64 protein-coding genes and 1 pseudogene (2 of these 65 cut by a window edge) are annotated in these 53826 nt (G+C 60.5%); 25 read left to right on the top strand and 40 right to left on the bottom strand.

All coding sequences use genetic code 11. From position 1 onward, the window contains the following. The 22 genes from O3298_RS19755 to O3298_RS19650 form a co-directional block, all read right to left on the bottom strand. On the bottom strand, nt 1-17 hold the beginning of the coding sequence (locus tag O3298_RS19755; protein WP_369811613.1) for a phage tail tape measure protein. The gene continues 2854 nt to the left of window position 1, outside the view; only the first 17 of its 2871 coding nucleotides appear in the window; it begins with the start codon at nt 15-17; its stop codon lies beyond the left edge, outside the window. Further along, on the bottom strand, nt 18-131 hold the full coding sequence (locus tag O3298_RS19750) for a GpE family phage tail protein (protein WP_071650284.1): 114 nt from the start codon (nt 129-131) through the stop codon (nt 18-20). 8 nt (nt 132-139) lie between these two features. Beyond that, entirely contained in the window at nt 140-448 is a 309-nt protein-coding gene (locus O3298_RS19745; RefSeq protein WP_289918997.1) for a phage tail assembly protein, read from the bottom strand. Between the two features lie 40 nt (nt 449-488). Continuing rightward, on the bottom strand, nt 489-998 hold the full coding sequence (locus O3298_RS19740; RefSeq protein ID WP_289918999.1) for a phage major tail tube protein: 510 nt from the start codon (nt 996-998) through the stop codon (nt 489-491). Between the two features lie 56 nt (nt 999-1054). After that, nucleotides 1055-2230, bottom strand: coding sequence for a phage tail sheath protein (locus tag O3298_RS19735; RefSeq protein WP_289919001.1), 1176 nt, complete (start codon nt 2228-2230; stop codon nt 1055-1057). A gap of 35 nt (nt 2231-2265) precedes the next feature. Then, the gene (locus O3298_RS19730) at nt 2266-2646 is read right to left on the bottom strand and encodes a hypothetical protein (RefSeq protein WP_289919003.1); all 381 of its coding nucleotides are present in this window, start codon (nt 2644-2646) and stop codon (nt 2266-2268) included. A gap of 104 nt (nt 2647-2750) precedes the next feature. Beyond that, complete coding sequence (locus tag O3298_RS19725) at nt 2751-4313, bottom strand: phage tail protein (protein ID WP_289919004.1); 1563 nt, start codon at nt 4311-4313, stop codon at nt 2751-2753. Beyond that, complete coding sequence (locus tag O3298_RS19720; RefSeq protein WP_289919006.1) at nt 4310-4930, bottom strand: phage tail protein I; 621 nt, start codon at nt 4928-4930, stop codon at nt 4310-4312. The genes O3298_RS19725 and O3298_RS19720 overlap by 4 nt, the downstream gene beginning before the upstream one ends. Next, the gene (locus O3298_RS19715) at nt 4923-5834 is read right to left on the bottom strand and encodes a baseplate J/gp47 family protein (protein ID WP_305060322.1); all 912 of its coding nucleotides are present in this window, start codon (nt 5832-5834) and stop codon (nt 4923-4925) included. The genes O3298_RS19720 and O3298_RS19715 overlap by 8 nt, the downstream gene beginning before the upstream one ends. Next, nucleotides 5831-6175, bottom strand: coding sequence for a GPW/gp25 family protein (locus O3298_RS19710; protein ID WP_289919011.1), 345 nt, complete (start codon nt 6173-6175; stop codon nt 5831-5833). Before O3298_RS19710 ends, O3298_RS19715 begins: the two co-directional genes overlap by 4 nt. Further along, entirely contained in the window at nt 6172-6834 is a 663-nt protein-coding gene (locus O3298_RS19705) for a phage baseplate assembly protein V (protein WP_305060321.1), read from the bottom strand. The genes O3298_RS19710 and O3298_RS19705 overlap by 4 nt, the downstream gene beginning before the upstream one ends. Nucleotides 6835-6986: 152 nt before the next feature. Beyond that, nucleotides 6987-7655: a hypothetical protein gene (locus O3298_RS19700; RefSeq protein WP_289919014.1), complete on the bottom strand. Its 669-nt coding sequence runs from the start codon at nt 7653-7655 to the stop codon at nt 6987-6989. A gap of 91 nt (nt 7656-7746) precedes the next feature. Then, nucleotides 7747-8214, bottom strand: coding sequence for a phage virion morphogenesis protein (locus O3298_RS19695; RefSeq protein WP_289919016.1), 468 nt, complete (start codon nt 8212-8214; stop codon nt 7747-7749). Continuing rightward, nucleotides 8211-8699 (bottom strand): phage tail protein, encoded by a 489-nt coding sequence (locus O3298_RS19690; protein ID WP_289919017.1) that lies wholly within the window; start codon nt 8697-8699, stop codon nt 8211-8213. The genes O3298_RS19695 and O3298_RS19690 overlap by 4 nt, the downstream gene beginning before the upstream one ends. Beyond that, nucleotides 8683-9195, bottom strand: coding sequence for a lysis system i-spanin subunit Rz (locus tag O3298_RS19685; protein WP_289919018.1), 513 nt, complete (start codon nt 9193-9195; stop codon nt 8683-8685). The genes O3298_RS19690 and O3298_RS19685 overlap by 17 nt, the downstream gene beginning before the upstream one ends. After that, nucleotides 9192-9752, bottom strand: coding sequence for a glycoside hydrolase family 108 protein (locus O3298_RS19680; protein ID WP_289919019.1), 561 nt, complete (start codon nt 9750-9752; stop codon nt 9192-9194). The genes O3298_RS19685 and O3298_RS19680 overlap by 4 nt, the downstream gene beginning before the upstream one ends. Continuing rightward, nucleotides 9752-10123 (bottom strand): hypothetical protein, encoded by a 372-nt coding sequence (locus O3298_RS19675; RefSeq protein WP_099388137.1) that lies wholly within the window; start codon nt 10121-10123, stop codon nt 9752-9754. The genes O3298_RS19680 and O3298_RS19675 overlap by 1 nt, the downstream gene beginning before the upstream one ends. Nucleotides 10124-10188: 65 nt before the next feature. Continuing rightward, nucleotides 10189-10404: a tail protein X gene (locus tag O3298_RS19670; protein WP_289919020.1), complete on the bottom strand. Its 216-nt coding sequence runs from the start codon at nt 10402-10404 to the stop codon at nt 10189-10191. Then, nucleotides 10404-10907 carry a head completion/stabilization protein gene (locus O3298_RS19665; protein ID WP_289919021.1) on the bottom strand — a complete coding sequence of 168 codons (504 nt, stop codon included), beginning with the start codon at nt 10905-10907 and terminating at the stop codon, nt 10404-10406. Before O3298_RS19665 ends, O3298_RS19670 begins: the two co-directional genes overlap by 1 nt. Nucleotides 10908-11012: 105 nt before the next feature. After that, on the bottom strand, nt 11013-11729 hold the full coding sequence (gpM, locus tag O3298_RS19660; RefSeq protein ID WP_289919023.1) for a phage terminase small subunit: 717 nt from the start codon (nt 11727-11729) through the stop codon (nt 11013-11015). Beyond that, nucleotides 11729-12748 (bottom strand): phage major capsid protein, P2 family, encoded by a 1020-nt coding sequence (locus tag O3298_RS19655; protein ID WP_289919025.1) that lies wholly within the window; start codon nt 12746-12748, stop codon nt 11729-11731. The genes gpM and O3298_RS19655 overlap by 1 nt, the downstream gene beginning before the upstream one ends. A 47-nt stretch (nt 12749-12795) precedes the next feature. Further along, on the bottom strand, nt 12796-13599 hold the full coding sequence (locus tag O3298_RS19650; RefSeq protein ID WP_289919027.1) for a GPO family capsid scaffolding protein: 804 nt from the start codon (nt 13597-13599) through the stop codon (nt 12796-12798). 136 nt (nt 13600-13735) lie between these two features. Here O3298_RS19650 and O3298_RS19645 point away from each other — a divergent pair, with 136 nt between their 5' ends. The 4 genes from O3298_RS19645 (at nt 13736) to O3298_RS19630 (ending at nt 18938) form a co-directional block, all read left to right on the top strand. Continuing rightward, nucleotides 13736-15547 (top strand): terminase ATPase subunit family protein, encoded by a 1812-nt coding sequence (locus O3298_RS19645; RefSeq protein ID WP_289919031.1) that lies wholly within the window; start codon nt 13736-13738, stop codon nt 15545-15547. Continuing rightward, complete coding sequence (locus tag O3298_RS19640; RefSeq protein WP_289919033.1) at nt 15544-16608, top strand: phage portal protein; 1065 nt, start codon at nt 15544-15546, stop codon at nt 16606-16608. The genes O3298_RS19645 and O3298_RS19640 overlap by 4 nt, the downstream gene beginning before the upstream one ends. After that, entirely contained in the window at nt 16605-16820 is a 216-nt protein-coding gene (locus tag O3298_RS19635; protein ID WP_289919035.1) for a hypothetical protein, read from the top strand. Before O3298_RS19640 ends, O3298_RS19635 begins: the two co-directional genes overlap by 4 nt. Nucleotides 16821-17336: 516 nt before the next feature. Next, nucleotides 17337-18938 (top strand): sensor domain-containing diguanylate cyclase, encoded by a 1602-nt coding sequence (locus O3298_RS19630; RefSeq protein WP_289919037.1) that lies wholly within the window; start codon nt 17337-17339, stop codon nt 18936-18938. 88 nt (nt 18939-19026) lie between these two features. Here O3298_RS19630 and O3298_RS19625 read toward each other — a convergent pair whose 3' ends face one another. Beyond that, nucleotides 19027-19311, bottom strand: a complete 285-nt coding sequence (locus O3298_RS19625) for a hypothetical protein (RefSeq protein WP_289919038.1) — start codon at nt 19309-19311, stop codon at nt 19027-19029. Between the two features lie 594 nt (nt 19312-19905). Here O3298_RS19625 and O3298_RS29185 point away from each other — a divergent pair. The 3 genes from O3298_RS29185 (at nt 19906) to O3298_RS19615 (ending at nt 22813) form a co-directional block, all read left to right on the top strand. Then, nucleotides 19906-20205, top strand: a complete 300-nt coding sequence (locus tag O3298_RS29185; protein ID WP_369811618.1) for a Tox-REase-5 domain-containing protein — start codon at nt 19906-19908, stop codon at nt 20203-20205. A 4-nt stretch (nt 20206-20209) separates the two neighbouring features. Continuing rightward, nucleotides 20210-20947 carry an immunity 52 family protein gene (locus O3298_RS19620; RefSeq protein ID WP_305060320.1) on the top strand — a complete coding sequence of 246 codons (738 nt, stop codon included), beginning with the start codon at nt 20210-20212 and terminating at the stop codon, nt 20945-20947. A gap of 441 nt (nt 20948-21388) precedes the next feature. After that, nucleotides 21389-22813, top strand: a complete 1425-nt coding sequence (locus tag O3298_RS19615) for a hypothetical protein (RefSeq protein ID WP_305060319.1) — start codon at nt 21389-21391, stop codon at nt 22811-22813. 416 nt (nt 22814-23229) lie between these two features. Here the strand turns inward: O3298_RS19615 and O3298_RS19610 are convergent, their stop codons facing one another. Next, nucleotides 23230-24345 carry a DUF3667 domain-containing protein gene (locus O3298_RS19610; RefSeq protein WP_305060318.1) on the bottom strand — a complete coding sequence of 372 codons (1116 nt, stop codon included), beginning with the start codon at nt 24343-24345 and terminating at the stop codon, nt 23230-23232. 101 nt (nt 24346-24446) lie between these two features. Here O3298_RS19610 and O3298_RS19605 point away from each other — a divergent pair, with 101 nt between their 5' ends. Further along, entirely contained in the window at nt 24447-25763 is a 1317-nt protein-coding gene (locus O3298_RS19605; protein ID WP_305060317.1) for a serine hydrolase, read from the top strand. Between the two features lie 13 nt (nt 25764-25776). Here O3298_RS19605 and O3298_RS19600 read toward each other — a convergent pair. After that, nucleotides 25777-25920, bottom strand: a pseudogene (locus tag O3298_RS19600) (PLP-dependent aminotransferase family protein); the annotation flags it as partial. 309 nt (nt 25921-26229) lie between these two features. On the opposite strand from O3298_RS19600, the gene O3298_RS19595 reads away from it, so the two are divergent. Both O3298_RS19595 and O3298_RS19590 read left to right on the top strand, forming a co-directional pair. Beyond that, nucleotides 26230-26469: a hypothetical protein gene (locus O3298_RS19595; RefSeq protein ID WP_305060316.1), complete on the top strand. Its 240-nt coding sequence runs from the start codon at nt 26230-26232 to the stop codon at nt 26467-26469. 154 nt (nt 26470-26623) lie between these two features. Further along, the gene (locus tag O3298_RS19590) at nt 26624-27016 is read left to right on the top strand and encodes a GFA family protein (RefSeq protein ID WP_099664941.1); all 393 of its coding nucleotides are present in this window, start codon (nt 26624-26626) and stop codon (nt 27014-27016) included. Nucleotides 27017-27253: 237 nt separating this feature from the next. Here the strand turns inward: O3298_RS19590 and O3298_RS19585 are convergent, their stop codons facing one another. Continuing rightward, nucleotides 27254-27688: a hypothetical protein gene (locus O3298_RS19585; protein ID WP_305060315.1), complete on the bottom strand. Its 435-nt coding sequence runs from the start codon at nt 27686-27688 to the stop codon at nt 27254-27256. Between the two features lie 32 nt (nt 27689-27720). Further along, entirely contained in the window at nt 27721-28350 is a 630-nt protein-coding gene (locus tag O3298_RS19580) for a hypothetical protein (RefSeq protein WP_305060314.1), read from the bottom strand. A gap of 461 nt (nt 28351-28811) precedes the next feature. Here O3298_RS19580 and O3298_RS19575 point away from each other — a divergent pair, with 461 nt between their 5' ends. From O3298_RS19575 to O3298_RS19550, 6 genes are all read left to right on the top strand, one after another. Further along, nucleotides 28812-29219 carry a GNAT family N-acetyltransferase gene (locus tag O3298_RS19575; RefSeq protein ID WP_305060313.1) on the top strand — a complete coding sequence of 136 codons (408 nt, stop codon included), beginning with the start codon at nt 28812-28814 and terminating at the stop codon, nt 29217-29219. Between the two features lie 28 nt (nt 29220-29247). Then, complete coding sequence (locus tag O3298_RS19570) at nt 29248-29694, top strand: hypothetical protein (RefSeq protein WP_305060312.1); 447 nt, start codon at nt 29248-29250, stop codon at nt 29692-29694. A 216-nt stretch (nt 29695-29910) separates the two neighbouring features. Beyond that, a complete protein-coding gene (locus O3298_RS19565) occupies nt 29911-30363 on the top strand; it encodes a hypothetical protein (RefSeq protein ID WP_305060311.1) in 453 nt (150 codons plus the stop codon). A gap of 9 nt (nt 30364-30372) precedes the next feature. Then, on the top strand, nt 30373-30681 hold the full coding sequence (locus tag O3298_RS19560; protein ID WP_305060310.1) for a hypothetical protein: 309 nt from the start codon (nt 30373-30375) through the stop codon (nt 30679-30681). A gap of 175 nt (nt 30682-30856) precedes the next feature. Next, nucleotides 30857-31057 carry a DUF3079 domain-containing protein gene (locus tag O3298_RS19555; protein ID WP_151093551.1) on the top strand — a complete coding sequence of 67 codons (201 nt, stop codon included), beginning with the start codon at nt 30857-30859 and terminating at the stop codon, nt 31055-31057. Nucleotides 31058-31121: 64 nt separating this feature from the next. Beyond that, the gene (locus tag O3298_RS19550; protein ID WP_305060309.1) at nt 31122-31292 is read left to right on the top strand and encodes a hypothetical protein; all 171 of its coding nucleotides are present in this window, start codon (nt 31122-31124) and stop codon (nt 31290-31292) included. A gap of 3 nt (nt 31293-31295) precedes the next feature. Here O3298_RS19550 and O3298_RS19545 read toward each other — a convergent pair whose 3' ends face one another. Then, nucleotides 31296-32441, bottom strand: a complete 1146-nt coding sequence (locus O3298_RS19545) for an MFS transporter (RefSeq protein ID WP_305060401.1) — start codon at nt 32439-32441, stop codon at nt 31296-31298. Nucleotides 32442-32688: 247 nt separating this feature from the next. Between O3298_RS19545 and O3298_RS19540 the strand changes: the two genes are divergently transcribed. Then, a complete protein-coding gene (locus O3298_RS19540; protein WP_305060308.1) occupies nt 32689-33306 on the top strand; it encodes a TetR/AcrR family transcriptional regulator in 618 nt (205 codons plus the stop codon). Nucleotides 33307-33309: 3 nt separating this feature from the next. Here the strand turns inward: O3298_RS19540 and O3298_RS19535 are convergent, their stop codons facing one another. Together O3298_RS19535 and O3298_RS19530 are read right to left on the bottom strand one after the other, a co-directional pair. Further along, complete coding sequence (locus tag O3298_RS19535; protein ID WP_305060307.1) at nt 33310-33780, bottom strand: GNAT family N-acetyltransferase; 471 nt, start codon at nt 33778-33780, stop codon at nt 33310-33312. Between the two features lie 51 nt (nt 33781-33831). Further along, a complete protein-coding gene (locus O3298_RS19530) occupies nt 33832-34491 on the bottom strand; it encodes a hypothetical protein (protein ID WP_305060306.1) in 660 nt (219 codons plus the stop codon). A 165-nt stretch (nt 34492-34656) separates the two neighbouring features. Here O3298_RS19530 and O3298_RS19525 point away from each other — a divergent pair, with 165 nt between their 5' ends. After that, nucleotides 34657-35313 carry a tetratricopeptide repeat protein gene (locus O3298_RS19525; RefSeq protein ID WP_305060305.1) on the top strand — a complete coding sequence of 219 codons (657 nt, stop codon included), beginning with the start codon at nt 34657-34659 and terminating at the stop codon, nt 35311-35313. Nucleotides 35314-35437: 124 nt separating this feature from the next. Here O3298_RS19525 and O3298_RS19520 read toward each other — a convergent pair whose 3' ends face one another. From O3298_RS19520 to O3298_RS19490, 7 genes are all read right to left on the bottom strand, one after another. Continuing rightward, entirely contained in the window at nt 35438-36406 is a 969-nt protein-coding gene (locus O3298_RS19520) for a ribonuclease Z (protein ID WP_305060304.1), read from the bottom strand. Nucleotides 36407-36452: 46 nt separating this feature from the next. Further along, entirely contained in the window at nt 36453-37919 is a 1467-nt protein-coding gene (locus tag O3298_RS19515) for an amidohydrolase family protein (protein ID WP_305060303.1), read from the bottom strand. 182 nt (nt 37920-38101) lie between these two features. After that, nucleotides 38102-38941, bottom strand: coding sequence for a formate dehydrogenase accessory sulfurtransferase FdhD (gene fdhD, locus O3298_RS19510; protein ID WP_305060302.1), 840 nt, complete (start codon nt 38939-38941; stop codon nt 38102-38104). 16 nt (nt 38942-38957) lie between these two features. Then, a complete protein-coding gene (locus tag O3298_RS19505) occupies nt 38958-39878 on the bottom strand; it encodes a bestrophin family protein (protein ID WP_305060301.1) in 921 nt (306 codons plus the stop codon). 27 nt (nt 39879-39905) lie between these two features. Continuing rightward, a complete protein-coding gene (locus O3298_RS19500) occupies nt 39906-40886 on the bottom strand; it encodes a cytochrome d ubiquinol oxidase subunit II (protein WP_305060300.1) in 981 nt (326 codons plus the stop codon). 30 nt (nt 40887-40916) lie between these two features. Next, nucleotides 40917-42296: a cytochrome ubiquinol oxidase subunit I gene (locus O3298_RS19495; protein WP_305060299.1), complete on the bottom strand. Its 1380-nt coding sequence runs from the start codon at nt 42294-42296 to the stop codon at nt 40917-40919. 13 nt (nt 42297-42309) lie between these two features. Beyond that, complete coding sequence (locus O3298_RS19490; RefSeq protein ID WP_305060298.1) at nt 42310-44622, bottom strand: FdhF/YdeP family oxidoreductase; 2313 nt, start codon at nt 44620-44622, stop codon at nt 42310-42312. A 166-nt stretch (nt 44623-44788) separates the two neighbouring features. Here O3298_RS19490 and O3298_RS19485 point away from each other — a divergent pair, with 166 nt between their 5' ends. Further along, on the top strand, nt 44789-45079 hold the full coding sequence (locus O3298_RS19485; protein ID WP_305060297.1) for a helix-turn-helix domain-containing protein: 291 nt from the start codon (nt 44789-44791) through the stop codon (nt 45077-45079). Nucleotides 45080-45192: 113 nt separating this feature from the next. Beyond that, complete coding sequence (moaA, locus tag O3298_RS19480; protein ID WP_305060296.1) at nt 45193-46275, top strand: GTP 3',8-cyclase MoaA; 1083 nt, start codon at nt 45193-45195, stop codon at nt 46273-46275. Nucleotides 46276-46293: 18 nt separating this feature from the next. On the opposite strand, the gene O3298_RS19475 is transcribed toward moaA, so the two are convergent. Further along, nucleotides 46294-47715, bottom strand: a complete 1422-nt coding sequence (locus O3298_RS19475; protein WP_305060295.1) for a PLP-dependent aminotransferase family protein — start codon at nt 47713-47715, stop codon at nt 46294-46296. A 158-nt stretch (nt 47716-47873) separates the two neighbouring features. Here O3298_RS19475 and O3298_RS19470 point away from each other — a divergent pair, with 158 nt between their 5' ends. Together O3298_RS19470 and O3298_RS19465 are read left to right on the top strand one after the other, a co-directional pair. Further along, nucleotides 47874-48836: a Dyp-type peroxidase gene (locus O3298_RS19470; RefSeq protein WP_099664920.1), complete on the top strand. Its 963-nt coding sequence runs from the start codon at nt 47874-47876 to the stop codon at nt 48834-48836. 44 nt (nt 48837-48880) lie between these two features. Beyond that, on the top strand, nt 48881-49264 hold the full coding sequence (locus O3298_RS19465; protein WP_099664919.1) for a hypothetical protein: 384 nt from the start codon (nt 48881-48883) through the stop codon (nt 49262-49264). A 72-nt stretch (nt 49265-49336) separates the two neighbouring features. Here the strand turns inward: O3298_RS19465 and O3298_RS19460 are convergent, their stop codons facing one another. Then, a complete protein-coding gene (locus tag O3298_RS19460; protein WP_099664918.1) occupies nt 49337-49699 on the bottom strand; it encodes a hypothetical protein in 363 nt (120 codons plus the stop codon). 226 nt (nt 49700-49925) lie between these two features. Between O3298_RS19460 and msbA the strand changes: the two genes are divergently transcribed. Next, nucleotides 49926-51761, top strand: coding sequence for a lipid A export permease/ATP-binding protein MsbA (msbA, locus tag O3298_RS19455; RefSeq protein ID WP_251350808.1), 1836 nt, complete (start codon nt 49926-49928; stop codon nt 51759-51761). Nucleotides 51762-51765: 4 nt separating this feature from the next. Here msbA and O3298_RS19450 read toward each other — a convergent pair whose 3' ends face one another. After that, a complete protein-coding gene (locus tag O3298_RS19450) occupies nt 51766-52173 on the bottom strand; it encodes a hypothetical protein (protein ID WP_305060294.1) in 408 nt (135 codons plus the stop codon). A 230-nt stretch (nt 52174-52403) separates the two neighbouring features. Between O3298_RS19450 and O3298_RS19445 the strand changes: the two genes are divergently transcribed. Next, nucleotides 52404-53378: a toxin-antitoxin system YwqK family antitoxin gene (locus O3298_RS19445; protein ID WP_305060293.1), complete on the top strand. Its 975-nt coding sequence runs from the start codon at nt 52404-52406 to the stop codon at nt 53376-53378. Nucleotides 53379-53457: 79 nt separating this feature from the next. Next, nucleotides 53458-53826, top strand: partial view of a MarR family winged helix-turn-helix transcriptional regulator gene (locus tag O3298_RS19440; protein ID WP_099664914.1) — the 5' portion only. 126 nt of this gene lie beyond the right edge of the window; only the first 369 of its 495 coding nucleotides appear in the window; its start codon is at nt 53458-53460; its stop codon lies off the right edge, out of view.

Here is a 53826-nt window from a genome sequence, read left to right as displayed (position 1 = left end):
AAATCCCGACCAGCCATTTATTCCGCTCCGCTTCGCTGCCGGGCGCGTTCGCGCCAGGCCATCAGTTCATCAATCGTAAAGCCGTCCATCGCTGCCGGCGTCCAGTGGAAGACGCCGGCAATGTCGGCCATGGCGTCTTCTACTTCGCCGGGGATACCGAAAGGCGATCTGCTTTGCTCACCAAAAAAGCGCCCACCTCCGCGCCTACGCTCAGCAGGTCGGCCGGGTCCATGTTGGCGATGTCGTGCGCGGTCAGGGTTGGCTCGGTGATACGCGGCAGCACCACCTGCAGTGCGGTGACGCTCAGGTTGGCCAGATCGATCAGGGACACGCCGCGCAGGGCGCCCGCTTTGGGCTTGCGCACAGTCAGCGAGGTGATGAAGGTATCGCCGCGCTTGATCGGCTCGTCCAGTTCGATGACGGCCTGGTTTTGGGTGTCGTTGTTCATGCTGTGTTCCTTGTGGTGTGGTGGTAAATAAAAGGGGGGATTACAGGCCGATGGCCTTGCGGATGGCGGCGTTGGTGTCGCCGCCGCCAAAGTTCTCGGTGCCGCTCATGAAGTCCAGTTCGATGATGGTGGCGCCGTCGATCAGCAGCTTGTAATAGCTGCTGGCCATGGTGTATTTGTGCGTGGTGTCGTCACCCATCTTGGCGCCGCCCATATCGATTTCCTTGTAACGGCCGCGCACGACGACCTCGACGGCGGCCACCGTGCCGTCATCGTCTTCCTGATAGGCGCCGGCAAAGCGCAGTTGCACGGCGCCGTGCGTGTGCGCGCCGTACTGTTTCAGGGCTTCGGCGATCAGGCCGCCGGCGCTCCATTCCAGCGACAGCGCCTCATTGCCGAAGTCGACGGACACGGGGCCGCTCATGCCGCCGGCGCGGTACTCTTCCATTTTGCGGCTAAGTTTCGGCAAGGTGACTTCCGGCACCATGCCCATGAAGGACACGCCGTTCTGGAACAGGTTGAAGTTTTTCAGTTTGCGGGGCAGGCCCATAATTTCTCCAGTATTTCAATGCGCCCGCGCTGGCGCGGGCAGGGTGGTGATGGCGATTACGCGGCGATGCGCGAGGCGAAGTCGGCCAGATAGCGGTCGGTGATGCGCTGCTGGAATTTCAGGTTCTCCAGCGGCGGCACGGGCGTGTAGTCGTAATCGATGGCCAGCTTGCCGTCTTTCAGCGCTTCCTTGCCGTTGTATTGCTCGTCATACCAGGCGTGGCCGTCGATGATGTAGCCCTGCAGTTTCAAGTCGCGGAACTTGGCGTTGATGCTTTCCAGCAGGTCGCGCACCAGGGACGGATGCAGGGGCAGGTCGACAAAGGCGAAATGCGCTTCGGCGATGGTGTCGGCCAGCACCTGGGCCGTGCGCGTGTAGCTCTCGAAATAGAAGAAGCCGCCCGGCGCCTCGCAGGTGCGGGAACCCCAGAAGCGGTAGCCGTCCATGTTAATCAGGGTGGTTACTTCCTTGGCGTTGAGCACGCCGGCATCGGTGGCCGGGTCTTGCAAGTCGAAAAACACGTCCTTGTTGATGCCGGTCGGGCCGTTGACGACCACGTTGGACAGCGTCTTGTGCCAGCCCGTTCCTTCGTCGATCTTGGCGCGCAGGCCCATGGCGTAGGCGACGGCGGAAATACTCGCTTCCTCGTCGGTGGCGGTATTCCAGTGGACAAAATCCGGCCAAATCATCATGACCTCGCGCTGGCCGAACTGGCCGCGATAGGCGGTGGCCGCGGTAACGGTGGCGCAGCCATAAGCCGACGCATACACGAAGCCGCGCAGGCGCTGCGCCACGCTGGCCAGGGCATTGGTAACGGCCTGGGTATCCAGCCCCGGCGCGCCCAGGATGCGGGGTTTTACGCCCAGCTTGCTTTGCGCGGCCAGCAGCGCCTGGGCGCCCAAGTATTTGCCATCGGGCGACACGCCGCCCACGGCGTTGCTGGTGGTTTCCGCTTCCGTTTCGCCTTCGGCCACGCGTACAACGATGGTCAGGGGTTTGGTCTGCGCGGCGATGGCCTGCAGGCTGCGGTACAAGGTGCCCGTCTTGCCGGCCTTGCCCATGGCGGCCAGGACATTGGTGACGAGCACGGGCGTGTCGAGCGGGAAGGATACGGGGTCGGCATCGTCGGCCGTGGCGATCAGGCCCAGCACAGCGGTGGACACGGTGCGGATGGGGCGCGAACCCTCGTTGATTTCAATGACGCGCACGCCATGGTGGTAGTCGGTGGCCATGTTGCTCTCCTGGTAGGTGGTAAATGTCGGGGGTGTTACTGGGGGCTGCCTGCATCATCGAAGGCGCGCCGGGCCTCTTGCGGCAAGGCGTCGGCGATGCGCTGGAATTCGGCGCTGACGGCCGCTTGCAGGGCGTCCATATCCTGTGCTGCGGCGACCGTCGGGCAGATGGTGATGTCGAGCAGGCAGGTGCGCGCCGTGGTGATGGCTTGCGCGGTTTCCGCGTCGCCGCTGGCCATGGCGGCAAAGCCGATACCGGCCAGGCGGTTGAGGATGCCGTCACGGCGCGCGCGAACGGTGTTGAGGTAGACGGCGCATACCTGGCCATAGGGAATGGGGGCCGGTGGTGTGATGCGCAGCGTCCCTTTGACAAATTTGAACGATCCGCCGGATGCGCGGGCGGTATGGGCGGCCAAGTGGTCCGCCTCGGATACCTCAAACACATCGGATGGGATGTCCTGGTACTCGATGCAGGTAGGGTAAAAGAATCCGGTGCTCGGTGAATATCTGACGGCCATGATTATTTTCCAATCGCAAAATAGGATGGGGTGATGCCGCCCGAAAGCGCATTTCCGTTGTAGGTGTACAGGCGGCAGCCTGTTTTTGTCTTCATACCGGCGTTGACGTTGCTGGGCGCGACGGATCCGCTTCCGCCTTGCCCTTCATATCCAGTGAAGACGTGAAAACACTCGTTCGGAAACGGAATCGGGAAGATCACGTCGACATAGCCAGATTCCGGTGTCTGCGCTCCGCCGCCGACCTGCTGAATCATGCCGCTGGGTAATCTCTGGTAGCCGCTCGAAGACACCATTGCCGCAAAGTCGGCATTGCGCCACAGCTCGGCGGTCGAGTCGATGACCTGCCATACAACATCGGACGCTGCAGTGAGCGTGAGGTATTGCCCCGTTTTCAATTCGATGAAAGGGACGCCTCCTACAATGAAGCTGATATTGGCACCCGCTCCTGGGACGATTTTTGCCGTATTGCCACCAAAGCCAAAGAAGTGAATGCACTTGCCTGAATTTGTTGATAAACCAAGATCGCGAGGCTTAGGCAATGTGAAAATCACGTTTGGCGCCGAAAAGTACAGCGCTTTGCCGATATCATCAGGGGTCAGGCTGCGGTCCATTCCCACCGCATCATGCCCAATAATATTGCCTTGCGATTGCTGCACAAACTCGGCATTGGCCAGTTTTTTAGACGCGTCAAACTTCGGCAGTGTCGCCACTTCCTTCATGCTGTATTGCGGATGCGGATCGGCCGCCGCTGCGTGCTTGGCCAGCTGCTGTTCACCGTAGGCAACGATACTGCTGTCCTGTTGATCCACATGGCTACGCTGGGCCAGCTGCGGATGGGGGTCGTCAGCGCTCAGGTGCTTTCCCAGCTGCTGATCGCCATAGGCGCGTGCGCTGGTGTCCTGTTGATCGACATAGGCGACCTTGGCCAGCAGCGGGTGCGGATCGGCGGCAGCCTGGTGCTTGGCCAGTTGCTGGTCGCCATAGGCGCGTGCACTGGTGTCTTGCTGATCGACATAAGCGACCTTGGCCAGCAGCGGGTGCGGGTCAGCAGCGGCCAGGTGCTTGGCCAGTTGCGCATCGCTGTAGGCGCGCACGGTAATGATCTGTTCATCGACATACTGGCGCGTGGCCAGGATGATGGACGGGTCGATTTTCAGTTCGATGGCGGCCGTGCTGGCGACGATCAGCACAATGCGCACCACTTGCGTGCGGCCGCTGCCCTCGGTCATCAGCGGCTTGTAGCTGGGCGGGCAGTTGGCCACCGCGCACAGGTCGCCGGCTTCGTCGTAGATGCCAAGTTCTCGCATCCACCATCCGCCCACGTTCTCGGGCAATACTTGTTCGGCAATGATCTGGCTGGTGTTGTCCGGGTCTTTGTCCAACTTGTTCAGGTCGGCGCGGTGCACCTCGCGCACCAGCGCCTTTTGTCCTCGGTCGGGAGTCGGCAGGGTGCCGTTGCCGTCGCCCACGGCCATTTTTTTCAGTTTCAGGGTTTGCCCCAGGGCGATGGCGTTGGCCAGCTTGGCCTCGCCCACTTGCGTCAGGATAGCGAAATATGTGCTCATGGATAGATGGTCAGGGTGTCGATGGTATGGGATGCGCCGGCCTGCAACAGTGTGCCGCGCACTTCGATGGTTTCCGCAATCCAGGGATAGACGGTCATAACGTCGCCGTGGTACGCGGCAATGCCGGTGTAAACCGTGCCGCGACTTTCCAGATAAAGCGCCAAGCCCGTCATGTGACGGCTGACGGGCTTGGCGTCGGCAATCAGGCGTTCCATTTCCTGAAACATGGCGTCCGTGATACCCGTGTCCAGCACGCCGACGTCGAGGCGGAAGGTGCCCGGCACGCCCGGTGGCGTGGTTTGCCACCATTCGGTGATGCGGATCAGATAGCCCAGCGATTCCACCACGCGGCGCACGGCGGCAATCGTGCCCTTGTGCTTGTGGATGAAATAGGCCGCCTTGATGGCGCCGCGCTTGGTCGATTCGGGCCAGGCGTCGTCCCAGCGGTCGACGGAACAGGCCCAGGCCAGAAACGGCAGCAGGGCGACGGGGCAGCGGTCGGCGCTCCACAGCTCGCGCAGCGGCACGGGCACGTTGACCAGCTCGGCGCAGGCCACGGCAATGGCGCGCTCCAGCGCCGTGGTGTTGGGCGGCAGGGTGGCCACGTGCTTATTCATCGAGCACCACCACATTCAACTTGATGGCGGTGCAGCGGGCGGCCTGGGTGGCGTTCAGCTCGATGTCGGCGGCCGGGCTGTTCAAGACGACCTTGCGCACGCCTTCGACGTGGACGGCGGCGCTGCAGGCGGACCGGTAGATGCTGTGGCCCAGCGGGCGGCGCGGCTGCGACACGCGCACGGCGTTGGCGCGCGCGGCATCGAGCAGGATCGGCACCTCCGGGCCGACGCCGATAAACAAGGTGGCCTCGATCTGGTAATCGATGACCTGGGCGGCCTGTACCGTCAGGCGGTCGCCCAGGGGGCGCACTTCCTCGGCGTTGAGCGCGCGCGCCACGGTAGCCAGCAGCGCGGCGTCGGCGATGCCGGTGTCGTTGTTGGCCAGCACGGTGACGATGACATGCGCCGGGGCGGGGCTGGTGGCGCTCGCGTCCTTGACCTGGCCGTCGGCGCTGCGGGCGTGGAATTCGTAGGACGCTTTCGGGCCGGCCACGGACAGGCCGTCCGGCGCTTCCTGGATGCGCAGGCGGTAGGCGTCGTTGTCTTCCATGACAGCGGCCACGGGCGGCAGGGCGTTCGGATTGGCCGGCGTGATGACCAGGCGCGCCACGTTGACGTTGGCGCCCAGCTGGTCCAGGTCGCCGTCCAGCGCAAACGCCAGCATGACGGCCTTGCCCGCCTCGTTGACGCGGTTGCGCAAGATGGTTTCCTGATACGCGTTTTCTTCCAGCAGCTTGGTGGCCGGTTCCGATTCCAGCTCCAGCAGGGTCGTGACGGCCGCGCGCTCGGCTTCCGGCAGCAGGCTGACCAGATGCGTTTTGCGGCTGGCGAGGATGGCTTCGAAGTCCAGCACCTCGACGACGCTGGGCGCGGGCAATTGGGTCAGGTCGATAGGCGTGCTCATACGCTGCCGCCTTGCTTGACGGGCACGGACAGGGTGATGCCCTGGCCATTGGCCGTGCCATCGAGCAGCAGCGCGATGGCGCCGTCCGTGTCGCGCGTGAGCTGCACGCTGGCGAGCTGCAGACGAGGCTCCCAGCGGCGCAGGGCAAAGGCGGTGGCGGCATAGATGCGCAACTGCGTGGCGCTGTTCAGGGGCTGGTCGATCAGCTCGGGCACTTCGGAACCATAGCGGCGGCGCTGGATGCGCGAGCCGATGGGCGTGGTGAGAATGTCGGCGACCGACTGGCGCAAGTGGCCCAGGCCCGTCAGGCTGCGCCCGGTGGTGGCGTGCATGCCCATCATGGCAGTGGCCCGTCTGACTGGTCGCCGCCTTGCTTGACGCCACCGTGCGGATGTTTGAGCAGGCTGATGGCACCGGCCAGCACGTCGTCGGTCGCCTGGATTGTCCCTTGCACGGCCATGGTCACGCCGCCGGCGGCGCCGGCCTTGGCGTTCACGCCGCCATTCAGCGCGGTGGCGCCGTTGACGGTTGCCGATTGCTCGACAAGCAGATTGCCCATGACGGTCAGGTCGCCTGTGCAAATGGTGCTGGGCGCGTTCGATGTCACCTTGTCGGCGGTGATGGTGGCCGTGCCGCCTGGCAGGGTGGCCGTCAGGGCATGGGCCGCGTGGTCGTACTGCACCACGGCGCCGTCAGGGTAGTGCGTGGTGTGGATGCTGTCGCTGGTTTCGGGCGCGTCAAACGCCTGTGAGTACAGAGCGGGCAGGATGATGCCGCGCCTCAGGTCGCCGCCAGGAGAAAAGACGATCACCTGTTCGCCGATGGTGGGCGCCGACCAGGTGCGCGTGCTGCCGGCGCGCCGTGTTGCCCAGTTCAGCCATTCGGTGGTGAGTGTCGGCCCGAGCCGGACGCGTGCCTTGGCCCCTTTGACCTCGGCGATGGTGCCCAGGCGGATCAGGTTTTGCAGCAAGCGGAGGAGGTCGGACAGGTCGGCGTTCATGCAGTACATGTTGCCGAAGTCCGCGCGCGGATGCACGCGGGGGCGGGTTGATATTCCGCTTATTAACTATGGGGGGGGCTGAGTATGCGGGTTTCGGAAAGATAGAAAACCATTGTTTTTATTTAATTTTAAGTTTTCAGAAAATGATAAAATTATTTTTTCAGCCAATGGTCAAGGCCAAGAGGCATTACTTCTTCTTTCATTATTTTATCGCTAAGTAATTGTATTTTCTTTAAAACAACTTCCCTCATGCTTTCAACCACTTCCTTGAAGTCTATGCCGCCTTCTTTTGTAATAAATAGATCTGGTTGATATAATTCTCTATATAGTTGAGGATAAGTTTCCCCTTTTTTTACCCTAGGTAAGACGACCGCAATTCCTACACTTTCAAGATTTTTTGCCCCACTATGGGCAGCAAAATTATTTCGATAATTTAATAAGTCATCGTGTTTTAATCGGTATTTTTCTTCAACTTGCTTCCTTTCTAATTTAACTGGTCTACCTTCGCACCTAGTGAAACATTTACCATAAAATGTTAATGCGGCGACAAATAGTCCTTTGATAACATTATACATTTTTCTATCTTTTGCTAAGATATGGCCCTTAATCTCTATTTCGTTCGCACGCAAAGAATCGATCTCGGCTAACCAAACTCCAACGCTGCGAAGGTCTTTCTCAATCAATGCATATCCTGCAAGTTGTCGACTCAGCCTTGTATCAATCGGAACACGTTTGCAAGGTTTTCGATTATATGTATAAAAACGGTGTACTTTTCCAGATTCTGGCTCTACAACTTCTTGTACTTGAATGGTATTTTTCACTACTTTTCCCTTGGAAACCCTGAAATAGGTAGTATCGTTTTATGTTAAATAATAGTCAATGATGTACTTTGAAAGTAAGTGATTTCTATTTTCATAATTCTGACATGTGGAGCAACAATGATTCTCTTATTAGTGTTTTGTCAAGAATATTCATGCCTAACAACTGTCGTGCAGGATATGTATAACTCGTACCCCTCTTCGTGACTTTATCCGTCAGGCCATCTTGATGCACCCGCGCCACGCGCGCCACCCAGCCAAAGAAACCGACCTCAATCTGGTTGCCTGTCGCCTTTGCTTTCAGGTGCTTGGCGCTACGAATCTTGGCGAACATGGCCGCCTTTTGCCGCTTGATCCGCCCATTCTTCCCCTTGAATTCTTTGCGCCGCTTGCGCGCCGGGTAGGCCGTGCCATCCGGTCCCTGCTGCGCCTTGATCCGCTGCGCCTGGCTGCGGCGCAGGTCGATGGCCACCTTGTGATTGATGGCGCGGCGCTGGGCTGGCTGCAGCTTGGCCAGTAGGGCGCCGGCCCATGTTTCCAGCGCGTGCAGGTCGTCGCTCATGGCGTGGCCTCGGGCGTGCGCCATTCGGCCAGCAGGGTCTCGCCGGCATACAGCTTCCAGAACTCGTCCGCGTAGGCCGGCATGTGCTGTATCTCGGCCAGGTGCTTGATGTCGAGGCGCCCGGCCTCGCCGGTCTTGACGGCCACGCGCTCGGTCAAGTCGAGCTTGATCGAAATATCCACCGTTTCATGGTTATTGAAGTCCACCTCGAAGGCAATGCCGTGCTTGCGTGTTTCCTCGTTGGCCATCAGGTCGAGCTGGTGGACTTTGAGCCAGGCGATCAGGGCCACCATGATGGCATCCGCGTCGCCCGCGTAGTCGGTGACGATCAGGTTGAGCTTGAAGCGGTATTCGAAGGAGAGGGAGGAGGTGGCCGATGCCACCACGTTGCCCTCGTCGGCGAAGACCAGCAGGCGGTCGGGGTCGCGCTGCAGGTCGGGGATGGCGGCGGCCAGGTGCTGGCGCAGGCTATTCGGTTTGTACATGGTAGGTGTCTCGTACTAGGTTGTAGGCGTCGATGCAGGCGTTCAGTTGGCGGGCGGTGTCGTCGCCGTCGCCGGCAATGGCGTCAAGAGCTGCCGCAGTCGCTGGGTCAAGTTCGGCGCGCGCTTCAATCCGATGGCCTGCGGCAGCGGTGGTATCTGCAGTTGCGGCGCACTGGCCGCTGGCGACGGGGATTGACAGGCGCACAGCGCCGCTGCGCACGTCAGCGTTAAAACGGTCACGCTCGGTTTTCGCATGGGTTTGCTCCTGGGTGAGGTGGTCGGCGCGCTGTACCAGGGCGGCGCCGGCGGCGCGCTCCAGCGTCAGCACGCGGGCAGTGGCCTGGGCCAGTGCGCTGGCGGCGGTGCTTTTGTTGGTGGCGGCCGCGCGCTGTAATTCGGCGATGTTGGCGTCCTTGCGCCATCCCTGCGCTGTCCAGCCCGCGATGGCGCCGCATAGCAGGCAGGCGGCCAGCGGGCGCCAGGTGGTCGTGCTCACATGGCCACCCGATCCTTGATCCAGCCGAACAGAAAACGGCGCTGGGTCTTGTTGGCCTCGGTGATGTCCAGGTAGCGTGCCGCCTGCAAGCCGTTCAAGGCGCGCAGCAGCACGGTGGCGCCATCCTGGCCGCGCCATGTCAGGAAGGATGCAAGCGCTCCCAGCGACTGCGCGCCCAGGCGACCGTCGACAAACAGGGCGGGGTAGCGGGCGCCCGTGTCGTTGAAACCGTTCAGCCAGCGCTGCAGGAACTCGGCCGCGCGGTGCGGCCCCATGTTCACGCCCGTGTCGATCACTTCGGCGCCGATGCCGGCATGCAGGGCCAGCACCTGGTCGAACTTGGGTTCCGTGATGTAGCGCGCCGTGTAGATAGCGCGCGCCATCGTAACGGGCAAATCTCGCATTGGCCCCGTGTAGTCGTTGGCGCGCGCCACGGCCACCGTGATGCCGTAATTGGTTTCGCCGCCCTTGTCTTGCGGGTCGTTCACGTAGCCGCCTTCGGCGTGCAGGATGGCGTCGATGACGCGCGCAATCAGGGGATTTTCCATGGTGGCCATCAATGCTCCTTCGCGTCTTTGACCAGCTCGGCGATGTCCTTGTCGCTGCGGCGCTGGAACCACAGGGCCACTGCGCGCGATACCCACCAGCCGGGCGCGCCGACGATCAGGTCGATGGCGCTGGCGTTGACCATGGCGCCGATGGCGGGGAGCTGGGCGCACAGCAGCTGGTATGCGGTGCCGCCCAGCAGGCACGAGAACACGCCTGCGCAGGCCAGGCGGGCGACAAACTCGCCCTTGTTGAAGGTGCCGTCGCTGTTCAGCGGCGGCAGTACGATGTACAACATGGCGGCGCCGACCATGCCCAGCGCCGCCTTGAAGCCGTACAGTTTGACCAGGGTGGCGAAACCACCAAACGATTCTGCGGACATTGCTTGATTCTCCGGTGAGAGGGGTGATAGATTTTTCATGATGGATAAAAGGGGTAGTGCGACGGTTAATCCCATAGCTGCACAAGATCGACTGCGGGCACCTGGCCCGTGCCGGGCGCCGGCTCGGGCAGGGTGACGACCAGGCCGGCAGGTAGCACAGCGCCGTGGCGTGCCAGCGCGGGATTCATTTCCAGGGTTTGCTCGACGTATCCCGCGCCGTCGCCCAGGTAGCGCCACACCAGGGCGTCTACGGTGTCATGTTGCTGCGTGCGTACCTGCATCAGATCAATTCCACGGTCAGGTGCGTGCGGCCGACGATATCGGCGATGGCCCACTGCGCATTGCGCCGCTGCGCGCCGGGTGCCTCGTCCAGCCATTCCATGCTTTTCTTGTCGCTGACGGACGTGGCCGTGCTGTCGTAATCGCGGTAACGCTCGATCAGGTCCGCTTTCGCCGTGCTGTAGACAGCGCGCCGGTACTGCGCCAGCAAACGGGACTCGCGGTTGATGCGCGCGGCCGGCACGTCCACCAGGGCGGCAATACCGGCTTGGGCATGCGTGGCCTGCCAGTCGGCCAGCTCGCGGTTGACGTGCAGGATGGCGTCCACCACGGCTTGCACCAGGCGCGCGTCGGTGACGGTGCCGTCCAGGCGCATGGCGTCGCGCATATCGGCCAGCGCAATATCGGGAAACCAGCCGTCGTTCTCGATGATGCCGATGGCCGGCGCTAGCGGCGCCGGGGAGGCGCCGTGCGGGATGGACGGGGGCAGGGCCATGAAGGACATACGGGACGCTTTCAAAAGGGGGCGGTGGACGGGGTTCATCAGGTCAATATCGTTGACGATGCGTGGCCAGAATCCCCCCGTGCCGCCGTGCTGCGGGGGATGCTCTTACGCGGAACCGGCCGCGCGCTTGAGGCGCCGTTCCAGCCGTTCCATATCTTTCTTGACGCCGCACGACTCGGACAGGGCGCGCGCGCGTTTCAGCTGGGTCATGGCCGTTTCCGCCTGCGCCACCAGCGCCGGGGCGATGTCCGTGTCGTCGGCCTGATCGAGCACGGCGATCATGGCGAGGCCAATGGCCTTGTGCAGCTTGGCGCGCGCCTGGTCGGGCGCATCGCTGGCGGCCGTCATGGCTTCGACGGCGCTCAGCACGGCCACGGCATGCTGGGGATCGTCTCCCAGCTTGCCCTGTAGGTAGGCTGCGGCGAATTCGTCCAGCATCATGGTCGGAATGTCGCGGCTGTAGGTTTCCGGCAGGGTGAAGCGATGTTCCATGCAGTAGGCGGCCATGACCAGGGCGCGGTCATATTCGCCCGTGTCGATGTGCCATACCAGCAAGGTGGCAAAGACGTCATCCTGGGCGCCCTTGCCGCCGGCCAACACGCCGTCGATCCACTGCGCATAGGTCGCCAGCATGGTGGCCTTGACCTCGATCTTGCGTTGGACCGACTGGATGGATTTCAGCTGGCGTCGATCATCGGACAGCTTATAGAGCATCAGCTCATAGGCACTGCCGGTGGTCACGCCCTGCGGCGCAGCGGCGCCGGCCGTGCGCTCGGCCAGCATGCGCGCGCGGTGGCGCAGGGCGGGGGATTGGTTGGCCATCACTTGTCTTTCAGCTCGATGTTTTCCACCAGCGCGGCCAGGCCCAGGTCTTCGATCACGTAGGCATCGTTCGACGATTCGTAATTTTCGATGCGGTCGCGCTTGGGCACGTCTTCGACGCGGCGGCGGCGCGCGCCTTCCTGGAAGTAGATCGACAGATTGTCGAAACGCGTAATCAGGATGGCGTTGTCCGGGAAGTAGGGCACGCGCGCCGCCGGCAAGCCGCCGATGCGCTTCTGGCTGATGATGATGTCGGCCGCCAGGGTTTCCGTCGGTGCCTGCTTGGTGTTGACCAATGGAAAATACTTGTCGTTCAGCAGCTTGCGCCCGACGATGGCCACCAGATTGGTATCTTCCTGATACCAGGGATCGAGCAGGTTGACGGCATCCGTCACGGCCGCGTCGAGGTTGGCATACTCGGCGCCGTCCACGTCGCCGATGACGACCTTGCCCGGCATGCCGTTGGCCACCAGGCCCAGCACGCGCTCGGGTGCCAGTTCGCGCAGGTGCTGCAGCCAGCCCTTGTTCACATCCTGCAACAGCGGGTTGGCGTCCAGATCGGTGTCGGCCATGGCTTTCACGCCATTGAAGCCGATGACGATGCGGTCGAGCGCCTGGCGGGTCAAGATGGCATTAGCCACGCGCGACTGGAAGTCGGCGAACTTGGCCCAGGCGTCCAGCTTGGCATAGTTCAAATGCGTGTCGAAGTTCGTTTGCTCGCAGCGGTATTTGGTGCCGTCCAGGGTGGACAGGTCGCGCGTCTTGCGTTCCTTGTCCTTGGTGTTGGTGCGGCCGGCAATCGGGCCGGACACGCCCAGGCCCAGCTTTTCGCCTTCCTGCTCGGTCACGCCGATGATGTTCACTTTCGACAGGAATTCGCTCGATTCCTGCATTTTCGTTTCCAGCTTTTGCTGCACGCTGGGGGTGACGCTGAACGTCTTGGCCACGTTGTCCGTGTCGTTCAGTTGGCCCAGGCGGGTTTCATACTGGCCAAAGACGTGGCGCGTTTGCTTTTTCATGAATCAGTGCTCCGTTGTTGAATGGGGTGTTGGTGGATGGCGCGCGCTTAAAACTCGGTCTGCACGGCGCCGTCGTTGCCGGTGGCGGCCGGACGGCGCGGGCCGTTGCCGGGCGCTTCGTCCATTTGCGCCTTGAAGGCGGCCAGCTCGTCCTGCGTCGCTTTCTGCGCCTTTTCCGCGGCATCGAGGCGCTTGAGGGCATCGGCATAGTTGTCGTTGGCGGTGACGACGTGGCCGGCCAGTTCCTGCACGGCTTCGCTGATGTCGGCGAACTGCGCGGCGTCGGCGCCGGATTTGTTCGAAAAGCGCGACAGCAGGTTTTTCACGGCGTCGGCCAGCTTGATGCCCTGCGGCTCGTCAAATTCCAGCGTGACCTCGACGGCCGACGTAAACAGGTTGGTGCTTTGCTGCTTGCGGCTGGCTGAGAATTGCAGCGCCTCGGTGCCCAGGCTGGCCGGGCTGTCGGTGACGCCCAGGCCGACCAGGTAGGGCTGCGACGAGTCGGCAAAGTCGGGCTGGATTTCCAGGCTGGTGTACAGCTTTTGCTTTGCCTTGTTGATGGCGATCAGCTCCGGCGTGGGTTCGATTTGCGCGAACAGGGCCAGTTTCTTGCCGCTGTCGGTGTCCACCTCTTCGGCTTTCACGGCGATCACGTCGCCGTAGGCTTTAAACGGGCCGTCGGGCAGGATGCCCCGGATGTGTTCCAGCCAGATGCGCGCGCCGTAGGTCTTCGGGTTGTAGGTGGCGGCGATTTGCTCGATGGTGGCGCGGTCGATATTGCGGCCGTCCGTGGTGGCGCCTTCGGTCGCGACGCGGAAAAACTTAGATGGCTTTGTCGATGGTTTGGACATGGTGGATGTTCTCGGTTGATCGGATAACGCCATGGTCAACGTCTTGGCGCCGCGATTCAATGCGGTGCGGGTTGCTATGGGTCATAGCGACTTTTGCCTTTCCCCGCTCCGCGCGCGCGCGGCCTACGCTGGCGGCATGCTGACAATTGAGAAAACAAGCGAACAAACCCCCGACGAGAAAATCGCCGAATTGGCCGTGCCCGAATCCGAGCCGCGCCGAGCCGCGCGCGCCCTGTACTGGAAGGGCTGGCGCATTTCGTCCATCGCCCGCCACCTCGGAATTAAGCGCAGCACCATCAATAGCTGGAAAGAGCGCGACGAGTGGGACAAGGCGCAGGCCATCGAGCACGTGGAAGCGTCGGCCGAGCTGCGCCTGGTGAAACTGATCGAAAAAGAGGTCAAGAGCGGCAGCGACTACAAGGAAATTGACTTGCTGGCGCGCACCATCGTGCAGATGGCGCGCGTGCGCCGCTATGAGCAGCCGGGCGGCAACGAGGTCGATCTCAACCCCAAGCTGGCGAACCGCAATGCGGGTCCGAAGAAGAAACCGACGCGCAACGATTTCAGCGAAGAACAGAAAATCCAGCTGCTCGACGCCTTCCAGGATTCGCTGTTCGACTATCAAAAAGTCTGGTATCGCAACGGCGACCAGCGCACGCGCGCCATTTTGAAGTCGCGCCAGATCGGCGCCACCTGGTACTTCGCGCGCGAGGCGCTGGCCGACGCGATGGAAACCGGGCGGAACCAGATTTTCCTGTCCGCATCGAAGTCGCAGGCGCACGTCTTCAAGCAATACATCGTGCAATTCGCGCGCGAAGCGGCCGGCATCGAGCTGACGGGGGATCCCATCGTGCTGCCGAACGGCGCGCACCTGTACTTCCTGGGCACGAACGCGCGCACGGCGCAGGGCTACCACGGTAATTTCTACTTCGATGAATTTTTCTGGACGCAGAATTTCCAGGAGTTGAACAAGGTGGCCTCGGGCATGGCCATCCACAAGAAATGGCGCAAGACCTACTTTTCAACGCCATCCTCGACCACGCACCAGGCTTACCCGTTCTGGACGGGCGAGCTGTTCAACAAGCGCCGCGCCAAGGCCGACCAGGTGAACATTGATGTGAGCCATGGCCGCCTGTCGTCGGGATTCACGGGCGAGGACAAAATCTGGCGCCAGATCGTCACCATCCTTGACGCCGAGCGCGGCGGCTGCAACCTGTTCGACATCGACGAACTGCGCAACTTCGAATACAGCCCCGACCAGTTCGACAACCTGCTGATGTGCAATTTTATTGACGACTCGGCCAGTGTCTTCCCGCTGGCCGAGCTGCAGCGCTGCATGGTCGATTCCTGGGTCGAATGGGATGACTACAAGCCCTTGCTGGGCCTGCGCCCGTTCGGTAACCGGCCCGTGTGGATTGGCTACGACCCGGCCTTGAACGGCGACAGCGCCGGCTGCGTCGTGCTGGCGCCGCCCATGACGGCCGGCGGCAAGTTCCGCATCCTGGAGCGCCACCAGTGGCGCGGGCAGAGCTTTGAAGACCACGCCGATGCCATCCGCCAGATGACCCAGCGCTACAACGTCGAATACATCGGCATCGACACGACCGGCATGGGTATCGGCGTGCTGCCCATCGTGCGTGGCTTCTTCCCGGCCGTCACGCCGCTGAACTACTCGCCCGAAGTCAAGACCCGCATGGTCTTGAAGGCCAAAAACATCATCAGCAAGGGCCGGCTGGAGTTTGACGCCGGCTGGACGGACATCGCGCAGTCCTTCATGGCCATCCACAAGACCCTGACCCCCAGCGGGCGGCACGTGACCTATGTCGCCGGCCGCAGCGACGAAACCGGCCACGCCGATCTGGCGTGGGCCTGCATGCACGCCCTCGATCACGAGCCGTTCGAAGGCACCACCGACAACCATCACTCTTTCATGGAGATTTATTCTTGAGAAAAGCACGACACTTGCGCGCGCGCGGCCAGCAGGCCCAGGGCGCCCCATCAACAGCGGCCACGGCGCCGGCCGCCGCCGGCATCGAGGCGTTTTCCTTCGGCGACCCCACGCCCGTGCTCGAGCACGCCGATATCCTCGATTGCTTCGAATGCTGGAAGAACGGCCACTGGTATGAGCCGCCCGTCAACCTGGCGGGCCTGGCCAAGTCCTTCAATGCCGGCGTGCACCACAGCAGCGCGATCCACTTCAAGGCCAACGTGCTGGCGTCCACCCTGATTCCCAGCAAGTACCTGTCGCGCGACGCTTTTAAACGCATGGCCCTGGACTTCCTGACGTTTGGCAACGCCTACCTGGAAGACCGGCCCAGCCGCAGCGGCAAGGCGCTGGCGTACCAGCACGCGCTGGCCAAGTACATGCGGCGCGGCGTCGATCTGGACACGTATTTCTTCGTCAACGGCTACCAAGCCGTGCACCAGTTCGACAAGGGCCGCGTCTTTCACCTGATGGAGCCGGACGTGAACCAGGAGTTGTATGGCGTGCCGCAGTACCTGAGCGCGCTGCAGTCGGCCTGGCTCAACGAGGCGGCCACCCTGTTCCGTCGCAAGTATTACAAGAACGGCTCACACGCCGGCTTCGTGTTCTACATGACGGACGCGGCCGCCAACACCCAGGACGTGGACAACCTGCGCCAGGCCATGCGCGACAGCAAGGGGCCGGGTAACTTCCGCAACCTGTTCATGTACGCGCCGAACGGCAAGAAGGACGGCATCCAGATTCTGCCGGTGTCGGACGTGGCCGCCAAGGACGAGTTTTTCAACATCAAGAGCGTCACGCGCGACGACCAGCTGGCTGCGCACCGCGTGCCGCCCCAGCTGATGGGCATCCTGCCGAACAATGCCGGCGGCTTCGGCGCCGTCGAACCGGCCGCGCGTGTCTTCGCGCGTAACGAGCTGGTGCCGCTGCAGGCGCAGTTCATGGCGATCAACGAGTGGGCCGGCGTGGAAGTGGTGAAGTTCGCCCCGTATGACCTGGCCACGGGCGGGGAGGGCGCGGCATGAGCGATCACATCGACAACACGGACAAGATCATCTTCGCCGAGGTGGCGCGCGGCCTGGCCGCCGTGCGCCGCCGGCCTGGCTTGGCGCCGCATGGCTGCTGCCACTACTGCGACGAGGCGCTGGCGCCCGCGCTGCTGTTCTGCGATGTGGACTGCCGCGACGACTACGACAAGGAACAGGCGGCGATGATCCGCGCCGGCCGCCCAGGATGACCGCCACGCCGCGATAGCCGGCAGGGTGGAGCCGCGACAGCCCAGCCGCGCCGGAACGCCCCAGCGACCGCACAAGCCGCCCACGAGGCGGCTTTTTCACGTCTTGATGATTGATGTTGCTCCAGATGCAAGAAAAAGTCCCATTTCGGCCCGGCGCGCGCAGTTGTCCCCCCTCCACACCTGCCCGCTAGTTAGGGGTCTTTTGACTCAAATTTGCGCCATGGCCGAAGGCGCATGAGGACTGGCGCGGCGGGGCGAAGAGGGATCATGCGATTTGACGCATTTTGACGCAGTTTTTCGCCAATTTGAGTTTGTGCGCGGAATGTTCTCCCGTTTGTGGCCAGATTGCCCTGCAACCCAATTTTTACAAAAAATGTGGACTGTTCGACATCCATTCGAGATTGTGAGGTGGTAGTGTTGTTTTTAACTTTTTTACATCTTATTTGTTACGATGTGTGAGTATTTGGAGCGCTATTTGGCGCACAATCTTTTCCACATGTAAATGGGAGTTGTTCCATGGCCGATTCAAATAGCTTGCCGGCGCGGATGATGGGCTCGGGCTTCAAGCGCTTTTCCTTGTTACCGGTGGCGATCACATTTGTTGTCGTGGTTTGTATGTCACTTCTTGCAATTCAGGTCTGGATGGCATGGCGTGCAAGAGACGTGCAGCTAAGCGAAGCCGCCCGGGAAAGTGCTAATCTGGCGCAGTCGGTAGCCCAGCATGCCTATGACACGATCAAAGAAACTGATACCGCATTGATTGGGTTGGTAGAGCGTATAGAGAAGGATGGAACCTCTGACCTTGAACTGACCCGTATTCATGATCTACTGGTTATGCGCGTGGCGGAGTTACCCCAGTTGCATGGAGTGTTCGTTTATGCCAAAGATGGTAGCTGGCTGGTCAATTCTCAGAAAGTGTTGCTAAAGAATTTGAATAATGCTGATCGAGAGTATTTTAAGTACCATAGAAATAATACCGAACGTGGCCCGTATATCGGTCCGCCTGTACGCAGCAAGTCGACTGGCGATTGGATTATTACTGTATCGCGTCGCATTAATCTTCCTGATGGAAGTTTCGGCGGTGTTGCCCTTGCTACAATTGATATGAAATATTTCAAAGTATTTTATGATAAATTTTCGATAGGTAAGCGAGGAGCAATTTTTATCGCAAGTGGAAAAGGCATACTTTTATTGAGAAGGCCATTTGATGAAAAAATGCTTGGACAAGATATATCGCAGTTCCCATTGTTTAAGGATTATCTTTCAAAAGGGCCGATAGGCACGGCATCCATAAAATCGAGATTGGACGGGGTTACACGAATCAATAGCTATAGAAGGGTTGAGGAATACCCTTTGGCCGTCTCCGCTGCATTGTCGCAAGATGAAGTGTTGGCGAATTGGCGCAGTGATGTTTATCTTCAGTTTTTGGTTGGCGGGATTTTGGTATTGCTCATTTCCTACCTTGGTTATCGTATGGCGAAGCAAATAAATCTGCGTTCAAAAACTGAGCAAAAGTTAATGTTGGCTGGAATTGAGTTGGAATTGATTAATGAAACTTTGTCTCGGCTTGCTAATCAGGATGGGTTGACGGGACTAGCAAATCGGCGTCATTTTGACGAGTCGTTAATGGGAGAGTTTAATCGTGCGCAGCGTGGGGAAAGTTCGCTTGGATTAATTATGATCGATGTTGATTTCTTTAAAAGATACAACGATATTTATGGTCATGTGGCCGGCGATGAGTGTTTAAGAAAAATTGGCAAGGTGCTGGCTTATAGTATGCGCCGACCAGGTGATCTTGCCGCCCGCTATGGTGGTGAGGAGATGGTCGTGTTGCTACCCGGAAGCGACCTCGCCGGAACATTGGCAGTTGCCGAGAGTATTCGTGGCGCTGTTCAATCGATGGAAATTGCACATACTGGAAATCCGCTTGGGATTGTGACCGTGAGTATCGGTGTGGAGGCTTTTTCTCCGATTTATTTAGAAAACCAGCCTATTGAGTTGGTCGAGGCCGCCGACAAGGCATTGTATAAAGCGAAAGAATCGGGGAGAAATCAGGTTCGTTGTGCGCCTTCTCGCCGGGGGCACGCAACGGGAGAAAATCTCTCGGCTTTTAGTTGATAGCTTTGCTTTTCAAATTTGATAGGAGTGTGGGAGTGCTCGCGGATAATAATGGACGACAGCAATTCTTGCATCTTAATTTGGTTGCTCAGTAGGACTGGTTTTGGGCTGTGTCTTCCATCTGTGCATCCAGAAGTGGCCCAAGCGCGTCGCTCTGCATCAGCTCCTGAACATAGGCTAGAGCCTCGATTTTTATCGCTTGGATTGATTTTAGCGCCCCTGGCGTCTCGATACACAATGCTGGGTCAAGTACAGCTCCGTTGTCACCTCGCTGTGAAATCCAAATCAGTCCCCGATAGCGCCCATCAACCGAGAGGGCGGTGGAGATGACGAAAGTATAACCATTAAGTTGATGCTTATTGTTGAGGTGCATAGCATGGACTCCCACCTTCCGATTGAGGTTCCATTCTACAAGTTGATCTTGGTTGATGATTGACGAAGGTTTGATTTACATCAGCAAAATGTAGTCTTTTAAGTGGCAACGTGGAATGTTGTTGAGCTGTGTCCTTTTGCTCTATGCTTATCGCCCCCCCTCTGATTCCATGTGTTATATGGCTGCGAGAGTTAGTTGCCTACATACTTGAGCATCCGACTATGTGCTGATCCAGCTCCAGCAGCGTGATATTTTTCGCTAAGTATTTTTTTTGCCGATATTCGTTCGTAGGTATTTCTGTAGGTACAGTTTTTGAGTGTTGACTGAAGAGTCTTATGATTCCTAGCTATTCGCATTACACCGCTTCCGCCAGGAAATAAAGAAACCGCCTTCGGGCGGTTTTTTATTGCCTGGCGGAAGCGAGCAGGGCGCCTTCGCGCCCTGCGTGTGAGATTCGAAGGGCAGGGCCTACCGGCCCAGCCCGCCCCGAATCCTCCACCCGCTGCCGCTGCGCGGCAGCCCCGCGCGCCGAGGGCGCGCGTTCGTGGTTCCAATTAGCTTTTCGACTGAGCTAGCTTTCACAGCACCGACCGCATCAGCCCGTGTCTTAATGGCGGACCTGACCCTAGTGGCCACGGCTTTAAATCTGGCATGTGCTTGTTGCAAGAGGCACAAGCAGAATACGATCAGTTTTTTAATAGAGAAGGTGAGTTTTTATACCCTTTTCAAGAAAAAATTTTCGTTGACATGGGGAAGCAGGCCCTGGCCCAATCAATAATCGTAGACAGAAACAAACCGGCCGCATTAACGTATTACTTCCAAACCGCGATGGCTTGCAGATATATGAAGCCAAAGTTACTCAGTTTGGGAATATCCGTCCTTCACATTCCATAATATTATGACCATAATAAAAGCCGCATTCAAAAAACTGACACCCGGCACATCGTTAGCCTTCCGGTCCAATGTCGAACAGATTGGGCCTATCGTCCGATTTCTGCAAAAAACTGATCCCCTGGGAAAACAGTGGTTCCTGATGGGGGATACCGAAGAGGAGTCGCTTCGATACCCAGCTTTCGACGCCCTGGGAGAACTCACCCCTGCAGCCGAGGCGGTACTCGAAACAGAGTTTAAAGGCGACAATATTCGTTATTTTTCTGCATGGAATGGAGAACTTAAGCAAGGCGATGGAGCGACTATTACTTTTCAGTTTCACGATGAGGACTGGCCTGCCTGGAGCCTTGAGATTAATTATCAAGGCGAAGGTATTCAACGTCTTGGGGGGCTTGATGGCGTGATAGAGCTTCTCTCAATGATTGCCGGTAGTCTTCAACCTAGCATCATCAATGTCGCACGCTATCAGTATTTTGAGAAGCAGGTATTCCAGGATCGGCCTGGCGTAGGCTGGATGCTCTACCTTCCGCGCGTGCTGGCGGTCCAGCAAGTGCCAGAGGCCCGCGCGCTGGTGCCTGTGATGATCACGGACGAGAAGGATAACGATAAACAAATCGGCACCATCATTGTCAGTGTCACCGACGTGCCGTTCTCGGACGAGAACCCTGAGCACGTCAAGATAGCCAACGCCATCGAAATCCGTTTGGTCGATCAAGACTTACTACCTCCTTTCGCGGACCACTAAGCGCTGGCTGTACAGACCACACTTGCACAAAAAAACGTTTCCGCATCGTCCGTGTGGGGCGGTGAAAACAGTGCGTTGCAAGGTGGTGGAAAAACATTGCGTGCGGAACAAAATTACGCGTAAGCATTTGAACTGTATGAAGTATTTTGAAGACTTGAAAACTGGCGACGGGTTAAACTGTTCGTGACGCTCGAAGGGATGGGCCTACCGGCCCAGCCCGCCCCGATTCCTTAAACTGCGGCTACGCGGCAGCCTCGAGCGCCGCATACGCGCGGTCTTGGTCCTAGTTTGCTTTCCGACTGAGCCAGCTTCTACGCCCCCGCGCGTCAGCCCGTGTCTGGATGGCGGATATTCCCCTCGCGTCGCATTGACAATTTCTGATTGTTAGTCTCACTCGCATGTTGCCATTTGGATAATTTGGTTTCCGGGGAGGAGCAAGCTATGCATCAAGATTTATCCTTAGTGTGTGCCGCACTCGACCAGTTCGCTGATGAAATAGTGAGTTCATTTTCCCATAATACGGACCAGATTTTCAGTGATCACTGGGGATGGCCAGCTCCAGCTTTAAACCGGCAAGATTTCTCTTGGATCGCTCGCAGTATCTCCGATGACCTACGCACCGTGAACGCCGAACAATACCCCGAAGAGATGAAACCATGGGTATTGCATTTGCCACATCGTATTTCTGTGATGCAGACCCAGACGCTGCCAAACACCTACACCGGGAACGTGCAGGGGTTCCCCGCCATGCTTGAGACTTTACAATTTATACGTAATAAATTGCTACCTTCGACAGGATGGATGGCCGTACCAAATGCTGCTTTGCCAGCCCAGCTTGCCAGACGCTCGGTTGCCGCACAACGCCGCGTGGAAGACATTGAGGCGGCTATTCCGGACCTTACCAGCAAAGTTACCGCAATCAATGCCGCGCATCATGTTGCAGAAAATCTTGAGTTGGATTTGCAAGCTTTGAGGGAGGCGCGGGAGGCAGTCGAGCAGACCGCTCAAGAAACCGACAGAAATGCGTCCAAAAGCGCCGAGTCAGCAACAAAGGCGGCGGTAGTACTTGATTCTATAGAGAGTCGAGCCAGTACTGTCTGGGGCGAGGTTCAGGTGAAAACCGAGAATGCATTGGATGACATGCAGAAGAAGATCCAGGCTACTTTGGATAGCATGAAAAAAAATGAAGACATAGCTGAAAAACTCATCGCAAAGTGTGAAGAGGCCTACCACATCACAACGACCAAAGGACTAGCAGGAGCATTCGATCAAAAAGCTGCCTCGCTGGGTAGTTCTATGCAGTTATGGGTCGGGGGCTTGGTCGCAGCCTTGATCGCCGGCTCTGTAATTGGAATCATCCGTTTGTCTTCATTGGCCGCGGAGCTGCGAGCAGACAATCCAAACTGGCCTGCCATAGTTGCTCAGATACTCCTTGCCTTCTTAGGAATAGGCGCCCCCCTATGGTTTTCTTGGTTAGCCACCAAACAGATTGGACAGCGATTCCGCTTGTCGGAGGACTATGCCTTCAAAGCATCGGTTGCCAAAGCCTATGAAGGTTACCGGAAAGAGGCTGCTGTTCTAGATCCTGAGTTTCAGGCGACGCTTTTCCGCTCCGCATTGACGCGCTTGGATGAAGCACCGTTGAGGTTGGTGGAGGCGGAACAGCATGGTTCTCCTTGGTCAGAATTGCTCAATTCGGACACGGTAAAAGATGCGATAAAAGTGGCGCCCGATCTACCAGCGAAAATAATGGCGATGGTCAGCGAAAGCCTTCAGCAAGCAAAGAGTGCGAAGGCTGAAGCTGTGAAGGTTGTCGAAGCCGCGAAGTTGATCGTTGCATCGGATGAACCCAAGAAAGAAAATTGATCCGGTCAACAATGCTTCTGGCAATATTGCTTTCGGTCGTGGACTCTAATAAGAGCGATGTGATGCTGTCGGGTAGCGTGGCGTTGTAGGCATTTTTGTAGGCATAAGATTGTGAATCAGCTTGCAAGCCGCATCAATTCTTGATGTGTGCAACTCACCGCGTCCGCTAGGCAATAAAAAACCACCCGAAGGCGGTTTTTATTGCCTATCTGAAACGAGCAGCTCCCCTTCGCGCCCTGCGTGCGAGATTCGAAGGGCCGGGCCTACCGGTCCAGCCCGCCCCGAATGCCGTTGCGCGGCAGCCCCGCGCGCTGCGGGCGCGCGTTCGTGGTTCTAATCAGGCTTCGACTGAGTTAGCTTTTACAGCACCCAACGCATCAGTCCGTATTCGAATAGCAGACCTGACCCTCGTACTGCTAATGCACGCTCTTCATCAACACCAGCACGAGGAACAGGCAAAACACGATGTTGGCCACTACCAGCAGCATGCAGGTGCGCCACAGCGCGCCCCATTTGCCCAGGTTGTAGGTGCCGCGTAGCTGCAGAAACATGTGCAGGGGCGGCGCCACGCACACCAGCAATCCGATGAGCCAGCCCTGGTTGAGTATCGATAGCGGTATCAGCACGGTCAACAGCAAGGACATGAAGCACAGCGAGTACAGCACGAACACCGCATGCTCGTACATGGTCACGCCAGGCTTCCAGAAAAACATCAGCCACATGAAGGGCAGCGAGATCGGGATCAGCAGGAACGAGAACTTGTAGATCGTGTTTTTGAGCTTGTAAAAGGCCAACTCGGGATTCTCTGCGGCGTGATGAAAGCTTTTTTCCAGCTCAGGAAAAGTGGCGTCGGGATTGGGCGGGCTGGACGCGATCCTGGAGACAGTCTTGTCGAACCAACCGGGCTCTCTCAGCTCAACTGCCTCCTCACTGTTCACTTTTTCGGGTGATGCGACGTACAGCAGGCGTTGCTCGGCTTCGTGTTGCAGCTTGCGCGAAACGGCCAGCGCCTTCTCGACACCGGCGACCCCGGTATTGGCCTTGCGGGCCTCCTCCAGCGCCTGCTCATTGCGCTCGACCCGGAGCTTGGCGGACGCGGCGTGGTTGGTCAGCGAGGCGATATTGGCGTCGCGGCTGAGAAGCTGGCCGCTGCCGAACGAGGTGACGAAGAAGGTCAGGAAGACCATGAACAGGAACAGCGCCAGCGGCGAAACATAGTTCTTGCGCTGGCCGTCGATGTAGCGGCGCGTCAGGCGGCCCGGAAAGGCCACCAGCAGCGGGAGCGTCTTCCAAGCCTTGGCGTCGAAGTGCAGGATGCCGTGCACGACTTCTTCGGCCAGGTGCAGCAGAGAATGGTGGATGTGGGCCGGCTGGCCGCAGGCCTGGCAAAACGCGCCGCCCAGCGGCGCCTGGCAGTTGGCGCAGTTCGCCAAGGGCGCGGCACTGGCGGGCTGCGGCGTTTGATCGCCCGCGATCTCGCTGGCCGTCACATCTGCCATCGTCAGGGCGCCGGCCGCTTTCTGGTCACTCATCGTGCATCTCCCACCAGGAAAATGGCTGATTGTGCAACAAGGCGACTGTATGTTCAAGTAAATACTGGCAAAAACGGCAATCCGTTCGACCAGCCCGGTGCGTGCTAAAAAAACGACGTTTTTCTTCCGCTTGTCCGCCGAAAACGCAGTTTGTCGCAAGCCGCTGGTTCTTTGCCGTCATCCTCTTTATCTTCCTTACTGAGCTGGCGCGAACGGTCGCGCTGCCGAGCCACTTTCAACGGGATATCCATATGTCGAAACTTTACTCGCGTCGCCTCGCCTCACCGCTGCTGCTGACACTGCTTTTGGTGCTGCAAGCTCCCGCCAGCCACGCTGACTCCGCCTCCACCACCACGGTTGCTCCTGCAAGCGTCACTGGGGCCAGCGAAGAAGTGGCGCTGGCCGCACGTATCGACAGCGAGATCGCGCCCCTGTTCAAGGCAAACGAGCCTGGCGCCACTGTCATTGTCACGCAGGCTGGCCTTACCGTGTTTCGCAAGGCGTATGGCATGGCCGACGTGGCCAAGGGCCTGCCCATGACCCCGGACACGGTGATGCGCATCGCCTCTATCAGCAAACAGTTCACCGCCACCGGCATCCTGATGCTGGCGGATGAAGGCAAGCTGGCTTTGGGCGACGACATCCGGAAGTTCCTTCCCGACTACCCCAGCGGAGGCAAGCGCATTACGATCGAACATCTGCTGACGCATACCTCGGGCATCGCAAACTTTACCAACAAGCCGACCTTTGAGGCGGGAATGAATACGGATCAGACGGTGAGTCAGATGATAGACAGCTTCAAGAACGATGCGCTCCAGTTCGAGCCAGGCACGCGCTATGCGTACAGTAATTCGGGTTACTTCTTGCTGGGTGCAATTATTGAAAAGGTCTCAGGCCTGTCGTATGCCAAATTCGTCGAGCAGCGCATCTTCGTGCCGCTCGGTATGCACGACAGCGCGTACGAAGGCCATGAGCGTGGCAGTGCGATGCGCGCCAAGGGCTATACGCGCAGCAGTGCCGGCTCCGGCTTCGAACCAGGCAAGGCGGTCAGCATGACGCTGCCGTATGCGGCCGGAGCGCTCGTGTCCACGGTGGACGACCTGGCGCGCTGGGATGCCGCCGTCAGCGCCGGCACACTGCTTAAGCCTTCCAGCCAGCAGAAAGCGTTTACCGCCCATGTCCTGGCCGACGGCAAAAGTGTTCCCTATGGCTACGGATGGAGCGTGCGCAAGATGCGCGGCATGCCAATGCAGTCACATGGCGGCGGCATTCCCGGCTTTTCCACCTACGCTTTGCGTCTGCCCGAGAAACAGCTGTATGTGGCGGTGCTGACCAATGCTGACAGGGGCCTCCCGGGGGCCGAAATGATTGCGGTGAAGGCGGCGACTATTGCAGTTGGCAATGGTTTTCCCGAGTAATTCGAGGGGGACGCACACGTGCCGCCAGCCGGCGCTGCAGAGGCAGGCGGTCACCGGGTGTCAGCGATCCGTCTGCCACCGCCGCCTGCAACGCCTCCGCAAGCTGCAAAAAACGTGGCCCATTATTCCCGGCCAGGCGCGGCAAGCAGATGGTCAGGTTTCAATCTTGTATGGTTTGCAACTGGGACATTTTGTCTCAATGTATGGATATTGTTTTAAAGTAGTATGTGTCAGAACCTGCAGCAACACCATCCTTGCATGGCCGTCGCTGACGTTTTCACCTCGCTCATCCGCATTCGGCAAATCACGGCGCTCGGTGCTCTTGATATTTCATAGCTGGCTATAATGAAAGAGTCACGCAGGATGCCCTGGGGGATGGTTTGAACCGTAGTTGCGGAAGCAGCGTTTTGGGGAAGTGCTCCTCACGATAGACAGTATCAAGTAATAAAACCTGGAAATACTCAAAATGATGGATTGGACCCCTATAGTCTTCGTTACGTTCAAGGCTCTCGTGCTTTGCACGGGCATGTTCTTCGCCATCAAGTGGCATTACGATCAAGGGAAGAAGGGGAAAGAGCAAGAGGCGCGCGCGGTGCTGCGCGCGGGCGGCAAGGTGGCCGCACTCTTCGTGCTAACGCTCCTGGGCCTGGGGCTCGTCACCTTCTTCTTCGTCAAGATGGTCGGTTTGGAGATGATCTGGCCCTGATGGCCAAGAATAGTCTGCCGATATCCGGTGATGCGGCAGCAATTCCCCGCTGCGCGGCAGCCCCGCGCGCACGGAGCTTTCTGAATCATGTGCGCCTTGTCTTTTTGTAAATACTGTGTAAAAATACAGTGTCAACTTTCAAAAAGGACTCCTCATGATCAAAGGCAGTTGCTGCTGTGGCTCGGTAAAGTTTGAATTGGCATCCCCTCCGGCAATGATGGGCATGTGTCACTGTTCCCGTTGTCGGAAGGCTGGAGCGAGCGCCCTGGCCTTCGTTGATAAAAATTCATTTACCTTGCTGGCGGGACGGGAATTCATTCAACGCTATGAGCCGGAGCCTCCGTTTACATATGCAAGAACTTTTTGCAAAAAATGCGGAACTTCTTTAGGGGAAATTGGCTCAGAGAATGATTCATTTCCAATCTCAGTCAATTGCTTGGATGATGACCCTGAGGCAAGAATACAATTCCATGTGCATGTCGGCTCCAAGCCTGCATGGTATGAGATTTGTGATAGTGCAAAACAGTTTCAGGAAAGTCCGACATAATAAGAAAAGCCAGTCATTTGACTGGCTTTTTTATCGCATGTTGTCAGGTCAGGTGCGGGAGGATTGCTTTTATTCGTCCATGGCCCAATTGCCTTGATATCTATTTCGTGGCTTGCGTTTCAATTGAGCCGGCATCCACGACGTCCAACGCCTTTGTCCATGCGCCAATGGCGGAACTGGCCTTTGCGCCCATTCGATCTTGGCTTCCCAAGCGATCATTTATGCGCGATGCCCCCTTTAACGGCTAACTGGCACAAACACTTCCCATTTATGCTGTATCGCGGGATTGTCGGTCTTGGCGCAACTCACGGCAACATTCGGCCCAGACAGGCCGTGGCTTTTCGGAACCCATGCGGCACGCAAAGGCGCTGCGCATTTGGTAACCAGAATCTTCCGGTTCGGCTGCATGACTTGCCATCTTGTTCCATTTTTGAGATTTTCTGCTGCAATAAACTTGACGGCAGCATCCCTTATCTCAAACAAGCCATGTATGTCGCCTCGTGTCCGATCCTCGTCTATTGTGGTCGCGAGTGCCGGTGAAATACCGGCAACAAGAAAAAAAGAAACGACAAGGGGGGCGTACACGCGTTCTTTCAATTGTGAGGGTAGCAATATATTTACATCCTTGCCAAGTCTATTCGATATTGGATAGGAAGGGGCATCGCCAGGCATGTGCGCGTTGGCGAATTTTCAGCGTGACGCAGTCAGGCTTCTTCGCCCCGTCGATAGGTGAATTGTTGACGGCTAACCCCTTGGGTGACAAAGTCCGCATCCGGCGGTATCGTTTCCCAGAAAAATTCCCGCTGAAAGATCGGAATATTGTTGAATTTTCGCGAACGAAATATCCATCTGTTTTTCGTGAAATCGCTGTAGCGGTCGCCTTTGAACTGCTTGTGTACAGCTGTGAAAGGAAGCAAATTTTCCGCGATATCCGGGAAAGCCAGGCTCAGGTTGTCGTCCTTGAATTTCTCAAAAATGCCAAACTGATCTCTGCAGATGACTTGAATGGCAGTCTCTGGAAAACGATGGCGTGGAGACCATAGGACGTTCCAGCCTGATTCTATTTCATTGATGAAATTTGCCAGGTGCGGCGACATAATATAGGCGTCCGACTCGATGTGGATGATTTTATCGACGCCTAATTCATTTGCCACATTGATGGAGTGGAGAAAGCTCCGCCACCAGCCAGGATAATCAATCCCGCTTTGTCGCCCCAGATTGTTATCGAAGCGAATGATGAGATTTTTCTCGTCATTTGAAATCAGCGTATCTTTATGGGAAACCGTCTTGATGATTTCGGCAGGTGGAAGAAATGGCGAACCATCGTCAATCATTATTTTTTTTATTGCATTGATTGGTATGTTTTCGTAGTAATCGAGCCACCGTTGATACCGGCTTTCCCAGGATGGCGCATCTTTTATGAAACTGGTGCAGAATATAATGGCTTTCATTGGCTAAGCACATTCCTTGTATCTGAAAAATCCGGGTTATTTACGGTTTTATTTATTGAAATTTGCATATATTTTAACAGGTCGGAGGCGCTTGAATCAACGTACGGCAGGCCGGCGAGGGAGTTGGCGGCCACCCGGTGGCATCATGGCTTCTGGCGCGCTCCGGCGCTGTCACGCCATGAACCGGCAGATCCCGCTGCCTCCGCCCGCTTGGGGCGTATCGTCCACAGGCATGGATGACCGCTGGTTATACTATTGCATACAAGAGGTTTCTTCCCGTGCCCGCAATGGCAATATTTTGAATGCAAACGCGCCATGCGCGAACTCTTTACACCCGTGAACCAATGAAAAACATCACCGTCGAATATCGCCATAACTTCCCCCTCGATCCGCTCGATGTCATCCGTGTCTTCGATCAATCCGGCATCAAGCGCCCGACCGCCAATCTCCCGAGAATCGCGCGCATGTTCGCCGCGCCTTGCCTCTCGCTGTCGGCTTGGGTGGATAATGAGCTGGTGGGGGTGGCCCGCTCGCTGACCGATTATGCGTATTGCTGCTATCTGTCGGACCTGGCCGTCGACCAGCGGTACCAGGGGCTGGGTATCGGCAAGGAACTTGTCAAGCGTACCCAGGCCATCATCGGCGACGACGTGTCCTTGATACTGCTCTCCGCCCCGGACGCCATGTCCTACTATCCGACGCTCGGTTTCGAGCCTGCCGGCAACGCCTACGTCATCCGGCGCAAACATTGAGCGACCGTTTTAACAATTCCTGCACCTGATGAAACCCGTCTATACCCTCGCCGAAGCCCTGGCAAAAGATCCCGGCCGCGTCGCCAAAACCCAGGCCCTCACCCTCGACAGTGCCAGGCCCCACATGGGCCTGAAGGGCAGGCATGGCTTGTTCGCTTCTGATGTCTGGTGGGAAAGCATCGAGGCTAAGCGCCTCCCGACGCAAACCTTGACGGGCATCATTGAACGCACGTATTTCGCGGGCCAGGACAGCCGCCGTGGCGATCAGGTCAACAGCTTCACCTTGCGCATGGCGGATGGCTCGGCAGTGGACGAAAGCATCTACATAAACCACAAGCAAGACATCAGGCTGTTCGTGCCTGGCGCGATGGTGACGATGGTCTACGCGCAAGATGAGCTGAAGGCACAGCCGGCCGCCGACGGCGGTGTCAATGTGGCGCGTATCGTGCTGGAAGTGGCCGTTTCTACGCGATAAGGCGATTATATGCAGTTGATACGGCTACCCCAAGCCTCCTGTTTCCTGTCAAAGCTATCTCTTTAATTTTGCATTAAATTAAGGATACTTTATGGCGGAGGCGAGATGGATGACGAACTCAGCGGTGAAAAATGAGGACGAAAATTTCCAGGCAGTACTAACACGAGGGATTTATCAGGAAATTTTCGTCTGGCCGTAGAAGACTTTCTGCATGCAATGAAAGAGGCGGGGATCAGGGTTGCAATCAATGCCACTTATAGACCACCGCAACGCTCTTACCTGATGCATTATGCCTGGAGACTCGCAAGAAAACAGCTGGATCCCCAACACATCCCCAAAATGGCGGGGGTGAATATCGAGTGGGATCATGGTGAAATGGACGCATCTGTCAAGGCTGCCAAGGCGATGTTGATTGTCTTGCAGATTAATCATTTGCCCATCAAGCCTGCACTACGCTCGCAACACAATTCTGGCCTTGCGATTGATATGGATGTGATGTGGAGCGGAACGGTGGAGGTGAAAGATGCGAGCGGTAATCTGGTGAAGATTGCCACTTTGCCGAGAACCGGCATGAACAGGCAACTTATCGCGGTCGCTGCGACATATGGGGTCAAGAAATACAACGGGCCTGGAAGCGACCGGCCACACTGGTCTAATAACGGCTATTAAAGGAAAATTATGCGCGATTTTTTCCTGATAGTGCCAGTTTATTTTGTTCTCTCTTTCGCTTTTTCAGCCGAGCCACTCCCCAAGGATGTCAGCAGGTTTATCTATAACGCAGAAGCATGCGCGCACCTGGCGGGAGAGTTTGATGGGGAGCTACCCAAGCGGCAGCAGGATGACATTCTCAAGAGCATGCACCAATACTGCAAGGCGGCGAAAAATCAGCTGAGAATTCTCAAGATGAAATATCGGGGCAATGCCAGGATGATGAAGGTCATCGAGAGTAATGCGAATGATGCGGTGACCAGTTATGAAAGGGAATGATGGTTATCTTTGGATGGCATAGTCTGGTCTTTGGGTGAACGTCAGGCGCAAGCTACCGCCACAGCAATCTTCGCAAATTTGACTTGAGCAAATTTCTAGCTGAAATTGGTTTGACCTCCCCCCGCGCCAGGTCTAGAGTCGACAAGGAACCCTCAACGGAACACGATCGCCTCCCATGGCCAAGCCCTTTCCCTTAAACCCGAAGAACCCCGAACGCATTTGCTGGGGTTGCGACAAGTATTGTCCGCCGGATGCCATGCGCTGCGGCAATGGTTCCGAACGCACGCAGCATCCGATCGAGCTGTTTGGCGAAGGCTGGAATGACTGGGGGCTGGCGGCGGCCGACAAGGACGACAAGGACGAGAACCCGCCTTGACGGCAAGCGCAGCACGCGGCGCGCCGCTACAATCTCTTTATCGCGTCCGCGCTGAGGATTCTCCATGCAAGAAACCCTGTCACGCTGGCTGGCAAGCAGCGCCGGCGATGTCCGGTTCGTCAAGCATCCGCTGCGCAACACGGCCACGGTGGCGCTGCCGCATGCCACCCTGGTCCGTTTCCTCGCGCAGACGGGACATGTGCCGCGCATCATGAGTGTCTCTGCGGCTCCCTGATGCTCAATGCCCGGCCACGGGCGCGCCGCCGCTGCGCCGTCCCGGCCGGAAGCCGTGCGCGCGGGCCGACCAGGCGATCGCAAAGGCCAGCACCAGCAAGCTGACCATGGCCCACGGGAAGGCGCCCGCGCCCCAGGTTTCCAGCAAGGCGCCGCCTGCCACGCCCGCTGCAGCGATGGCCCCATTCCACGCCACCACGTTCATCGACAAGGCCACGTCGGCGCCGCTGCCGGCCGTGTCGGCCAGCGCCGTCTGCAACAGCGTTGCCGCGCCGCCAAAGGACAAGCCCCAGACGGCCATGCCCAGGTAAATGACAATGGGAAACTGTGACGCGATGCCCAGCACGAGGGCCGTGGCGCCGAACACGGCCAGACTGGCCAGCACGGCGGCGCGCAGGTGGCGCTCGACCAGCTTGCCCGTGATCCAGATGCCGGCCATGGCGGCGACGCCGAAGACGAGCAGGACCAGGTCGACCCGCTCCGTCAATCCGGCCGGCGCCACGAACGGGGCGATGTAGGTGTAGAGGATATTGTGCGCCAGCATCCAGGCGATGACGACGGCCAGCACGGGGCGCACGCCCGGCGTCGTGAAGACGCGGCGCAGGGGCAGGCGTTCATGGATGGACTGGCCCGGGTAGTCCGGCACCTTCGCCAGCACCCAGGCGATCAGGATCAATGTCAGGGCGGAAATGATCCAGAATGCGGCGCGCCAGCCCACCAGGGAGCCGAGCAGGGTGCCCAGCGGCACGCCCAGGGACAGGGCGACGGGCGCGCCCACCATGGCCAGCGCCAGGGCGCGGCCTTGCTGATGCGGCGCCACCATGCGCCGCGCGTAGCCGGCCAGCAAGCTCCACGCCAGTCCGGCCGCCATGCCGGCAAAGAAGCGGGCCGCCAGGGTCAGCCAGTAGTGGGACGACAGCGCCGTGACGGTATTGAACACGAGAAAGCCGATGATGGTCAGCAACAGCACGTTGCGGCGGCGCCAGCCGCGCGTGGCGATGGTGAGCGGAATGGCTGCCAGCAGGGAGCCGAGGGCATAGGCCGTGACCATTTGTCCGGCCAGCGCGGCGCTGATGCCGAGTCCCGTACTGATCTGCGGCAACAAGCCGGCGGGCAAGGTTTCCGTGACGATGCAGATAAAACCCGTCATGGCCAGGGCCAGCAAGCCGGCGACGGGGAGGCGGTCGGCCGGCGCAGGGCTGCCTCCGGTAGTGATAGTGGCGTGATTCACGGCAAACATCCTTGTCAAGTGATCAGGCGCAGGAGTACCCCTGACCGTCATTGCGGTACATATGTATCGATCGGTATAAATATAGGCGATGGCGCACCGCGTTGTCAACGACTTCTGTATCGAGTAGTATGTAAGTAGCATATGGGTAGATGAGAAGGAGCGATGGATGGCGCAAATGGGACGGCCGCGCACGTTCGACCGGCAGGCAGCGGTCGAGCAGGCCATGTTTTTATTCTGGCAGCAGGGGTATGAATCGACGTCCTTGAGCCAGCTCAAGGCGAGCCTGGGCGGCGGCATTTCCGCGCCCAGCTTTTATGCGGCGTTCGGCTCGAAGGAAGCGTTGTTCCGCGAAGCGGCGCAATGCTATCTGGACACGTTTGCACGCGTGACAGAATGCCTGTGGGACGATGGCCTGGCGCCGCGCGCAGCCATCGAGCTGGCCTTGCGCCAGTCGGCCAGCATGCAGTCCGATGCGGGCCACCCGCCCGGCTGCATGGTGGCGCTCGGTTGCATGAGCGCGCCGACGGCCGAGCATGCGGCCGTGGCTGCACCGCTGACGGCTTCGCGCAGTCGCACCCGCGCCGGCTTCGTGCGCTGCGTCGAGCGGGGCATGGCCAGCGGCGAATTGCCTGGTGATATGGATGCCGTGGCGCTGGCGTCCGTCTTCGACAGCTTTCTGTCGGGCGTGGCTATCCAGACCCGCGATGGCGTGGGCTACGCCGTGCTGGACGGTGCCATTACGCAGATCCTGCGCGTGTGGGATGCCAGCCGCGTGCCGGGCTAGACGCTAGGCCGTAAAGCGAAACTCCAGCACCTCGTCGCCGTATTTGTCCGTCTCGCCCGTCGAGGTCCAGCCCAGGTAGCGGTAAAAGCCGTAGGAACGCGAAGCGGGGTCGTCGGAGCAGCCGAGGAACAGCCGTTGATGACCGTGCTCGCGCAGTTCCGTCATCACCAGTTCCAGCAAGGTTTTGCCGATACCGAGCCCTTCGAATTCCGGCAGCAGCGCCAGGACGATGATTTCGCCCGTGTCGCGCTCGCCAAAGCAGTAGCCGGCCAGCTGGCCGTCATGATGGCAGACGTGGCCAGGCAGGCTGCCCGAACGCATCATTTCCGCCCAGGTGCCGGCCGTGATGCCCACTTCCGCCAGGCGTTCCGCGGACACGGCGTTTTGCCGCGTCCTGCCCCGCAAGTCGATATAGGCCGGGGTGTCTTCCGCCTTGGCGGGATGGAAGGTAATGGAAGCTGGATGTGTCGTCATGTCATTACTCGCTGGTGTCGTGTCTGTGGCGGCAATGAGGCTGGATAAACCTCATTCCCAAGGTTTGCGCATGGTTTGCGCATGGCGCTGCCAGTCAAAGATTTTGCTATTCTCGATTGCCTGCTGGCCGGGATTGCCGCTATCGATGATTTCATCCTTGACGATAATCAAGTCGTTTTTGTCATTCAAGCGGTATTCCCGATAGCGTTCGCAATCCTGTTCGCGCCGGGCGATGGTAATTAATTTGCTGGCTTGCCACGCATAGCTGTCTTCATAAAAGCATTGCGCCGCGCAGCCGCAATTGGGTATGCCCCCTTCGATTCTTTGCTCGGCCATGTTGATGTTCAGATTCGGAATGGCTGACAAGGGTTGATTGAAACGGTATTGCTGCGCTGGCGCATCCCATAACCATACATCGGAACAGCGGATGCGTCCCTGGCTATCCGTGTATCCGGTGACCCACAGGTCGGCATGGCCGTCGAAATTCATGTCCAGCAGCAGCGCGTGCAAATTGCCCGTGCCGCTGCTGCTGCAACTGCCATGCATCCACTGCTTTCCGATTTTCAGCCGATACGTCTGTTTTTCATCGTGATTCGTATAGCGGATATCGGCGGCTTGCCGCACTTTGCCTGTCGCGGCTTTATCCAGATGCAAGGTACCAGCATAGACCGAGGTGGAAATCAGGGATAAAAGCAGAGCGATCAGTTTCATGGCGATATTTATGGTCGGGCACGAGTGCACAATGCGTGGATTGCATCAGGCGGAGAATGATCATACTGCATGAATCCGGCAATGCGCCACACGATTTCCTATCGTGCATTCTGCGCGGAACAGTGCTGTGTACAATGCCAAAAAATCCCCGAATAAGGAATCTTTATGAGCTCCTCTCCTGAATCTTTGAATGAAGCGGGCATCCTCGCCTATAACGACGGTCATTATGCCGAGGCCTTCAAGCAATTCGATGCGGCGGCGCGCACGGGCGATCCGGCCGGCCAGCATTTATTGGCCAGCCTGTATTACCAGGGCCATGGCGTGACGCAGGATTTGCCGAAAGCGGTGGAATTGTTCACGGCAGCCGCGCAGGCGGGTTTCCCGCCGTCGCTGGCGAATCTTGCCCTGATGTATGCGGGCGGCGATGGCGTCGCGCAAGACATGGCGCAATCGCTCGCGTATGGCCGCCAGGCGGCCGAGGCGGGCGATGGCCAGTCGCAATTCAACCTGGCGCAGGCTTACCGCAAGGGGATTGATGTACCGCAAGACTATGCCGAGGCGGCGTTCTGGTACAAGCAGGCGGCCGAAGCCGGCTCCCTGTCGGCGCAGAACGAGTACGGCTTGCTGTACGCGCAGGGGCAGGGCGTGGAACTCGATTACGTGCAGGCGTATGCGTGGATCGCCATGCCGGCCGAGGCGGGCAGCGCACAATCGATCAAGAACCGCGACCAGTTGCTGGAAATTCTCACGCCGTCACAGCAGCAGGCGGCGCACGTGCTGGCCGCGGAGTATGCGGCGCAGTATGGCGTCAATCCCCACTAAAGTAACACCTAACAAAACCTACTGCGCGTCGTAATTTGCGGTCTGCGATGCTCACTGTACCTTCGTACAGTTGCGCTTCTCAACCACAACTTACTTCCGCTCGCTACGGTTTTGTTAGGTGTTGTTATTGGGATTTCCCAGGTAGTTTTTTCAGCACGCCGGCCGCGTCGAGTTCATAGCTGTCGAAATCGCGCGCGAGGAACAGTTCACCCGAGTAATGCAGCCGCGCTTCCGCTTCCAGTTCGGCCATGCCTTCCGCATGGTGATAGCGGGCGCTGAAGTGGGTGAGGATCAGGTTCGGCAAGCGGACCGCTTCGGCGAACTGCGCCACGCGCTGCACGGAACTGTGCGTGGGGCCGAGCCCCACCTTTTGCAGCATGGCTTCCGTGTACGTGGCTTCATGCACGAGCAGTTGCGCATCCGCGCAAGCGTCGGCCAGCAAGGCCGGCGTATCGTTGTCGCCGCCGACCACCACCGTGGCGCGCTGCGTTTCCGTCTGGCGGAAAGCGGCGGCACTCAAGACCGTGCCATCGTCGAACAGCGCATCCTGGCCAGCCTGCAAGAGTCCCCAGGCGGGACCAGGAGGCACGCCCGCCGCCTGCAGGGCCGCCTTGTCCAGCTTCCATCTGCTCGTTTCCAGCGCGAAACGATAACCGACGCTCGGTGCGCGGTGCGACAGCGCGTGGCGCGAGACGGTCAAGCCCGCTTCCTCGTACACCACTGGCGCGCTGTCCACGTCGATGTGGATCAGCGGATACGTCAGGAACAGTTCCGTGTGCAGCAGGGTCGCGTCGATCCAGGCCTTGATGGCGGCCGGGGCGATCAGCAGCAAGGGCTTCTTGCGCCCCGTCATCGAGGCGCTGGCCAGCAAGCCCGGCAGTCCATAGCTGTGGTCGCCATGCACGTGGGTGATGCAGATGCCCACCAGGTCGTGCACAGACAGGGGCAGGCGCTGCAGCCGGTGCTGCGTGGCTTCGCCGCAATCGATCATCCACCAGTCGCGGTTGTGCGTCGTTTGCAGGGCCAGCGACGTGACGTTGCGGTAGCGCGTGGGCACGCCGGAAGACGTGCCGAGAAAAGTCAGTTTGAACATGGGCGCATTATGCGGCAAGCCAACGCCGTTGCCAACGCGCCCGCCTTCAGCTTGCCAATGGCGCGCGCAATTTGTCCTTGTAGATGCGGCCGTTCTTCATGATCAGCAGCAGGTTTTCTTCCGGCTGGGCGAGGAAATCGAGGTTTTTCGCAGGGTCGCCATCGGCCACCAGCAAGTCGGCCAGCGCGCCCGCGGCCAGCTTGCCCAAGGTGCCAGGGTAGGGCGAGCGCTGGCCGGACAGGGCCAGCAGTTCGCCATTTTGCCCCGTCGCCTGCGCCAGCAAGGTCAATGGGTCGTAAAAGCGCGTGAGTTTCGCCAGCTGGCGGCCTTGCGTGGGCGTGTTTTTCGCGTTGAACAGGATATCCGTGCCCCAGCCCGTCTTGATGCCGTACTTTTGCGCCAGAGCATACGCCCTCACCGTTCCTTCGGATACGATCCTCTGGCTGGCCTTGCGCGCTGCATCGGGATACACATTGCTGTCTTCATCCTGCAGGAACGGTTGCAGGCTCCACCACGTGCCCGTGTCGCGCATCAGGCGCGCGGAGTCGTCGTCCGCCAGCTGGCCGTGCTCGATGCTGCGCACGCCTGCGCGGATGGCCCGCTGTATGCCTTTCGGCGTGTAGACGTGGGTCATCACATACGTGCCCCAGTCGGCGGCCGCTTCCACGCCGGCGCGCAGTTCGCGCTCCGAATACTGCGTGCTGTCGAGCGGGTCGTACATGGAGGCGACGCCGCCGCCCGCCATCATCTTGATTTGCGTCGCGCCCAGCATCAGCTGCTCGCGCACGCGGCGCAGCACTTCCGCCTCGCCATCGGCGATCATGGCCATGCCCGCCGTTTCCGCCATGCCCAGCGGCGCATTCGCCGCACGGGGGATGTCGGAGCGCAAACGGAAGTCGCCATGGCCCGACGTTTGCGAAATCATGGCGCCGGACGGAAAGATGCGGGGGCCGTCGACGATGCCTTCATCGATGGCGCGCTGTAATGCAAACGCGGGGCCGCCCGGATCGCGCACGGACGTAAATCCCCGCAGCAGGGTGCGCTGCGCTTCCTGTGCCGCCACCAGGTACAGATAGCCGATATCGGACGTCATGGCCGTCACCTGGTTGATGGCGGCCAGCATGGTGTGCCAGTGGGCGTCGATCAAGCCCGGCATCGCCAGCTTGCCCTGGCAATCGATCACTTGCGCGCCGTCCACCTTTTCGCCGGCCGGCAACAGGGCGGTAATGGTCGGGCCCGTCACTAGCACGTGGATGCCGGAGCGGGGCGCCTTGCCCGTGCCGTCGAACAGGCGCAGATTGGTCAGCAGCAGTGGGCGCTGGGGCGTTTGCGGCTGCTGGGCGATGGCGTTGCTGGTGGACAAGCCGATGAAGGGCGCCAGCATGGCGGCCGCGCCGCCGAGAAATTGCCGGCGCCGCATGTCCGCCATCACCCGCTGGTGCAGGATGGTGAAGACGGTGCCGCCGCAGTCGCAGGCGCGCGGCTTCAAGCCGCCCGTTTGCCATGTATCCATCAGATGCTGCTCCTGTGCCAGGGCCATTGCGGTCATCCTTTCATCGCTGCCGCGCCGTGTGCTGGCACGCGGACAAAGTTAATTAATGGAAACAATGACCATTGAAAGCCCGCAGCGATGGCAAGTCAAGCGTGCACTTGCTTTACAGCAAAGAATGCAGCATTTGCCGTTCAAGGTGCATGCTAAGGTGCATGCTGGCCGCTATCTTTGCCCGCCGTGTAGTCGACAAAGCCGTCGCGGCGGCAAAAGCTGGCCAGCTGCATGCCGGCCTGGCGCGCGATGCGGATGGCCAGCGAGGTGGGCGCCGAGATGGTGGCGACGAGCCCGATATGCATGCGCGCCGACTTGCGCACCAGTTCATAGCTGGCGCGGCTGGACAGAAAGACGAAGCCGTCGTGCATGGCGATGCGGTGCAGGGCCAGGTAGCCGATCAGCTTGTCGAGGCCGTTATGCCGGCCCACGTCCTCGAACACTTTCACGATGGCGCCCTCGGCCGTGCACCAGGCGGCCGCATGTACGCCGCCCGTCTTGTGCATCAGCTCCTGGTAAGGCAGCAGTTCGCGCGCGGCGCGGCCGAGGATGGCGCTGCTGGCCACCAGCGGCGGCAGGGGACGCGTGATCTTTTCCGGCACCAGGTCCAGCAGGGCCAGGCTTTCGATGCCGCACACGCCGCAGCCCGTGCGCCCGGTCAGCGCGCGGCGGCGGGCCTTGAGCTTGATCAAATCCGGCTGCGCGATGGTCAGCCGCACTTCCGCGCTATCCTCGCCGCAGCACACGTCGAGGTCGTAGATGTCGCGCACGCTGCCGACGATGCCTTCGGTCAAGGTAAAGCCGACGGCGAATTCCTCCAGGTCGCGCGGCGTGGCCATCATCACGGCGTGGGCGATGCCGTTGTAGACGAGGGCCACGGGATACTCCTCGGCCACCATGTCGCGGCCCGCCGTGGCCACGCCCCCCTGGTGGCGCACCATGGGAACGTCCAGGTAGCCGTCGCGTTCGATGGTGGTGATGTCGCATTCCATGATAGGTATCCTCCAGTTAATTGATCTGATAGCGCGGGCAGGGCCGTATCGACGGCGGCAGCGGGTCGCCATGCAATTCCAGCAGCGAGCGTTCCGTTTCCCGCGTCATGGCATTGAGGGCCAGGCAGTTGGGCGCCAGGCCGAACGGTTCGGCGATCTGTTGCGCGATGGCTTCCAGCGCAAACAGGGTGTAGGCGACGAAGACGGAAATGAGGGGCGTGGCCACACCGATGGCGTCCACCAGGCCCAGCGGCAACAGGAAGCAATACATGTAGACGGTGCGGTGCACCAGCACGCCGTACGGATACGGGATCGGCGTGTTCTTGATGCGCTCGCAGCCGGCCACGGTGGCGGCCAGGTCGTTGAGCTGGGTGTCGAGCATCCACAGCAGCTGCGTCTGGCTCCCCTGGCGCTGCACGGCGTCGTGCAGCATGGCGCGCACCGCATGCAGGATGGCGACGGGCTTGAAGTTGACGCCCTGCAAGCGCTGCACGTCCTCGGCCGGCAGGTAGCGCAGCAGGTCTTCCTGCGGGTCCGTCTGGCGCAGCTGGTGCTTGAGCGCGTAGACGAAGGCGACCAGGCGGCGCAGCAGCAACTCGTGGTCCAGGCCGCTCGTTTCCTGCGGCAGATACGTGAGCGCCTGCGAAGCGAGGGCCCGCGCGGCGATCAGCAATTGCCCCCAGATATGCCGCGCCTCGACGAAACGCGCATAGCTGGCGTTATTGCGAAAGCCGAGAAAGATCGCCAGGCTGATGCCGACCATGGGAAACGGCGCCGTATCGAGCGGAATCTTGACGCCGAAGATACGGCCATCCGTCAGCAAGGCCAGCGAACTGACGACCAGCATCAGCAGCAATTGCGGGATGATGGCTTGCAGCACCGAGCCATCCCAGACAAACAGCATGCGGAACCAGTTGGTGGTGGGGCGAATGATCATGATGGAAGACGCATGCTGTGATGTGAATCAATGTTTCCGGGGCACGACTTTGCCCTCGAAGACGTAATATTGGAACAGGTTGTAGCCGATCATGATCGGCAGCATCGTGCCCATGCCGATCAGCATGAAGATCAGGGTCGGCTCATCGGACGCGGCCGCCGCGATGCTCAGCTTGCCCGGCACCAGGTCCGGGAAGAAGCTGATGGCCAGGCCCGCGAACGACGCCAGGAACAGCACGATGGCGCCGCGGAAGGGGCCGCGCACGCCGTTCACGTGCACGGCCCACAGGATGTAGATGAGGGCGCTGGCGGCGATGGCGGCCAGGGCCAGCAGCACGCCGAACACGCCCGGCTGCGCCCAGCGGTCGTGGCCGATGGCGCTGAAGACCATGGTGCCGGCCGACAGCACGATGGCGGCCGCGACCGTTGCCAGCACGCTGGTGGTCGCGTAGCGGCGCGCCGCCGCTTCCAGCAGGCCGCCCGTCTTCTTGATCAGATACGTGCTGCCCAGCAAGCAATAGCCGGCCACCACGCCCAGCGCCGTGCAGGCCGTGAAGACCGCACTCAGCGGGCCCGGCTGCAAGCCCGTGATGACCTCGCCCAGCACCACGCCTTGCGCCACGGCGGCCAGCAGGCTGCCCACGCCGAAGACCACGTCCCACAGGCGCTTGTTGCCGGCCGCATGGCGGAACTCGATCGAGGCGCCGCGCATGATCAGGCTGGCGATCAGCAGCATGATGGGAATGTACAGCTGTTCCAGCAAGGTGGCGTAAGCGCTGGGAAAGGCGCCGAACAGGGCGCCGCCCACCACCACCAGCCAGGTTTCGTTGGCGTCCCACACGTGGGCGATCGATTGGAAGATCAGGTTGCGTTCCTGCTCGCGGCGGGTGAACAGGCTGAGGATGCCCACGCCCAGGTCGAAGCCGTCCGTGACGACGTAAAAGATCAGCATCAGGCCGATCAAGCCGAACCAGGCATTGCCCAGCATGGCATGCGAATTCATATCCATTACACACTCCTAGTCAGATGGCGGCGCATTTCAATACCCCGCGGCATGGGCGGCGTCCGGCAGCGGCAGCGCCACGTCCGGGCCTTGTTGCAGCCATTTCTTGGCAAACACAAAGAAGGTGAGGAACAGCACGACGTAAAACACGGCAAACATCAGCATGCTGCCGGCCACGGCATGGGCCGCCACGTCGGAGACGGCGTCGCGCGTGCGCAGCAAGCCGTACACGACCCACGGCTGGCGTCCCACTTCGCGCACGATCCAGCCGCACTCGACGGCGATGTAGGGCAGCGGAATCGTCAGCACCCAGGCCAGCAGCAGCTTGCGGTTGCGCACGAACTCCTGCACCCGTCCACCCACCTTGCGCCAAGCCACGAAGGTCCAGAACGACAGCAGCACGAACCACATGCCGATGCCGGCCATGGCGCGAAACGCGTAGTACAGCAGCGGCAGCATGGGCGGCTGGTCTGCGCGGGCGATGTCGGCCAGGCCCGTGATCTTGCCCGTGGCGCTATGCGTGGCGATCACGCTGAGCATGCCGGGCACTTCGACGGACCAGTCATTCTTTTGCTCCGCCTGGTTGGGCCAGGCCAGCAAGGACCAGGCTGCGCCCTCGCCATCGCGGTTCGTGTGCCAGTGGCCTTCGATGGCCGCGCCCTTGGCGGGCTGGGTCTTGAAGACGTCGACGCCGCTGGAATCGCCGAGCCACACTTGCAACGGTGCGATGACCAGCAGCAACATCAGCGCCAGCTTGAACGAGCGGGCGAAGAAGGCCGGTTCGCGGCGCTTGAACATATACCAGGCGGAAATGCCGGCGATGACGAACAAGCCCGTTTCCACGGCGGCCACCCACATGTGGCCCACGGCCCAGGCCATGTCGGGATTGAAGATGGCGGCCACGTAATCGGTGACGATGATCTTGCCGTCCGCCACGCGCACGCCGGCCGGCGTCTGCATCCAGGAATTGGCGACCATGATCCAGAACGAGGAAATGCTGGACCCCAGCGCCACCATGCCGGTGGCAAACAGGTGCACGCCCTTCGGTACGCGGCCCCAGCCGAACATCATGACGCCGATGAAGCCCGCTTCCAGCATGAAGGCCATGGCGCCTTCGAAGCCGAGGATGTTGCCGATGAGCTGGCCGGAATGGTGCGAAAACGGCGCCCAGTTGGTGCCGAACTGGAATTCCAGGGGAATCCCGCTGACGACGCCGACGGCGAAGTTGAGCACCAGCAACTTGCTCCAGAAGCGCGCGTGGCGGTAGTAGACGGGGTCGCTGGTGCGCAGCCACAGCGCCTCGACGACGAACAGGAATAGCGACAGGCTGATCGTCAAGATGGGCCACAGGATGTGGAAGATGGCCGTCATCGCGAATTGCGCGCGCGACAGGTCCAGGGTATCGAAACCGAACATGGCGTTCTCCTGTTCAGCTGACTGCGGCCGAAGGCGACAGCAGCACGGGGATGGATTTGAAGGTCGGCGTGCGCGAACCGTGGCCGACGCTGTCGAGCGGCACCAGCGGATTGGTTTCCGGGTAGTAGGCGCCGATGCAGCCGCGGGGAATGTCGTACTCGACCAGCAGGAAGCGGTCGGCGCGGCGTGCTATGCCGTCGTGCCACACGCCGATCAGGTCGACCCAGTCGCCGGCCGCAAAGCCCAGCATGGCCAGGTCGTCCTTGTTGATGAAGACGACGCGGCGCTGGCCGAAGACGCCACGGTAGCGGTCGTCCATGGCGTAGATGGTCGTGTTGTACTGGTCGTGCGAACGCGTCGTCATCAGCACCATCAGGCGCTCGCCATATTGCTGGCGCGCACGGTGGATCGGCGTGTCCAGTTCCACGGCGTTGACGAGGAACTGCGCCTTGCCGCTTTCCGTCTTCCATACCCGTTCGCGCGAGGCGATTTCCAGATGGAAACCACCCGGCTTGGCCACGCGCAAGTTGTAGTCGAAAAAGTCGTCGAACACTTGCTCGATGGAATCGCGCAGCAAGGCATAGTTGCCGGAATAGCGCAGCCAGTCGATCTTCTCGCTGCCCAGGGTCGATTGCGCCATGCCGGCCACGATGGCGATTTCCGAACGCAGATTGGGCGAGGCGGGCTGGTTCATGCCGAACGAGATATGCACCATGCTCATCGAGTCTTCCACCGTCACGCCTTGCGCCACGCCCGACTGCACGTCGATTTCCGTGCGGCCCAGGGTGGGCAGGATCAGCGAATCCTTGCCGTGCACGAGGTGGCTGCGGTTGAGCTTGGTGGCGATGTGCACGGTCAGGTCGCACGAGCGCAGCGCGTCCCAGGTGCGCGGCGTGTCCGGCGTGGCCATGGAGAAATTGCCGCCCAGGGCGACGAACACTTTCACCTTCTTCTCCAGCATGGCTTCGATGGTGCCGACGGCGTCGTAGCCGTGGTGGCGCGGCGGCTCGAAGTTGAAGACGAGGCCCAGGCGGTCGAGGAATTCCTTGGTCGGCTGTTCCTCGATGCCCATGGTGCGGTCGCCCTGCACGTTCGAGTGGCCGCGCACGGGGCACAGTCCCGCGCCGCGCTTGCCGATATTGCCGCGCATCATCATCAAGTTCGACAGGATTTGCACGGTGGCCAGCGAATTCTTGTGCTGCGTCACGCCCATGCCCCAGGTCGAAATGACGGCCTTGCCCTTGACATAGATCTGCGTCAATTCTTCGATCTTGTCGCGCGCCACGCCCGATTCGGCCAGCAGCAAGTCCCAGCTTTCCGCGCGCAGGTCGGCGGCGAAGGCGTCGAAGCCGCTCGTGTGTTCGGCGATGAAATCGCAGTCGAGCACGCGCTCCTGGCCATGGGCGATGGCCTCATCATCGAGTTCGACGACGCGCTTGGCCATGGCCTTGATCAGCGCGAAGTCGCCGCCCAATGTCGGGCAGATGAACAGCGAACAGATGTTCGTGCTGCCGCCCGTCAGCATTTCCAGCGGATGCTGGGGGCTGGTGAAGCGCTCCAGGCCCCGTTCGTGCAGCGGGTTGATGGAAACGATGGTGGCGCCGCGGCGCGACGCTTCGCGCAATTCGCCCAGCATGCGCGGGTGGTTGGTGGCCGGGTTCTGGCCGAACAGCAGCAGGGTGTCCGCATGCTCGAAGTCGTCCAGCAGCACCGTGCCCTTGCCGATGCCCACCGTTTCCGGCAAGCCGCGGCTCGTCGCCTCGTGGCACAGGTTGGAGCAGTCGGGGAAGTTGTTCGTGCCGTAGGCGCGCACGAACAGTTGATACAGGAAAGCCGCTTCATTGCTGGCGCGGCCCGACGTGTAGAAGGCGGCCTGGTTCGGGTCGTCCAGCGCGTGCAGGTGGTGCGCCACGAGGGCGAAGGCATCGTCCCAGGAAATGGCCTGGTATTTGTCGCTGGCCGCGTCGTACACCATGGGGTCCGTCAAGCGGCCATGTTGTTCCAGATCATAGTCCGACTGTTCCATCAATGCGGTGACCGTGTGCTCCTCGAAAAATTCCGGGCGCACGCGCTTGCTCGTCGATTCGGCGGCCACGGCCTTGACGCCGTTTTCGCAGAATTCGAAGGTCGACGCGTGTTCGCGGTCGGGCCAGGCGCAGCCGGGACAGTCGAAGCCGTCGGGCTGGTTTTGCTCGAACAGCGAGCGGTAATTGCCCGCGCTCACTTTTTCCTTGAACAGGTTGATGGCCACGTACTTGAGGGCACCCCAACCGGCCGCGGCATGGGTGTAGGGCGCGATGCGCGCGTCGGACTTTGGCTTGCTCATGATGACTCTCCTGGTGATATGCGATGGGACAATCACATGGTAGGGGCGGCGGCTTGCCCCGTAGGCGCACAGTTCCGGACAAAAAAACAGAGTACAGATGGCAAGATGACGATGCCGGTCGCGCCGGCGCCGGCCGTGATCTATGATGTGGAGAAGGAGAAAAAACATGCACAAGGAAGACAAGGACGACGGCATCGACGCGGCACTGATAGCGCTGCTGGCGCTGCTGTGGGAAGCGCGGCAGGAGGCGCCGGAGAAGCCGTGGTCGCTGGCCAAGCTGGCCAAGCGGGCGGGAGTACAGATGAGCACTTTGTTGCGCCAGCTCAATGCGCTGTCCAGCGCGGGACTGGTGAACGTGACGACGGCAGAGAGCGGCGGCGGCAGCGCGCTGCTCAGCGCGGCGGGCGCGGAACTGTGCGCCACGGTGTTTGCCGCACCGCCTCCGCCAGCGCCGTAGGAGCACAGTCCCGCGCGTCTGTACTCTATCGGCCGGAGCCGGACTGTACCTCTTTGCCTGCCCCCATTCGTCCTATGCTACTTCCAGACGAATGCCTATCGAGGGGAAGCACCATGAACACCATCCTGTATCCGCAGCCGGCGCTCCGGCAGCCAGACCATATCGAACCGTGCGTGGACATGCTGGGCCGCCCCCTGACGGATTTGCGCATTTCCGTCATCGACCAGTGCAACTTCCGTTGCACCTATTGCATGCCGGCCGAGCTGTACCCCAGCGATTACCCGTTTCTTCCATCGAGCGAACGCCTGTCCTTCGCGCAGATCGAGACGATGGCGCGCGCCTTCGTGCGCCTCGGCGTCGACAAGATCCGCATCACGGGCGGCGAGCCGCTGCTGCGCAAGAACCTGGAACAGCTGATCGAAGCGCTGGCGAAACTGACCACGCCGGACGGGCGCGCCGTGAGCATCGCGCTGACGACGAATGGCAGCTTGCTGGCGGCCAAGGCGCGTTCGCTCAAGGATGCGGGCCTGGAGCGGGTCACCGTGAGTCTCGACAGCCTCGATAACGGCATTTTCCAGCGCATGAATGGCGTCGATTTTCCCGTCGAGAAAGTGCTGCACGGCATTGAGGTAGCGCAAGCCGTGGGCTTGACGCCCGTGAAAGTCAACATGGTGGTGCAGAAAGGCGTCAACGACAGCCAGATCGTGCCGCTGGCGCGCCATTTCCGCCACACGGGCGTGGTGCTGCGCCTGATCGAATTCATGGACGTGGGCGGCATTGGCGCCTGGTCGCGCACGCATGTCGTCACGTCCGAGGCGGCGCGCGCGCTGATCGCCGCCGAGTTCCCCCTCGTGTCGCTGGGCGAAGGCAAGCCCCTCTCGCACGAAACGGCCAGCCGCTACCGTTATCTGGATGGCGGCGGCGAAGTGGGCTTCATTTCCAGCGTGTCGCAGCCGTTCTGCGGCGACTGCAGCCGCGTGCGCGTGTCGTCGGACGGCAAGCTGTTTACGTGCTTGTTCGCCCAGGACGGCCTCGACCTGCGGTCCCGGCTTGATTCCGCGCAAGGTCTGGAAAGCCTGCTGCGCCAGCACTGGCAGCGCCGTGGCGACCGCTATTCGGAAGTGCGCGGCGCACTGGCCCAGCTGGGCGGGCGCAAGCAGTATCCCACCGTGCGCATGTCGCTGGTGGGCGGGTGACGGGACTGCGTGAAATGTCTACAGGAATTCGGTGATGAGCTTACCGAGAAGAATAATGGCTTGCTCGACGCCCGCGCTCCACGGATAGCTGTAGTTGAGGCGGATGCAATGCTTGTAAGCCTGGCTGACGGAAAACATGCGTCCCGGACCCACCGTGATCTTGCATTCCAGCGCGCGCCGGTACAGCTGCATGGAGTCTATGTCGCCAGGCAATTCCACCCACAGCACGTAGCCGCCCTGCGGGTGCGAGATTTTCGTGCCAGCAGGAAAGAAACGCTGCACGGCGGCCGCCATGATGCGCGCCTGCTGGGCATACGCCTTGCGGGTACGGCGCAGATGCTGTTCGTAGCCATCGTTTTGCAGGTATTCGGCGATGGCCAGCTGGGGAAACGAGGACGTGGCCAGGGTGTTGAGGAATTTGAGTTCCTCCACCTTGCCCCGGTAGCGTCCGGCCAGGGCCCAGCCCACGCGCTGCGCGGAACTGAGGCTCTTGGAAAACGACGAGCAATGCAGCACCAGGCCCTTGCGGTCGTAGGACTTGAGCGAGGTTGGGTGGGCGTCGCCGTAATACAGCTCGTTGTAGACGCCGTTTTCGATGGCGGGCACGTCGTGCTGCTCCAGCAGCTGGTACAAGGCCCGCTTGCGCTGGTCGGACATCTGGAATCCCAGCGGATTCTGGAAGTTCGGCATCACCATGACGGCGGCGATCGGCTGCCGGGCCATGATGTCGGCCAGCGCCTCGATGCTGATGCCTTCATACGGGTCGGTGGACACTTCCACCACCTTCATGCCCAGCCGTTCGACGGCCATCAGCATGGCGTAGAAGGTGGGCGACTCGACGGCGATGGTGTCGCCCGGCTTGGCCACCGCTTGCAGGCACAGGTTGATGGCTTCCGTGGCGCCCACGGTGACGATGATTTCGTCGGGATCGACGGCCAGGCCGTTTTCCATGTAGCGGCGGGCGATTTCGCGGATCAGTTGCGGGTTGCCCGGCGGCAGGTCGTCCGTCACGTTCCACGCGCGGTTGCGGCGCGCCACCGCGCCCGCATACTGGTTGATGCGTTCCCAGGGAAACAGCGACGGGTCGGGGTAGGGTGAGCCCAGCGGGATGGCGTCGTGCAAGCCGATCGAGCGCAGGGTCGACAGCACCAGGCGGCTCACGTGCACTTCCGCCGGCACGGGGCTGGGGTGCGACGCCTGCATGCAGATGGACGGCGCGGCTGTGTCGCCGGCCCGCTGGCGCACGAAGTAGCCGGACTGGGGCCGGCTTTCGATCACGCCCATGCCTTCCAGCTTGACGTAGGCGCGCAGCACCGTGGTGATGCTCAGCTTGTGCTGCTGGCTGGTCTGGCGCACGGAGGGAATGCGTTCGCCGGGCAAGAGCACGCCCTTGGCCACCAGTTGCTCGATGTCGCTGACGAGCTTTTCATACAATTTCATGCAATGGTATCCATTCTTATTCTTGCTCTACGTCATTGCATTATCGTCCAATTCATGACGACCTATAGTTACAGTTATCGCATGTTGCCAAAATGAAACTGCCATCCGGCACTTCTGGTTTAAGATCCACATAGAAACGAAAAAGAGGAACAACTGTCATGGCAATTCCACAAAGCATGCTGTCTGTCGTCGCGCGCGACGAAGTGCATTTGCAGTTCAAGGTGAAGGCCGGCGTCGACATGCGGCAGCTGTTTCAGCGGCTGGGCAAGCTGTGGGAATCCGAAGTCACGGGCATCCTGGACCCCACCCTGAACCGCCACCATCAGTTGACGGGCGGCACGGCCAATGTGGTGCTGGGATTCAAGCCCGAACTGTGGCGCGCCGCGTGCCCCGGCTGCGTGCCGGACAATATGGCATCGTTCGCGCACGACCTGGTGGGCGCCAACGGCAAGACGGCGCCGGCCACCCAGCACGATTTCTGGGTCTGGATCACGCAGTCGAACGCGGCCACCCTGTACGACAGCATGCGCACGACGCTCACCTTGCTGAGTCCTTTTGCCGAGCTGGCCAGCGAACAGGTGTGTTTTCCGTATCACAATAACGTGACCTTTGACGGCTTTGCCGACGGCGTCGCCAACCCGAATCCGTTCCGCGCCAACGGCGTGGCCATCATTCCGGACGGCGAAGCGGGCGCGGGCGGCTCCACCGTGCTGCTGCAGAAATGGCGCATGGACGTGGAGCGCCTGCGCGCCTTGCCCGTGCACGCGGCGGAGCAGGTGTGGGGCCGCACCAAGGCCGGCAGCCATGAATTGTCGCCGCTGCCCGTCGATTCCCACGTGGGCCGCAACCAATTCATCCGCGATGGCGAGGAAGTCGATATCGTGCGCCGCAACGCCAATTACGCCAATGCCACCGAGGCGGGCGTCATGTTTGTCGGTTTTTGCAAGGACATCACCGTGACCATGGGCATGCTGCGGCAAATGTACGGCGTAGGCTATGATGGCGTCACCAAGACGGACCGGCTGCTGGATTTTTCCACTGCGCTGTCGTCGGCGATCTATTTCGTGCCCAGCATCGATGCCTTGCTGGCCGCGGGCATTTCGCCGGCGGATCCCGGCTGAGGGCCGCCCCGGCGGTCCCTATTTTTACTTTAAAGGAGTTTTCCATGCGTATACGTCCCGCCACACTGCTGTCCGCCCTGATCTTCGGCAGCGTCGTCTTCAGCGCTTCCGCTTCCGCCGTCGGCCTGGGTTTCCTGGCCGATACGCCGATGGCTTACCTGAACAAGAACGACAAGCCCGTCTTCGTCAAGGCCGTCACCGACGTGCTCAATGACAAGAAAGATGGCGAAACCGTGCAATGGAGCAATGAAGGCTTGCGCAATTCCGTGCGCATCGCCGCCGACATCACGGCCAGCGACACGCAAAAGACGGATGAGCAAACTTGCCGCAAGGTACAGGTGGGCTTGAACGCCAAGGGCCAGGAACAGACCCTCAAGCTGACGGTCTGCAAGGCCGGCACGGCCGCCTGGAAAGTGAAAAAACAATAAGCATCGGCCGCCGCCCTGCCTTGCCGGGAGGGCGGCGTCGCGATGACCGCCCGCAGCGTGCGCTGCGGCTGCCTAGTCGTGGTTGATGGCTGCCACCTGGTGCAAGCATGCCTCGTCGGTGAGCAAGGTGACCACCGCATTGGTTCTGGCATGGACGCGCACGCCCTTGAGCCAGTCCGGCAGGGCAAGGACGGCGCCCGCCACGATGGGCAGGATGACCTGGATCACGGGCTCGCTGCCCCTGGGCGGCGTCGCCTCGAAGTCCAGGTCCTGGATGCCGTCCTGCGGCGGCTTGAGGTAGACGCGCGGTGCGAGTGGGACCGCCTGCCAGCCGCCGGAGCTGACTTCGCCGATCGCGCTCACATGCAAATGCGGGGGAAGGCTCTTGTCGATGGCGAGGTGCACGGCCTTTACTTTGTAGATGGGAACGCTCATGGTATCTCCAGGAAGGATGGGGTGCGCCGCCAGGCCCGCGGCGTGTAGGGCCAGTCCCGATGTCTCGGCATCGTTAAGCTAGCTCAGCAAGTGTAGGTCGTATTTTCACCATCACCATCTCCAATTGTCACCATGGCCAGGCGCGCAAGCCATGCTGCTCTACTTTCTTGGGGGAAAGCCACCCGCAACGGTTAGAATCACGTTTTACCTTCTTTTTCCCATCTGCATGCAGCAAAGTCGCCTCCTGTTCTTCCGCCTGGCCGGCCAGTTTCGCCGCTATGGCGCCATCGTCGCCGCCACCTTGCTGGCCGTGGGCGTGGCGTCCGCCACCGATGTATTGTTAATCAGGCAATTGCAAAACGTCGTCGACGCCATGCGCGCGACGGCCAGCACGCAGGCCGCGCCCGCGTCCGGCGTGATGGGCATGCTGCAGGGCTGGGTCGACCGTTTCTTGCCGGCACAGGCGGGGCAGGTGGACTTGTGGGTGATTCCCGCCACCATCCTGGGCCTGGCCGTGTTGCGCATGGTGTCGAGCTTTGCCGGCGATTACGGTTCCGTCTGGCTATCGAGCCGGGTGCAGGCGGATTTGCGCGAAAAGATGTTCGCCACCATCATGCGCCTGCCCAGCCGCTTTTTCGACACCACCACCACCAGCCTGACGCAGTCGCGCGTGGCCTTCGACGCCAGCCAGGTGTCGCAGGCGGGCTTGAACGTGCTCAACGTGATGGTGCGCGATTCCGTCGCCACCGTCGGCTACCTGATTTTATTGTTCAGCATTGACGTGAAACTGGCCCTGTTCTGCATGGCGTCGATGCCCATCGTGGCCATCGTCGTGACCCTGGCGGGCCGCCGCATGCGCCACCTGAGCAAGAGTTCGCAGCAAGCCGTGGGCGAGCTGACGTCCGTGCTGGACGAAAGCATCGGCGGCCAGCGCGTGGTGAAAATCTTTGGCGGCCAGGATTATGAACAGGCGCGCTTCGTCAACGTCGTCAAGCGCAACCGCCAGCTGGCCGTCAAGCATGCCGCCACCTCGGCCATGAATTCCGGCTTCATCATGATGCTCGTCGGCATTACCCTGTCGTCCGTGATCTATTTCGCCATGCTGCGCGCGCAAAGCGGCGCCATCACGCCTGGCGCCTTCGTCGCCTTCATGGGCGCGCTGATGGCGATGCAGTCGCCGATCAAGAATTTGACCAAGATCAATGAGCCGTTGCAGCGGGGCCTGGCGGCGGCCGAGTCCGTCTTCGGCTTGATCGACACGCCGCTGGAACCGGACCCGGGCACCATCGCGCCGGTCACGGTGCAGGGTAATCTGTCCTTGCAGAACGTCAACTTCCGCTACAACAGCGACGATCCCGATGCGCCCACGGCCTTGAGCGATATCACGCTCGACATCCGCGCCGGCGAAACGGTGGCCCTGGTGGGCGGCTCCGGCGGCGGCAAGACGACCTTGCTGGGCTTGCTGCCGCGCTTCTACGACGTCAGCGGCGGCCAGATCCTGCTCGATGGCGTCGACCTGCGCGATTACGCCTTGCTGGCCCTGCGGCGCCAGTTCGCCCTCGTCAGCCAGGATGTGATTTTGTTCAACGACACGATGGCGGCGAATATCGCGTATGGCGACCCGGCCCCGGACCAGGCCCGCATCGAAGCGTCGGCGCGCGCCGCGTATGCGCACGACTTCATCATGCAGTTACCGCAAGGCTACGAAACCCAGGCGGGGCAGAACGGTTCGCGCCTGTCGGGCGGGCAACGCCAGCGCCTGGCCATCGCGCGCGCCCTGTACAAGGACGCGCCGATTCTCTTGCTGGACGAAGCGACCAGTGCACTGGACACGGAGTCGGAACGTTCCGTGCAGGCGGCGCTGGAAGTGCTGATGCGCAACCGCACCACCATCGTCATCGCCCACAGGCTGTCGACCATCGAAAGCGCCGACCGCATCGTCGTCATGCAGGGCGGGCGCCTGGTGGAATCGGGCAGCCACGCCACCTTGCTGCAGCAGGGCGGCGCGTATGCGCGCCTGCATGCGAGCCAGTTGTCGCCCGTCAAGGATGGCGCGGCCTAGAACCTTAGAACACGTGAATTTCCTGTAATACCAGCGTGGCGCCCAGCGCCGTGCCCTCCACGCGGAACGTGGCGGTCAGGTCCGACCAGGCGCCGTTCAGTGGCAGGGCGTGGCGCGCTTCGGCGATCGCCACGCCGCCGTCCTCGCTTGCCGGGCGCTCGACGCAGCGTTCGTGCGGCGCGCCGCTGGCTTGCGCCGCCGGCGTGACGCGATACACCGTGCCATCCGCATACGGCTGCGGCGAACCATAACCCTCGATCACGGCGCGCAGCAGCGCCGGCGTCCAGCCGTAATACGCGTCGTGCGCCGTGCGCGCATGGGCGCACGCGTAATCGCCGCGTGCCAGGTCGGCGATCCAGGCGTCGATGATGTCCAATATCTGTGTGTCGCTGGGGGCGGTGGGCAAGTGCATGGATTTCTTTCGTGACGGGGAAAAACGTTGCTTTCCATTATGATGGCCGCCGCACGATAACATTGCAACGGAACACAATGCACACACGACAGAAGACACGCGTGGCCCTGGCCGCTTTGCTGGGCATGGTCTTGGCCTCGCCGCTGGCGGCACAGGCACAGCCCGCAGGGCAAACGCCGACGCCAACGCTACAGGAGGAAGACCGGACCATGTATTTGGATGAAAATTTCATGCCCAGCAATCAGCGTGGCGCCGTGTATGCGCTGCGCACGCCGCCCGTGCGCGACGAGGCGCTGGGCGCCTGGCATGTGCGGCTGGAATTTCCCGACACGCCGGGCGTGCCGGCCTTTGAAACCTATGCCACGGACCTGGACTTGAGCCAGGTCAAGTTCGTGAAGTTTCGCAAGTATTACCATGAAAATGGCCAGCTGCTGCGCGAAACCTACTTCGATGCCCAGGGCGAGGAACTGCTTGGCGGCAGCGTGTACTTCGAGAATGGCCAGGTCCAGCAGCGGGTGACCGCGTTGCCGAACGGGCGCGACAGCATTTCGGAGACGTATCACCAGAATGGCCAGCTGATGAGTCGCACGCTGTATCACGGCGACGAGATGGCCGATGGCGAGCAAGTGTCGTATGGCGCGAACGGGGCCGTCAGCAACCGCTCGTATCGACGCCATGGCCAGATGGATGGCGTGGAGGAATCGTTTTATGCGGATGGCAAGCTGTTCCGGAAGGGGCGGTACGTCGATGGCCAGCGCGAGGGCGAGTTCGTCATGTACGCGCAGGATGGCAAGGTGCTGGCCAGCACCGTGTGGGTGCACGGCCAACCCGACGGCTGGTCGTTTGAAAGCCATGGCAATGGCGTCGTGTCGAACAAGACGCTGTACCGGAAAGGTGCCGTGCTCAGCTTGCAAACGTGGGCCCCGAATGGCCGGCCCGTGTTTGCCTGGCAGAAAGACGCGCAGGGGCGCGACCACGGCGACACGACGGATTGGCATGCCAACGGCGCGCGCGCCAGCGTGACCCCGTTTGTCGAAGGCCAGCGCCACGGCTTGCTGCAGACGTGGTACGACGACGGCAGCCTGCGCCAGATCGTGCCGTACGAACACGGCAAGAAGCACGGCATCGAGCGCCACTGGGACCAGGCCGGCAAGCTGGTGCTGGAGCAGGCGTGGCAAGCCGGAGAGCCAGTTTCCATGCGCTAGGAGTCGCCCGCCTTTGCAGGTATCATGCAGGGATTCCGGCCCGCCAGCAGGCGCGAAGCCGGCAGGATAACTGGAGGCAATGGTGGTGGAAGCGGAAGTTTCGGCGATGGCCAGGGCGCAAGGCATGGCCTTGCAAAACATGCGCGTCGTCATGCGCGCGGCGCAGCGCCACTCGGCGCAAATCGAAAAGCAATGCGGCGTGTCGGGCGCGCAATTGTGGGTGATGCAGGAATTGCTGGAACGGCCGGGCTTGCGCATGGGCGAGCTGGCCAGCAAGATGTCGATCCACCAGACGACGGCCAGCAACCTGGTCGAGGCGCTGGTCAAAAAAACCTATGTGCGCAAGGCGCGCGACCAGCCAGACCAGCGCGTCGTCACCCTGACCCTGACGGCGGAAGGGCAAGCCGTCATCGCCGGCGCGCCGCAGCCGGCGCGCGGCTTGCTGCCC

It is taken from the genome of Janthinobacterium sp. SUN137 (assembly GCF_030587265.1).
Lineage (GTDB): Bacteria > Pseudomonadota > Gammaproteobacteria > Burkholderiales > Burkholderiaceae_D > Janthinobacterium > Janthinobacterium kumbetense.
This window is presented reverse-complemented; position numbering and strand designations above follow the sequence as displayed.

What these genes read in the sequence shown, in the direction of transcription:
- O3298_RS19750 (WP_071650284.1), bottom strand. Translation starts at nt 131, where the DNA reads ATGGCCGACATTGCCGGCGTCTTCCACTGGACGCCGGCAGCGATGGAC.
- O3298_RS19745 (WP_289918997.1), bottom strand. Translation starts at nt 448, where the DNA reads ATGAACAACGACACCCAAAACCAGGCCGTCATCGAACTGGACGAGCCG.
- O3298_RS19740 (WP_289918999.1), bottom strand. Translation starts at nt 998, where the DNA reads ATGGGCCTGCCCCGCAAACTGAAAAACTTCAACCTGTTCCAGAACGGC.
- O3298_RS19735 (WP_289919001.1), bottom strand. Translation starts at nt 2,230, where the DNA reads ATGGCCACCGACTACCACCATGGCGTGCGCGTCATTGAAATCAACGAG.
- O3298_RS19725 (WP_289919004.1), bottom strand. Translation starts at nt 4,313, where the DNA reads ATGAGCACATATTTCGCTATCCTGACGCAAGTGGGCGAGGCCAAGCTG.
- O3298_RS19720 (WP_289919006.1), bottom strand. Translation starts at nt 4,930, where the DNA reads ATGAATAAGCACGTGGCCACCCTGCCGCCCAACACCACGGCGCTGGAG.
- O3298_RS19715 (WP_305060322.1), bottom strand. Translation starts at nt 5,834, where the DNA reads ATGAGCACGCCTATCGACCTGACCCAATTGCCCGCGCCCAGCGTCGTC.
- O3298_RS19710 (WP_289919011.1), bottom strand. Translation starts at nt 6,175, where the DNA reads ATGATGGGCATGCACGCCACCACCGGGCGCAGCCTGACGGGCCTGGGC.
- O3298_RS19705 (WP_305060321.1), bottom strand. Translation starts at nt 6,834, where the DNA reads ATGAACGCCGACCTGTCCGACCTCCTCCGCTTGCTGCAAAACCTGATC.
- O3298_RS19695 (WP_289919016.1), bottom strand. Translation starts at nt 8,214, where the DNA reads ATGAGCGACGACCTGCACGCGCTGGAAACATGGGCCGGCGCCCTACTG.
- O3298_RS19690 (WP_289919017.1), bottom strand. Translation starts at nt 8,699, where the DNA reads ATGTACAAACCGAATAGCCTGCGCCAGCACCTGGCCGCCGCCATCCCC.
- O3298_RS19680 (WP_289919019.1), bottom strand. Translation starts at nt 9,752, where the DNA reads ATGGCCACCATGGAAAATCCCCTGATTGCGCGCGTCATCGACGCCATC.
- O3298_RS19675 (WP_099388137.1), bottom strand. Translation starts at nt 10,123, where the DNA reads ATGTCCGCAGAATCGTTTGGTGGTTTCGCCACCCTGGTCAAACTGTAC.
- O3298_RS19670 (WP_289919020.1), bottom strand. Translation starts at nt 10,404, where the DNA reads ATGCAGGTACGCACGCAGCAACATGACACCGTAGACGCCCTGGTGTGG.
- O3298_RS19665 (WP_289919021.1), bottom strand. Translation starts at nt 10,907, where the DNA reads ATGTCCTTCATGGCCCTGCCCCCGTCCATCCCGCACGGCGCCTCCCCG.
- gpM (WP_289919023.1), bottom strand. Translation starts at nt 11,729, where the DNA reads ATGGCCAACCAATCCCCCGCCCTGCGCCACCGCGCGCGCATGCTGGCC.
- O3298_RS19655 (WP_289919025.1), bottom strand. Translation starts at nt 12,748, where the DNA reads ATGAAAAAGCAAACGCGCCACGTCTTTGGCCAGTATGAAACCCGCCTG.
- O3298_RS19650 (WP_289919027.1), bottom strand. Translation starts at nt 13,599, where the DNA reads ATGTCCAAACCATCGACAAAGCCATCTAAGTTTTTCCGCGTCGCGACC.
- O3298_RS19645 (WP_289919031.1), top strand. Translation starts at nt 13,736, where the DNA reads ATGCTGACAATTGAGAAAACAAGCGAACAAACCCCCGACGAGAAAATC.
- O3298_RS19635 (WP_289919035.1), top strand. Translation starts at nt 16,605, where the DNA reads ATGAGCGATCACATCGACAACACGGACAAGATCATCTTCGCCGAGGTG.
- O3298_RS19630 (WP_289919037.1), top strand. Translation starts at nt 17,337, where the DNA reads ATGGCCGATTCAAATAGCTTGCCGGCGCGGATGATGGGCTCGGGCTTC.
- O3298_RS19625 (WP_289919038.1), bottom strand. Translation starts at nt 19,311, where the DNA reads ATGCACCTCAACAATAAGCATCAACTTAATGGTTATACTTTCGTCATC.
- O3298_RS19620 (WP_305060320.1), top strand. Translation starts at nt 20,210, where the DNA reads ATGACCATAATAAAAGCCGCATTCAAAAAACTGACACCCGGCACATCG.
- O3298_RS19615 (WP_305060319.1), top strand. Translation starts at nt 21,389, where the DNA reads ATGCATCAAGATTTATCCTTAGTGTGTGCCGCACTCGACCAGTTCGCT.
- O3298_RS19610 (WP_305060318.1), bottom strand. Translation starts at nt 24,345, where the DNA reads ATGAGTGACCAGAAAGCGGCCGGCGCCCTGACGATGGCAGATGTGACG.
- O3298_RS19595 (WP_305060316.1), top strand. Translation starts at nt 26,230, where the DNA reads ATGATGGATTGGACCCCTATAGTCTTCGTTACGTTCAAGGCTCTCGTG.
- O3298_RS19590 (WP_099664941.1), top strand. Translation starts at nt 26,624, where the DNA reads ATGATCAAAGGCAGTTGCTGCTGTGGCTCGGTAAAGTTTGAATTGGCA.
- O3298_RS19585 (WP_305060315.1), bottom strand. Translation starts at nt 27,688, where the DNA reads ATGCCTGGCGATGCCCCTTCCTATCCAATATCGAATAGACTTGGCAAG.
- O3298_RS19580 (WP_305060314.1), bottom strand. Translation starts at nt 28,350, where the DNA reads ATGATTGACGATGGTTCGCCATTTCTTCCACCTGCCGAAATCATCAAG.
- O3298_RS19575 (WP_305060313.1), top strand. Translation starts at nt 28,812, where the DNA reads ATGAAAAACATCACCGTCGAATATCGCCATAACTTCCCCCTCGATCCG.
- O3298_RS19570 (WP_305060312.1), top strand. Translation starts at nt 29,248, where the DNA reads ATGAAACCCGTCTATACCCTCGCCGAAGCCCTGGCAAAAGATCCCGGC.
- O3298_RS19565 (WP_305060311.1), top strand. Translation starts at nt 29,911, where the DNA reads ATGAAAGAGGCGGGGATCAGGGTTGCAATCAATGCCACTTATAGACCA.
- O3298_RS19560 (WP_305060310.1), top strand. Translation starts at nt 30,373, where the DNA reads ATGCGCGATTTTTTCCTGATAGTGCCAGTTTATTTTGTTCTCTCTTTC.
- O3298_RS19555 (WP_151093551.1), top strand. Translation starts at nt 30,857, where the DNA reads ATGGCCAAGCCCTTTCCCTTAAACCCGAAGAACCCCGAACGCATTTGC.
- O3298_RS19550 (WP_305060309.1), top strand. Translation starts at nt 31,122, where the DNA reads ATGCAAGAAACCCTGTCACGCTGGCTGGCAAGCAGCGCCGGCGATGTC.
- O3298_RS19545 (WP_305060401.1), bottom strand. Translation starts at nt 32,441, where the DNA reads ATGACGGGTTTTATCTGCATCGTCACGGAAACCTTGCCCGCCGGCTTG.
- O3298_RS19540 (WP_305060308.1), top strand. Translation starts at nt 32,689, where the DNA reads ATGGCGCAAATGGGACGGCCGCGCACGTTCGACCGGCAGGCAGCGGTC.
- O3298_RS19535 (WP_305060307.1), bottom strand. Translation starts at nt 33,780, where the DNA reads ATGACGACACATCCAGCTTCCATTACCTTCCATCCCGCCAAGGCGGAA.
- O3298_RS19530 (WP_305060306.1), bottom strand. Translation starts at nt 34,491, where the DNA reads ATGAAACTGATCGCTCTGCTTTTATCCCTGATTTCCACCTCGGTCTAT.
- O3298_RS19525 (WP_305060305.1), top strand. Translation starts at nt 34,657, where the DNA reads ATGAGCTCCTCTCCTGAATCTTTGAATGAAGCGGGCATCCTCGCCTAT.
- O3298_RS19520 (WP_305060304.1), bottom strand. Translation starts at nt 36,406, where the DNA reads ATGTTCAAACTGACTTTTCTCGGCACGTCTTCCGGCGTGCCCACGCGC.
- O3298_RS19515 (WP_305060303.1), bottom strand. Translation starts at nt 37,919, where the DNA reads ATGGATACATGGCAAACGGGCGGCTTGAAGCCGCGCGCCTGCGACTGC.
- fdhD (WP_305060302.1), bottom strand. Translation starts at nt 38,941, where the DNA reads ATGGAATGCGACATCACCACCATCGAACGCGACGGCTACCTGGACGTT.
- O3298_RS19505 (WP_305060301.1), bottom strand. Translation starts at nt 39,878, where the DNA reads ATGATCATTCGCCCCACCACCAACTGGTTCCGCATGCTGTTTGTCTGG.
- O3298_RS19500 (WP_305060300.1), bottom strand. Translation starts at nt 40,886, where the DNA reads ATGGATATGAATTCGCATGCCATGCTGGGCAATGCCTGGTTCGGCTTG.
- O3298_RS19495 (WP_305060299.1), bottom strand. Translation starts at nt 42,296, where the DNA reads ATGTTCGGTTTCGATACCCTGGACCTGTCGCGCGCGCAATTCGCGATG.
- O3298_RS19490 (WP_305060298.1), bottom strand. Translation starts at nt 44,622, where the DNA reads ATGAGCAAGCCAAAGTCCGACGCGCGCATCGCGCCCTACACCCATGCC.
- O3298_RS19485 (WP_305060297.1), top strand. Translation starts at nt 44,789, where the DNA reads ATGCACAAGGAAGACAAGGACGACGGCATCGACGCGGCACTGATAGCG.
- moaA (WP_305060296.1), top strand. Translation starts at nt 45,193, where the DNA reads ATGAACACCATCCTGTATCCGCAGCCGGCGCTCCGGCAGCCAGACCAT.
- O3298_RS19475 (WP_305060295.1), bottom strand. Translation starts at nt 47,715, where the DNA reads ATGAAATTGTATGAAAAGCTCGTCAGCGACATCGAGCAACTGGTGGCC.
- O3298_RS19470 (WP_099664920.1), top strand. Translation starts at nt 47,874, where the DNA reads ATGGCAATTCCACAAAGCATGCTGTCTGTCGTCGCGCGCGACGAAGTG.
- O3298_RS19465 (WP_099664919.1), top strand. Translation starts at nt 48,881, where the DNA reads ATGCGTATACGTCCCGCCACACTGCTGTCCGCCCTGATCTTCGGCAGC.
- O3298_RS19460 (WP_099664918.1), bottom strand. Translation starts at nt 49,699, where the DNA reads ATGAGCGTTCCCATCTACAAAGTAAAGGCCGTGCACCTCGCCATCGAC.
- msbA (WP_251350808.1), top strand. Translation starts at nt 49,926, where the DNA reads ATGCAGCAAAGTCGCCTCCTGTTCTTCCGCCTGGCCGGCCAGTTTCGC.
- O3298_RS19450 (WP_305060294.1), bottom strand. Translation starts at nt 52,173, where the DNA reads ATGCACTTGCCCACCGCCCCCAGCGACACACAGATATTGGACATCATC.
- O3298_RS19445 (WP_305060293.1), top strand. Translation starts at nt 52,404, where the DNA reads ATGCCCAGCAATCAGCGTGGCGCCGTGTATGCGCTGCGCACGCCGCCC.